Source organism: Streptomyces sp. NPDC050856 (assembly GCF_040653855.1).
Classification (GTDB): domain Bacteria; phylum Actinomycetota; class Actinomycetes; order Streptomycetales; family Streptomycetaceae; genus Streptomyces.
The window spans coordinates 1-48,015 of the sequence record NZ_JBFAGV010000041.1 but is presented as its reverse complement, the minus strand read 5'-3'; the positions used below and the strand labels follow the sequence as shown (position 1 = coordinate 48,015).

The 48,015-nt window shown below is 73.9% G+C and carries 41 protein-coding genes, 1 pseudogene and 1 riboswitch; of the genes and pseudogenes, 14 read left to right on the top strand and 28 right to left on the bottom strand.

Annotated elements, in window-relative coordinates:
* Nucleotides 1-109 precede the first annotated feature (109 nt).
* From AB0H53_RS26770 to AB0H53_RS26755, 4 genes are all read right to left on the bottom strand, one after another.
* Nucleotides 110-1,282, bottom strand: a complete 1,173-nt coding sequence (locus AB0H53_RS26770) for an acyl-CoA dehydrogenase family protein (RefSeq protein ID WP_362118453.1) — start codon at nt 1,280-1,282, stop codon at nt 110-112.
* Between the two features lie 283 nt (nt 1,283-1,565).
* A complete protein-coding gene (locus tag AB0H53_RS26765; RefSeq protein WP_362118450.1) occupies nt 1,566-2,204 on the bottom strand; it encodes a TetR/AcrR family transcriptional regulator in 639 nt (212 codons plus the stop codon).
* 115 nt (nt 2,205-2,319) lie between these two features.
* Nucleotides 2,320-2,466, bottom strand: a complete 147-nt coding sequence (locus AB0H53_RS26760; RefSeq protein ID WP_362118447.1) for an SCO1431 family membrane protein — start codon at nt 2,464-2,466, stop codon at nt 2,320-2,322.
* Nucleotides 2,467-2,570: 104 nt separating this feature from the next.
* Nucleotides 2,571-3,977: a peptidase C39 family protein gene (locus AB0H53_RS26755; protein WP_362118445.1), complete on the bottom strand. Its 1,407-nt coding sequence runs from the start codon at nt 3,975-3,977 to the stop codon at nt 2,571-2,573.
* A 156-nt stretch (nt 3,978-4,133) separates the two neighbouring features.
* Here AB0H53_RS26755 and AB0H53_RS26750 point away from each other — a divergent pair, with 156 nt between their 5' ends.
* A complete protein-coding gene (locus tag AB0H53_RS26750; protein ID WP_362118442.1) occupies nt 4,134-4,790 on the top strand; it encodes a hypothetical protein in 657 nt (218 codons plus the stop codon).
* Between the two features lie 399 nt (nt 4,791-5,189).
* Nucleotides 5,190-7,130, top strand: a complete 1,941-nt coding sequence (locus AB0H53_RS26745; RefSeq protein WP_362118439.1) for an AAA family ATPase — start codon at nt 5,190-5,192, stop codon at nt 7,128-7,130.
* Between the two features lie 236 nt (nt 7,131-7,366).
* On the opposite strand, the pseudogene AB0H53_RS26740 reads toward AB0H53_RS26745, so the two are convergent.
* The 10 genes and pseudogenes from AB0H53_RS26740 to ribD all read right to left on the bottom strand — a co-directional run.
* Nucleotides 7,367-8,395, bottom strand: a pseudogene (locus AB0H53_RS26740) (hemolysin family protein); the annotation flags it as partial.
* Entirely contained in the window at nt 8,392-9,741 is a 1,350-nt protein-coding gene (locus AB0H53_RS26735; protein ID WP_362118436.1) for a hemolysin family protein, read from the bottom strand. The gene AB0H53_RS26735 and the pseudogene AB0H53_RS26740, both read right to left, overlap by 4 nt.
* Nucleotides 9,742-9,971: 230 nt before the next feature.
* The gene (locus tag AB0H53_RS26730) at nt 9,972-10,424 is read right to left on the bottom strand and encodes a PH domain-containing protein (protein WP_362118433.1); all 453 of its coding nucleotides are present in this window, start codon (nt 10,422-10,424) and stop codon (nt 9,972-9,974) included.
* Nucleotides 10,425-10,459: 35 nt separating this feature from the next.
* Nucleotides 10,460-11,308, bottom strand: a complete 849-nt coding sequence (hisG, locus tag AB0H53_RS26725) for an ATP phosphoribosyltransferase (RefSeq protein ID WP_362118430.1) — start codon at nt 11,306-11,308, stop codon at nt 10,460-10,462.
* Between the two features lie 53 nt (nt 11,309-11,361).
* Nucleotides 11,362-11,634 (bottom strand): phosphoribosyl-ATP diphosphatase, encoded by a 273-nt coding sequence (locus tag AB0H53_RS26720; protein WP_362118421.1) that lies wholly within the window; start codon nt 11,632-11,634, stop codon nt 11,362-11,364.
* Between the two features lie 35 nt (nt 11,635-11,669).
* Complete coding sequence (gene ribH / locus AB0H53_RS26715; protein WP_362118418.1) at nt 11,670-12,155, bottom strand: 6,7-dimethyl-8-ribityllumazine synthase; 486 nt, start codon at nt 12,153-12,155, stop codon at nt 11,670-11,672.
* Nucleotides 12,156-12,187: 32 nt separating this feature from the next.
* Nucleotides 12,188-13,489: a bifunctional 3,4-dihydroxy-2-butanone-4-phosphate synthase/GTP cyclohydrolase II gene (locus AB0H53_RS26710; protein WP_362118415.1), complete on the bottom strand. Its 1,302-nt coding sequence runs from the start codon at nt 13,487-13,489 to the stop codon at nt 12,188-12,190.
* Entirely contained in the window at nt 13,486-14,064 is a 579-nt protein-coding gene (locus AB0H53_RS26705) for a nicotinamide mononucleotide transporter family protein (RefSeq protein ID WP_362118459.1), read from the bottom strand. Before AB0H53_RS26705 ends, AB0H53_RS26710 begins: the two co-directional genes overlap by 4 nt.
* 56 nt (nt 14,065-14,120) lie before the next feature.
* Nucleotides 14,121-14,738 carry a riboflavin synthase gene (locus AB0H53_RS26700; RefSeq protein WP_362118412.1) on the bottom strand — a complete coding sequence of 206 codons (618 nt, stop codon included), beginning with the start codon at nt 14,736-14,738 and terminating at the stop codon, nt 14,121-14,123.
* On the bottom strand, nt 14,739-15,872 hold the full coding sequence (gene ribD, locus AB0H53_RS26695) for a bifunctional diaminohydroxyphosphoribosylaminopyrimidine deaminase/5-amino-6-(5-phosphoribosylamino)uracil reductase RibD (protein WP_362118409.1): 1,134 nt from the start codon (nt 15,870-15,872) through the stop codon (nt 14,739-14,741).
* Between the two features lie 152 nt (nt 15,873-16,024).
* Nucleotides 16,025-16,155, bottom strand: a riboswitch (FMN riboswitch).
* A gap of 267 nt (nt 16,156-16,422) precedes the next feature.
* Here ribD and AB0H53_RS26690 point away from each other — a divergent pair.
* Nucleotides 16,423-18,783, top strand: coding sequence for a chitinase C-terminal domain-containing protein (locus AB0H53_RS26690; protein WP_362118406.1), 2,361 nt, complete (start codon nt 16,423-16,425; stop codon nt 18,781-18,783).
* Nucleotides 18,784-19,158: 375 nt separating this feature from the next.
* A complete protein-coding gene (locus AB0H53_RS26685) occupies nt 19,159-19,896 on the top strand; it encodes an NAD(P)H-binding protein (RefSeq protein WP_362118403.1) in 738 nt (245 codons plus the stop codon).
* Nucleotides 19,897-19,940: 44 nt separating this feature from the next.
* Here the strand turns inward: AB0H53_RS26685 and AB0H53_RS26680 are convergent, their stop codons facing one another.
* Nucleotides 19,941-21,269 carry an ROK family transcriptional regulator gene (locus tag AB0H53_RS26680; RefSeq protein WP_362118401.1) on the bottom strand — a complete coding sequence of 443 codons (1,329 nt, stop codon included), beginning with the start codon at nt 21,267-21,269 and terminating at the stop codon, nt 19,941-19,943.
* 109 nt (nt 21,270-21,378) lie between these two features.
* Between AB0H53_RS26680 and AB0H53_RS26675 the strand changes: the two genes are divergently transcribed.
* The 3 genes from AB0H53_RS26675 to AB0H53_RS26665 all read left to right on the top strand — a co-directional run bounded on the left by AB0H53_RS26675 (nt 21,379) and on the right by AB0H53_RS26665 (nt 25,047).
* Nucleotides 21,379-22,581 (top strand): MFS transporter, encoded by a 1,203-nt coding sequence (locus tag AB0H53_RS26675; RefSeq protein ID WP_362118398.1) that lies wholly within the window; start codon nt 21,379-21,381, stop codon nt 22,579-22,581.
* A 172-nt stretch (nt 22,582-22,753) separates the two neighbouring features.
* Nucleotides 22,754-24,154 (top strand): solute carrier family 23 protein, encoded by a 1,401-nt coding sequence (locus AB0H53_RS26670; RefSeq protein WP_362118395.1) that lies wholly within the window; start codon nt 22,754-22,756, stop codon nt 24,152-24,154.
* Between the two features lie 167 nt (nt 24,155-24,321).
* Nucleotides 24,322-25,047 carry a DUF5995 family protein gene (locus AB0H53_RS26665; RefSeq protein WP_362118392.1) on the top strand — a complete coding sequence of 242 codons (726 nt, stop codon included), beginning with the start codon at nt 24,322-24,324 and terminating at the stop codon, nt 25,045-25,047.
* Between the two features lie 142 nt (nt 25,048-25,189).
* On the opposite strand, the gene AB0H53_RS26660 is transcribed toward AB0H53_RS26665, so the two are convergent.
* From AB0H53_RS26660 to AB0H53_RS26635, 6 genes are all read right to left on the bottom strand, one after another.
* Complete coding sequence (locus tag AB0H53_RS26660) at nt 25,190-26,881, bottom strand: NAD(P)/FAD-dependent oxidoreductase (RefSeq protein WP_362118389.1); 1,692 nt, start codon at nt 26,879-26,881, stop codon at nt 25,190-25,192.
* Nucleotides 26,882-26,922: 41 nt separating this feature from the next.
* Entirely contained in the window at nt 26,923-27,717 is a 795-nt protein-coding gene (locus tag AB0H53_RS26655) for a carbon-nitrogen hydrolase family protein (protein ID WP_362118386.1), read from the bottom strand.
* Nucleotides 27,718-28,016: 299 nt separating this feature from the next.
* Nucleotides 28,017-28,919 (bottom strand): SDR family oxidoreductase, encoded by a 903-nt coding sequence (locus AB0H53_RS26650; protein WP_362118383.1) that lies wholly within the window; start codon nt 28,917-28,919, stop codon nt 28,017-28,019.
* 81 nt (nt 28,920-29,000) lie between these two features.
* Entirely contained in the window at nt 29,001-29,402 is a 402-nt protein-coding gene (locus AB0H53_RS26645; RefSeq protein WP_362118380.1) for a DUF393 domain-containing protein, read from the bottom strand.
* Nucleotides 29,403-29,464: 62 nt separating this feature from the next.
* Nucleotides 29,465-29,920, bottom strand: coding sequence for an Lrp/AsnC family transcriptional regulator (locus tag AB0H53_RS26640; protein WP_362118377.1), 456 nt, complete (start codon nt 29,918-29,920; stop codon nt 29,465-29,467).
* A 10-nt stretch (nt 29,921-29,930) separates the two neighbouring features.
* Nucleotides 29,931-31,394 carry an amino acid permease gene (locus tag AB0H53_RS26635; protein WP_362118374.1) on the bottom strand — a complete coding sequence of 488 codons (1,464 nt, stop codon included), beginning with the start codon at nt 31,392-31,394 and terminating at the stop codon, nt 29,931-29,933.
* A 374-nt stretch (nt 31,395-31,768) separates the two neighbouring features.
* Here AB0H53_RS26635 and AB0H53_RS26630 point away from each other — a divergent pair, with 374 nt between their 5' ends.
* From AB0H53_RS26630 to AB0H53_RS26605, 6 genes are all read left to right on the top strand, one after another.
* Nucleotides 31,769-32,905: a GDSL-type esterase/lipase family protein gene (locus tag AB0H53_RS26630; RefSeq protein ID WP_362118371.1), complete on the top strand. Its 1,137-nt coding sequence runs from the start codon at nt 31,769-31,771 to the stop codon at nt 32,903-32,905.
* A gap of 187 nt (nt 32,906-33,092) precedes the next feature.
* Entirely contained in the window at nt 33,093-33,983 is an 891-nt protein-coding gene (locus AB0H53_RS26625) for an STAS domain-containing protein (protein ID WP_362118368.1), read from the top strand.
* Nucleotides 33,980-34,390, top strand: coding sequence for an STAS domain-containing protein (locus AB0H53_RS26620; protein ID WP_362118365.1), 411 nt, complete (start codon nt 33,980-33,982; stop codon nt 34,388-34,390). Before AB0H53_RS26625 ends, AB0H53_RS26620 begins: the two co-directional genes overlap by 4 nt.
* On the top strand, nt 34,374-34,883 hold the full coding sequence (locus AB0H53_RS26615) for an ATP-binding protein (protein ID WP_362118362.1): 510 nt from the start codon (nt 34,374-34,376) through the stop codon (nt 34,881-34,883). Before AB0H53_RS26620 ends, AB0H53_RS26615 begins: the two co-directional genes overlap by 17 nt.
* The gene (locus tag AB0H53_RS26610) at nt 34,883-35,890 is read left to right on the top strand and encodes an ATP-binding protein (RefSeq protein WP_362118359.1); all 1,008 of its coding nucleotides are present in this window, start codon (nt 34,883-34,885) and stop codon (nt 35,888-35,890) included. Before AB0H53_RS26615 ends, AB0H53_RS26610 begins: the two co-directional genes overlap by 1 nt.
* An 8-nt stretch (nt 35,891-35,898) precedes the next feature.
* A complete protein-coding gene (locus AB0H53_RS26605) occupies nt 35,899-37,146 on the top strand; it encodes a PP2C family protein-serine/threonine phosphatase (RefSeq protein WP_362118456.1) in 1,248 nt (415 codons plus the stop codon).
* Nucleotides 37,147-37,202: 56 nt separating this feature from the next.
* Here AB0H53_RS26605 and AB0H53_RS26600 read toward each other — a convergent pair whose 3' ends face one another.
* The 6 genes from AB0H53_RS26600 to fmt form a co-directional block, all read right to left on the bottom strand.
* Nucleotides 37,203-38,072, bottom strand: a complete 870-nt coding sequence (locus AB0H53_RS26600; protein ID WP_362118356.1) for an RNA polymerase sigma factor SigF — start codon at nt 38,070-38,072, stop codon at nt 37,203-37,205.
* Between the two features lie 163 nt (nt 38,073-38,235).
* Nucleotides 38,236-39,678 carry a GuaB1 family IMP dehydrogenase-related protein gene (locus AB0H53_RS26595; RefSeq protein ID WP_362118353.1) on the bottom strand — a complete coding sequence of 481 codons (1,443 nt, stop codon included), beginning with the start codon at nt 39,676-39,678 and terminating at the stop codon, nt 38,236-38,238.
* 163 nt (nt 39,679-39,841) lie between these two features.
* On the bottom strand, nt 39,842-40,900 hold the full coding sequence (locus AB0H53_RS26590) for a sugar-binding domain-containing protein (RefSeq protein ID WP_362118350.1): 1,059 nt from the start codon (nt 40,898-40,900) through the stop codon (nt 39,842-39,844).
* 74 nt (nt 40,901-40,974) lie between these two features.
* Nucleotides 40,975-41,658, bottom strand: a complete 684-nt coding sequence (gene rpe, locus AB0H53_RS26585) for a ribulose-phosphate 3-epimerase (RefSeq protein ID WP_362118347.1) — start codon at nt 41,656-41,658, stop codon at nt 40,975-40,977.
* Between the two features lie 186 nt (nt 41,659-41,844).
* Nucleotides 41,845-43,266, bottom strand: a complete 1,422-nt coding sequence (locus AB0H53_RS26580) for a transcription antitermination factor NusB (RefSeq protein WP_362118344.1) — start codon at nt 43,264-43,266, stop codon at nt 41,845-41,847.
* Between the two features lie 504 nt (nt 43,267-43,770).
* A complete protein-coding gene (fmt, locus tag AB0H53_RS26575; protein WP_362118340.1) occupies nt 43,771-44,718 on the bottom strand; it encodes a methionyl-tRNA formyltransferase in 948 nt (315 codons plus the stop codon).
* 227 nt (nt 44,719-44,945) lie between these two features.
* Here fmt and AB0H53_RS26570 point away from each other — a divergent pair, with 227 nt between their 5' ends.
* Entirely contained in the window at nt 44,946-45,506 is a 561-nt protein-coding gene (locus AB0H53_RS26570) for a hypothetical protein (RefSeq protein WP_362118337.1), read from the top strand.
* Between the two features lie 158 nt (nt 45,507-45,664).
* On the opposite strand, the gene AB0H53_RS26565 is transcribed toward AB0H53_RS26570, so the two are convergent.
* Entirely contained in the window at nt 45,665-47,809 is a 2,145-nt protein-coding gene (locus tag AB0H53_RS26565; RefSeq protein WP_362118334.1) for a primosomal protein N', read from the bottom strand.
* Between the last annotated feature and the right edge of the window lie 206 nt (nt 47,810-48,015).

The following is a 48,015-nucleotide window of genomic DNA, read 5'->3' as shown; positions in this document are numbered from 1 at the left end:
CAGCCCGCGACCCGGCGCCGGCCGGCCCCGGTCCGGCGGCGCCCGCCCGGGCGGGCGCCCGGGCTCCACCGCCCGCCCCGGCCGGGGCGGGCGGTCCCGCGAACGGGGGTCAGCGGGATTCGGGGCCCACCACCCGGCGGGCGATGACCATCCGCTGGATCTGGTTGGTGCCCTCCACGATCTGCAGCACCTTGGCCTCGCGCATGTAGCGCTCGACGGGGAAGTCGGCGGTGTAGCCGTACCCGCCGAGCACCTGGACCGCGTCGGTGGTCACCTTCATCGCGGCGTCCGTGCAGAACAGCTTGGCCATCGCCGCCTCCTGCGAGAACGGCCTGCCGGCGTCCCGCAGCCGCGCCGCGGCGAGGTAGAGCGCGCGGCCCGCCGCGATCTGGGTGGCCATGTCGGCGAGCATGAACCGCAGCCCCTGGAAGTCGGCGACCGGGCGGCCGAACTGCTGCCGTGAGGTGGCGTAGGCGACGGCCTCGTCCAGCGCCGCCTGGGCGACGCCGACGGCGCACGCCGCGATGCCCAGCCGGCCGGAGTCCAGCGCGGACAGCGCGATGGTGAAGCCCTGGCCCTCCTCCCCGACACGGCGGGCGTCGGGCACCCGTACGCCGTCGAAGTGGAGCTGGGCGGTGGGCGAGCCCTTCATGCCCATCTTCTTCTCGGGCGCGGCGGCGGACAGGCCCTCGGCGTCTCCGGGGACGAGGAAGGCGGTGATGCCGCGCGGCCCCTCCACGCCCGTGCGGGCCAGCACGGTGTAGAAGTCGGCGACGCCGCCATGGGTGATCCACGCCTTGGTGCCGGTGATGACCCAGTCGTCCCCGTCCCGGACCGCCTTGGTGCGCAGCGAGGCGGCGTCCGAGCCGGAGGAGGGCTCCGACAGGCAGTAGGCGCCCAGGAGCCCGCCCGCGAGCATGGCGGGCAGGTGCTCGGCCCGCTGCTCCTTGCTGCCGTAGCCGGCCAGGGCGTGGCAGGACAGGGAGTGGACGCTGACGCCGAGGCCGACGGTGAGGCGGGCGGCGGCGAGCTCTTCGAGGACCTGGAGGTAGACCTCGTACGGCTGGTCCCCGCCGCCGAAGGCGGAGTCGTACGGCAGGCCGAGCAGGCCGGAATCGGACAGGAGGGTGAAGATCTCGCGCGGGAACCGGCCGGCGTCCTCCTCCTCGGCCGCCCGGGGAGCGATCTCCCGCTGGACGATCTCACGCACCAGGGCGATCAGATCCCTGGCTTCCTCGGTGGGCAACTGACGTTCCACCGGCTGCGGGGCGCGGTCGGGCATGGCGACGCTCTCCTCCCTGTCGGGCGCTGCGGCGGCGCGCGCGAAGGGTTGGGCGGCGCCGCCGGGTCTCACTGCCTGGCCGATGCTGCCTTCCCGGATCGCGGGTGGGTGTACCCCCGCCGTCGAGACGGCGGAGGAGGCTGACCAGCGGCTGTGGCGGGTTGAGTATGCCCGATCGGCGGCCTCCCGTCACCGGGTGGAACAGATCATTCCGGTATTGCCCGCGCCGGGGAAGCGCCGGTCGGCCCGGGCGGCCGTGCCCGGCCGGGCCGCCGCCGGGTGTTCAGGGGCCGGACGGCGCCGGGGTGGCGGGGGCCGGGCACTGGGGGACGAGGTCCCCGACGGCGGTCAGCGTGCCGCGCAGCATCCGCACCAGCAGGTCGCAGACGGTCTCGCGGGGCAGCTCCTCCTGCCGGCCGAGCCAGTCGAGCGTGATGTGCTCCACGCCGCTCAGCCAGCCCAGCAGCGCCAGCCGGGCCAGCGGCGGGACGGCGACCTGGCCGTAGGCGCCCTCGGCGATGGTGGTGATCAGTTCCTCGCGCACCGCGGCCCTGATCTCCTGGACCTGGGTGTCGAAGCCGACGCCACCGGTGACGACGGTCCGGTACGCCGCCTGGTGGGCCCGGGCGTAGCGCAGGTAGCCGTCGACGGTGCGCCGGGCCCGTTCGTGGGCCGGCAGGTCCGTGTCGGCCGCCGCCCGTGCCACCAGGCCGGCGACGGAGTCCTCCACGATGGCCAGGTAGTAGCCGCGCTTGCTGGTGAAGTAGTAGTAGATCAGCCCTTTGGCCACCCCGGCGTGCGCGGCGATGTCGTCCATCGAGAGCGCGTCGTAGGAGGTGTCGGCGAACAACTTCCGGCCGATGGCGATGAGTTCGGCGCGCCGCTCCCGCGAGCGCCGGGTCGCGCCGCGCTGTTGGCTCATGACCACGTCCGGGCCCAGCCTCCCTGCGCCATGGAATTCCCCGCAGTATGGCAGAGCCCGGGGCGGGGGCGAGCGGGTGGGCGGGCCGGGTTCCCCGGCCCGCCGGGGGGTGGACTCAGAACAGGCCGAGGCGGGTGACGAGCATGGCGAACACCACGACGAGCACCCAGCCCAGGATGTGCTCCAGCAGCTGGGGGCCGTCGTCCTTGGGGCCTCCGGTACGGGCACGGGCGGGAGCGGCGGTGGCGAATGTCGCGGTCATGGCTTCTCGCTGGTGTGGGTGGCGTAGGGGGACGTCACCACCATGCCAGCGCGGGCGGCCCGCGGGAGGGAGACGTTCGTCACTGTCGCGCGGGCCGCGGGGGCTCAGCGGACGCCCACGGCCTCCAGCGCCCGGAGTTGTGCGGTCGTGGGGTGGGCCGGCCAGTACAGGTAGCAGACGCCCCCTGTGCCGGACGCCACTTTCCCGGCGGCGTCGTACCGCTTGGTGCGCAGCCAGATGTTCTCCCACTCGCGCCGCCGGTACACCCGGCGCACGGCCTCGTTGCTCGGCGACGCCGGATCGTTGGCGATCACGTCGCCGTCGGCGGTGAAGCCGATCACCGTCATCAGGTGCCCGGCCGTGCCGTAGCCCGCGCCCGTCAGCTCCTCCGACCGGAAGGACTGGGAGGTGATCGCCGGGATCCCGGCCCGGACCAGCGTCTCCAGCTCCGTCAGCGAGCGCAGCCGGGTGACCACGGCGCTCATGTCGTCGTAGGTGGCGGCGTAGGCGGCGTTGAAGGGCCAGTTCCCGCAGCCGTCGTACTCGTGGTCGAAGGTGAAGCGGGCGGCGTGGCAGACCTGCGGATCGGCGTAGGCGGGGTTCACCCATGCCAGGTCCTCGGCGGTGGGCCGGCGGCCCCAGTACTCGACGACCATCTGCGACGACGTGGGGCTGCACCACGCCTCGCCGCCGTTGTCGTACTCCGGGTACTGGCCGATGTGGGTGTTCTGCGAGTAGCGCGGCACCACCAGTTCCCGGGCGGGGCCGGGCGCGGAGGCCGGGACGGTGAAGCGGTCCGGGATGTCCGAGGCCATGGCGCCGGCCCGCCACACCGTCGGGCTCAGCCGGCTGCCCGGCTGACGGTGGAGGGTCAGGCGCAGCCGGTAGGAGGCCAGCCGCCGGCCGCCGGCCGGGTCGTCGACGGCGAGGGTGTCGGTCCGGACGGAGCTGTGGCCGTCGCCCTGGCCGTCGACCGAGGCGCGCCGGATGTCCCCGTCACCCGCCGCCCAGCGGCCCATCACGTACCAGGGGGTGTCGGTGCCGTCGGCGTAGCGAGCGCCCAGTTCGACGGTGATCCAGGTGCCGGGCGGGGTGTCGGCGTTCCAGGAGGCGATGATCTCGGTGGCCGGGGCGGTGGGGGTGTGGCGGGGCGAGGTCCAGGTCGCGTACTCCCAGGGAGCCGTGGAGCCGCTGTGCGGGTCGGTGTGGTCGGCACGCCCGGCCGGGGTGTCGAGCACCAGCCCGGGCCGGTCGCCGGCGAGGGCCCCGGTGCCGGTGTGGGTACCGGAGCGCCAGTCGGTGTACGAGGTCCAGAAGTGGTTGTCGACCACGCCGGGCGCGGCTTCGGGCGCGGACCCGGCCTCGCCCCGCGCGCCGGGACCGGCCTCCGCGGGGCCGGCGGTGGCTGCCAGGGCCGGCGGGGCCGGCGGGGCCGCGGCGGTTCCGGCGACGGCGAGCGCGGCCGCCAGCACGGCCCGGCGGGGAGTGGCGGACGGTGTGGAACTGGACATGACGGTGACCCCCAACGGGCGGAATCGGCGAACGGGGCGACGGGCGCGCGGCAGGTGCGCCCACTATCGCGGCTCGGCGGGGGGCTCGGCCAGTGTCACGGCGCGCGTCGCGCCGGCGAATATTGGTCTCCACCTGTGGCTTTGTAGGGTGGCGGCATGGGCTTCCCCGACCAGCACGGCCAGCAGGGCCGCCCCGAGCGCTCCGCCCGCCCCGTCGACCTCGGCCGGCTGGCCGGCCGGCTGCGGGCGCTGGCGCCGTCCTGCGGTCCGGTGCGGCTGGTCGCGGTCGACGGCCACGCCGGGTCGGGCAAGTCCACCTTCGCGGGGCGGCTGGCCGCCGCGCTCGGCGGCGCGCCCGTGCTGCGCCTGGACGACATCGCCACCCACGACGAGCTCTTCGCGTGGACGGACCGGCTCCGGGCCCAGGTGCTGGAACCGTTCAGCCACGGCCGGGAGGGGCGCGTTCACCCGTACGACTGGAATCTGCGCCGGTTCGGCCCGCCCGTGCCGCTGCCCGCCGCCCCGGTCGTCCTCGTCGAGGGGGTGGGCGCCGGACGGCGTGCCCTGCGACCGCACCTGGCCCGGTTGCTGTGGATGGAGCGCGGGGCCGAGGAGTCCTGGCGGCGGGGCCGTGACCGGGACGGACCGGCGCTGGCCGCGTTCTGGGACGGCTGGACGGTGGCGGAGACCCGCCATTTCGCGGCGGACCCCTCCCGGCCCTTCGCCGATGCCCTGGTGCGGGAGTGTCCTGTGGGGTACGAGTGGCTCCCGGGGCCCTGTGCCGCCTCCGGACACCCATCGATCCATCACTGACGGTGACCGGTTGTCGCCACCGTACTGAGCAGTCGGAAATCCGCCGCTGAGACTGTCTCAACTTCGCTTGACCGAGGGGCCGGACAGGTCCTACGTTCTCAATGTGCGGCTTTTCGGAGCTGCCACGGACACGAAGCCCCCGGTTGTTCCCCCGTGATCGGGGGCTTCGTTCTGTCCTCACGGCCCCTCCGGGGCCCTCCCAGTGCCGTTCGAGCAGTCGAAAGCTCACCCTGGGTCACCATCGTGTGAACGCCCGCGCGCTCTTAATCACCCACCCTCTGTACAGGTACGATGCCTCTCGGTGCGGTCAAATCCCGTCCGCCGGAGGGCGATTGGCGACGCTTCCGACGGGCGACCGCCCGGCGGACAGGTACGGGGACACGGTTTGTGGGGGACCCGATGGATTTCGGCACGCAGGGCACGATCGCCCCGGCCGACCTCGCCTGGCTGCGTGGTGTGGACGCCTACACCATGGGTGCCTACCCGCAGGCGGAGGAGGAGTTCCGTACGGCGGTGCGGATCGACCCCGCGATGGCGGACGCCTGGCTCGGGCTGCACGCCCTGCGGGTCGACACGACCACCGCCCTGCTGCGGATGTACCGCAACCGGAACCGGTTCGGTGAGCAGCGCGCCCGCCACCGCCGCACGCTGAATTCCTGGTACTGGCTCGGCTGGTGGGTCCAGCCGGTCCTGGAGAGCCCGCGCGACCTGCTGCTGGCGCACGCCTCGCACTGGCTGGACGGGCGGCACGTACCGGAGCTGGACCGGGCGCTGGCGGGCCTGCCTCCGGTCGACACCGACCCCCAGGTGCGGTTCCTGCACGCCTGCCGCGCGTATCTGGTCAAGGACTGGGAGCGGCTGGTGCGGCACACCGATCCCCTGGTCGACGATCCGCTGCTCGGCATCGAGGCGGCCCTGTTCGGCGGCATGGCGCGGGTCCGGCTGGAGATGTACGGCCAGGCCGAGCCGCTGCTGTCGGCCGCGCTGATGCGCTGCCGCAGCGAGCAGCCGCAGCGCAAGGAGCTGCGCTACTGGCTGGCGCGGGCCCGGGAGGGCACCGGCCGCAGCGCCGCCGCGCTCCCCCTGTACCGGGCGGTGCACCGGATCGACCCGGCGTTCATGGACACCGCCGCCCGCCTCGCGGCGATCTCCGAGTACGACGGGTTCGACGGGTACGACGCGTTCGACGGCACCGAGGGGGCGGCGGACCTGGCGGCGATGTCGCTGGCGGGCCTCGGCCAGGACGCCCTGGACGCGCTCGACGCCCGCGACACCGCCGAGGCGTCCGACGGCCCGGACGCCTCGCCGCCGCCCGGCGAGGGGGTGCGGCTGGGCGGCGACCCGCAACCGCAGCCGTCCGCGGCCGCGCCGCCGGGCGGCTTACGACGGCGGGCTGCGGGCGGCGGCCCGGCGGCCCCGCCCTTCCCGGCCGGCCCCACCGACCCGGAGCTGCTGGCCGACGCGCTGGCCGAGCTGGAGCGCATGGTGGGCCTGGAACCGGTGAAGCGGCAGGTCAAGGCGTTGTCGGCGCAACTCGAGATGGCCCGGCTGCGGGCCGCGCGGGGGCTGCCGGTACAACCGCCGAAACGTCACTTTGTCTTCTCCGGTCCCTCCGGCACCGGCAAGACGACGGTCGCCCGGATCCTGGGCCGGGTCTGCTACGCCCTGGGCCTCCTCGGCGGCGACCACCTCGTGGAGGCGCAGCGCTCGGACCTGGTGGGCGAGTTCCTTGGCCAGACCGCGGTGAAGGCCAATGAGCTCATCGACTCGGCCCTGGGCGGGGTGCTCTTCGTCGACGAGGCCTACGCGCTGTCCAACACGGGTTACAGCAAGGGCGACGCGTACGGCGACGAGGCCCTGCAGGTGCTGCTCAAGCGCGCCGAGGACAACCGGGACAGCCTGGTGGTGATCCTGGCGGGCTATCCCGAGGGCATGGACCGGCTGCTGGCCGCCAACCCCGGTCTGTCGTCCCGCTTCACCACACGGGTGGACTTCCCCTCGTACCGGCCCCGGGAGCTGACCGCGATCGGCGAGGTGCTGGCCGCGGCGGACGGCGACAGGTGGGACGAGGAGGCGCTGGACGAACTGCGCTCCATCAGCGCCCATGTGGTGGAGCAGGGCTGGATCGACGAGCTGGGCAACGGCCGGTTCCTGCGCACGCTGTACGAGAAGTCGTGCGCCTACCGGGACCTCCGGCTGTCCGGCTACGCGGGGACGCCCACCCGCGACGACCTGGCCACGTTGCGCCTGGCCGACCTGATGCAGGCCTACGGGGAGGTACTGTCGGGCCGCGGTCCGGTGGACCGCGGCCCCCAGCAGCCGCCGGCGCCGGGTTACTGACCCGCCAGCACTCCCCCGGCCGGGGCCTCCGCGGCGGCCCGGCCGGCGGGGGCCTGCCCGGCGGGGGCCTGCCGCGTCCCGGCGGACCGCGCGGCGGGCGACTGCCGGGCGGAGGCCCTCGCGGCGGCGGGCTCCACGGCGCCGGCGGGCGGCTCGGTGGCGAGGGCCCCGGCGGCCGGCGTCCGCACGGGTTCCGGGGGCGCCCCGGCGGCCGGCGGCGCGGGGGGCGCGGCCGGGCGGTGCGCCGGATCCCGTACCTCGCCGACCAGCGTCTCCAGCACGTCCTCCAGAGCGACCAGGCCGAGCACCCGGCCCGACGCGTCCGCGACCTGGGCCAGGTGGGTGGCCGCGCGGCGCATCACGGTGAGCGCGTCGTCGAGCGGCAGCTCGGCCCGCAACGTCGCCATGGGCCGCCAGACGTGCTGGGGCACGGCCCGGTCCGTCTCCTCCAGGTCCAGTACGTCCTTGACATGGACGAATCCCATGAACGACCCGAACGGGCCGCCACCTTCGGGGCGGACCGGGAAACGCGAGTACCCGGTGCGCACCGTCAGCTCCTCCACCTGGGCCGGGGTGGCGGACGGGGTGACCGTCACCAGCGCCGTACGCGGGATGAGGACGTCGGTGACCGGGCGGCTGCCCAGCTCCAGCGCGTCCTCCAGCCGCTCCTGCTCGGCCGGGTCCAGCAGCCCGGCCTGGCCGGAGTCCTCCACCAGCCGGCCGAGCTGGGCGCGGGTGAAGACGGCCTCGACCTCGTCCTTGGGCTCGACCCGGAACGCCTTCAGCACCAGCCGGGAGCAGGCCCCCAGCGCCGCGGTCACCGGGCGGCACAGCCGGGCGAAGCCGACCAGGCCCGGGCTCAGCCACAGCGCCGTCCGCTCGGGCGCCGCCATGGCCAGGTTCTTCGGGACCATCTCGCCGATGACCAGGTGGAGCGTGACGACCACGGCCAGCGCGATCACATACCCCAGCGGGTGGATGAGGCCCCCGGGCAGGCGCACCGCGTGGAAGACCGGTTCCAGCAGGTGCGCCACGGTCGGTTCGGCGACCGCGCCCAGGGTCAGGGAGCAGACGGTGATGCCGAACTGGGCGGCGGCCATCATCCGCGGCAGGTTCTCCAGCCCGTACAGGACCTGACGGGCCCGGGCGGAGCCGAGCGGTTCGATCTGGCTGCGGCGCACCGAGACCAGGGCGAACTCGGCGCCCACGAAGAAGCCGTTCGCCAGCACCAGCAGGGCCGCGAAGAGCAGTTGGAGCACGCTCACCGGCCGGCCTCCGCCAGTGCGGCGGGCTGCGGCGCGCCGGCGGTGCGGACCAGCCGGACGCGCTCGGCGCGGTAGCGCTCCACCCGGCGCACCGTCAGGCGCCAGCCGGGCAGTTCGGCGCGGTCGCCGGGGGCCGGGATGCGGCCGAGCAGGCCGGCGACCAGACCGGCCACCGTCTCGTACGGCCCGTCGGGGACCTCAAGGCCTATCCTCCGCAGGGCGTCCACGCGGCAGCTGCCGTCCGCCTCCCAGGCGGGGTGGCCGTCCTCGGCGGCGACGGCGGCCGGTTCCGGCCGGTCCCCGCCGTCGGTGTCGTGCTCGTCGCGTACCTCGCCGACGAGCTCCTCGACGATGTCCTCCAGGGTGACCACCCCGGCCGTACCGCCGTACTCGTCCACCACCACCGCGATCGGCTGCTCGCTGCGCAGCCGCTCCAGCAGCGTCTGCGCCGGGAGCGTCTCGGGCACCAGCAGCGGCGGCACCGCGATCCCGGCCACCGGGGTGCGCAGCCGCTCCGGGCCGGGCACCGCGAGCGCGTCCTTGAGGTGAACCATCCCGACGACCTCGTCGATACGGTCGCGGTAGACCGGGAACCGCGAGAGCCCGGTGGCGCGGGTGAGGTTGACGACGTCCGCCGCCGTCGCGTCGGAGCGCAGGGCGCTGACCTTCACCCGGGGGGTCATCACGTGCTGCGCGGTCAGCCCACCGAGCGAGAGGGTACGGACGAAGAGGTCGGCGGTGTCCTGTTCCAGGGCGCCGGCGCGCGCCGAGTGGCGGGCCAGCGAGACCAGTTCGCCCGGGGTGCGGGCGGAGGCCAGTTCGTCGGCGGGCTCCACGCCCAGCAGCCGCACCAGCCGGTTGGCGAGGGCGTTGAGCAGCGCGATCACCGGCCGGAAGACGGACGAGAACACATGCTGCGGGCCGGCCACGAACCGCGCGACCTCCAGCGGCCGGGACACCGCCCAGTTCTTGGGGACCAGTTCACCGATCACCATCTGGACGGCGGAGGCGGCCAGCATGCCGGTCACCACCGCGACCCCGGGGACCGCCCCCGCCGGCAGCCCGGTCGCGGTCAGCGGGCCGTCCAGCAGCCGCGCCAGCGCGGGCTGGGCCAGCATGCCCACGACGAGGGAGGTGAGGGTGATGCCGAGCTGGGTGCCGGAGAGCTGGAAGGACAGCTCCCGCAGCGACGCGACGACGGTACGGGCCCGCCGGTCGCCCTCGGCCGCGGCGCGTTCGGCGTCCGCCCGCTCCACGGTGACCAGGCCGAATTCGGCGGCCACGAAGAAGCCGTTGGCGAGGATCAGGAGGAATGCCGCGAGAAGCAGCAGGAGGGGGATGGTCATGCCGCCGCCTCGCGGAGGGGGGCGGCGCAGGTACTACCGGACGATCCGTCCATTGCTGGAGGGAGTCACTCCTCGGGTCGAAGGTGCCCCGCCGGCGCAAGGTGCCGCCGTGTGCGCGAGGCGGTGACGCGCTCGGCGTCACCGCACACAAGAGTAATCACGCGAGGCCCGGGTGGGGCACCGGGAGGACCCCCGTACGGGTCACCGTGCGGGCCGGTGAGGGGCTGCCCTCAGGCCGTCTCGGTGCCCGTTCCCCGGGTCTCGGCCAGCGCGCGCAGGGCGCGGGCGTCACGGACGGCCCGCTCCTTGCCGATGCCCGGCTGGATGCCGAGGGCGGGCAGGCTGGTGCCGTCGCTGAGGTCGAGGAACACCCAGGGGTCCCCGGGGCGCAGGTTGACCCGCAGGATCTCCGCCCACGCCAGCCGGCGGGTGCGGGTGAGGTTGACGACGGTGACGCCGTCGTCGTCGGCGACGACCTTGGGGCGGCTCAGCAGCGCCAGGACGCCGAAGAAGAGCGCCGCGACGAAGATGAAGCTCGCCCGCTCCCCCGGGCCGAGGTTCTCCAGCATGAGCGCGACCGCCGTGATCACGGCGAACATCACCGCGCCCACGCTCAGCAGGACCACCCGGGTGCGGGTGGGCCGGAAGGTGGCCGGGAGGGCGGGGCGGGGCGTGTCCGACATGGTCGTGTGACTGTCCTTGGGGGGCGGCCGGTCCGTCAGAGGCGGCAGGCGTGGATTTCCGTCGTCAGGATGGCGCGGGCGCCGAGCTCGTACAGGTCGTCCATGATCCGCTGTGCCTCCCGGGCGGGGACCATGGCGCGGACGGCCACCCAGCCCTCGTGGTGCAGCGGGGAGACGGTCGGCGACTCCAGGCCCGGGGTGAGGGCGACGGCCTGCTCCAGGTGCTCCACCCGGCAGTCGTAGTCCATCATCACGTACGACCGGGCGACCAGCACGCCCTGCAGGCGGCGCAGGAACTGCTGGACCTTCGGCTCGTCCACCGGGGAGCCGGTGCGGCGGATGACGACGGCCTCGGACTTGAGGATCGGCTCACCGATGACCTCCAGGCCGGCGTTGCGCAGGCTGGTGCCGGTCTCCACGACGTCGGCGATGACCTGGGCGACGCCCAGCTCGATGGCGGTCTCGACCGCGCCGTCGAGGTGGACGACGGAGGCGTCGATCCCCTGGTCGGCGAGGTGCTTGGCCACGATGCCCTCGTAGGAGGTGGCGATGGTCATGCCGCCGAAGTCGGCGGGGCCGGTGGCGGTGCCGGGCTTGGTGGCGTACCGGAAGGTGGAGCGGGCGAAGCCGAGCTGGAGGATCTCCTCGGCGTTGGCGCCGGAGTCCAACAGCAGGTCGCGGCCGGTGATGCCGATGTCGAGCTTGCCGGAGCTGACGTAGATGGCGATGTCGCGGGGACGGAGGTAGAAGAACTCGACCTCGTTCTCCGGGTCGACCAGCACCAGCTCCTTGGACTCCTTGCGCTGCTGGTAGCCGGCCTCATGCAGCATCGCCGACGCAGGCCCGGACAGTGAACCCTTGTTGGGGACGGCGATGCGCAGCATGGGGCTGAGTTCCTTTGCTCGGGAGTTTCGTGCTGGGGCGGGGCGGGAGCGGCTCAGAGGTGGGCGTAGACGTCGTCGAGGGAGATCCCGCGGGCGACCATCATCACCTGGACGTGGTACAGGAGCTGCGAGATCTCCTCGGCGGCGGCTTCCCTGCCCTCGTACTCGGCGGCCATCCAGACCTCGGCGGCCTCCTCGACGACCTTCTTGCCGATGGCATGGACGCCCTTGTCCACCAGCTCGGCGGTGCGGGAGGTGGCGGGGTCGCCGGTCTTGGCCTTGAGCTCCAGCTCGGCGAAGAGCTCTTCGAAGGTTTTGTTCGCCATGATGGTCCTAAGGGTAAGGGGTGCGGGCCACCCACTCAGCGCCAGGGTTCGCTGACCGTACGCAGTGTGGTGGCGGTGGCGACGGCGGCCGTGACCGCCTCGTGCCCCTTGTCCTCGGCGGAGCCGTCCAGCCCGGCCCGGTCCAGTGCCTGCTCCTCGGTGTCGCAGGTCAGCACGCCGAAGCCGACCGGGACGCCGGTGTCGACGGAGACCTGCACCAGGCCCTGGGTCACGCCCTGGCACACGTACTCGAAGTGGGGGGTGCCGCCCCGGATCACGACGCCGAGGGCGACGATCGCGTCGTAGCCGCGGCCGGCGAGGACCTTGGCGACGACGGGGAGCTCGAAGCTGCCCGGGACCCGCAGGAGGGTCGGTTCGTCGATGCCGAGCTCGTGCAGGGCGCGCAGGGCGCCGTCGACCAGTCCGTCCATGATCTTCTCGTGCCACTGCGCCGCGATCACGGCGACCCGGAGGTCGCCGCAGTTCTTCACGCTCAGTTCGGGTGCGCCCTTGCCGCTCACGTACGTGTCTCCTCGCTGGTCTGTCGCTGGACTTACTGGTTTCCGCAGGCGGACGCGCCGGAGGCGGCGTCGAGCCAGGGCAGGTCGTGTCCCATCCGGTCCCGCTTGGTGCGCAGGTACCGCAGGTTGTGCTCACCGGCCTGGACGGGCATGGGCTCACGGCTGAGCACCGTGAGTCCGTGCCGGACCAGGGCGGTGATCTTCTCGGGGTTGTTGGTCATCAGCCGCAGGCTGCGTACGCCGAGGTCGGCGAGCATCTGCGCGCCCGCGGCGTAGTCCCGGGCGTCGGCGGGCAGGCCGAGCTCCAGGTTGGCGTCGAGGGTGTCGTGGCCGAGCTCCTGGAGTTCGTAGGCGCGCAGCTTGGACAGCAGCCCGATGCCGCGCCCCTCGTGGCCGCGCAGGTAGACGACCACACCGCGGCCGGCCCGGGTGACGCGCTCCATGGACGTGCGCAGCTGGGGGCCGCAGTCGCAGCGCAGGGAGTGGAAGATGTCGCCGGTCAGGCACTCGGAGTGGACGCGCACCAGGACGTCCTCGCCGTCGGCGATGTCGCCGTGGACCAGGGCGACGTGCTCGACGCCGTCGACGGTGGAGCGGTAGCCGTAGGCGGTGAACTCGCCGTGCGCGGTCGGCAGCCGGACCTCGGCCTCGCGCCGCACGGTGGGTTCGGAGCCGCGGCGGTAGGCGATCAGGTCCTCGATCGAGATGATCGTCAGGCCGTGCTTGCGGGCGAACGGCACCAGCTCGGGCAGCCGCAGCATCACTCCGTCCTCGCCGGCGATCTCCACGATCGCGCCCGCCGGGCGCAGGCCGGCGAGGCGGGCCAGGTCGACGGCGGCCTCGGTGTGGCCGTCGCGGACGAGGACGCCGCCGGGCTGGGCGCGCAGCGGGAAGACGTGGCCGGGGCGGACGAAGTCGGAGGGTTCGGCGGTGCCGGTGGCCAGGAGCTGGAGGGTGGTGGCCCGGTCGGCGGCGGAGATGCCGGTGGTGACGCCGTGCCGCGGTCCCGCGTCGACGGAGATGGTGAAGGCCGTCTTCATGGACTCGGTGTTGTCGCCGACCATCTGCGGCAGCCGCAGGCGGTCCAGCTCGTCGCCCTCCATCGGGGCGCAGATCAGCCCGCGGCACTCGCTCATCATGAAGGCGACGATCTCGGGCGTGGCCATCTCGGCGGCGACGACGAGGTCGCCCTCGTTCTCACGGTCCTCGTCGTCCACGACCACCACGGGCCGGCCGGCGGCGATGTCGCGGACGGCCTGCTCGACCGGGTCGAGGGCGAGGTCCCTGGTGTCCCAGACGCGGGGTGCGGTGGCGGGCGACGGGGGGACGCTCATGCCGGTGCTCCTTCCAGAGCGGGAGTGCGCGTCCGGAGCCACCAGTCGCGCATGCCCCAGACGACGAGGGCGAAGTAGATCACGTACACCAGGCCGGAGAAGGCCAGGCCGCTGTGGAAGGCGAGGGGGACGCCGACCAGGTCGACCAGGAGCCAGGCGAACCAGAACTCGACCAGGCCGCGGGCCTGGGCGACCATCGCGACGAGGGTGCCGACGAAGATGTAGGCGTCGGCCCACGGGCTCCAGGACAGTGACGGGTAGAGGGTGAACAGGCCGCCGACCGCCAGGGTGCCGAGGACGGCTCCGGCCAGCAGCGCTCCGCGTTCCTTCCAGGTGGCGAACCGGACGGCGATCGAGCCGTCCTGGGCCTGGCGGCGGCCCCGCGACGACCACTGGTGCCAGCCCCAGGCGGCGACGGCGATGACCAGGAGCTGCTTGCCGACGCCACCGCTGAGCTGGGCGGAGGCATAGGCGGCGATCAGGATGAGGCCGGAGAGGAGCTGGGCGGGCCAGGTGAGGATGGAGCGCCGCCAGCCGAGGGCCAGGGCGATCAGGCCGACCGTGTTGCCGATCATGTCGGACCACAGGATGTGCTGGCCGAGGACGGTGAACGCCTCGGAGTTGAGCCAGCTCACTGGACGTTCTCCTTGGCGTTCGGGGCCTGGGCGCCGAGCAGCCGCTCGACGTACTTGGCGATGACGTCCACTTCGAGGTTGACCGGGTCGCCGGGCTGCTTGACGCCGAGCGTGGTGAGCGCGAGCGTGGTGGGGATCAGGCTGATGGTGAAGTGGTCGGGGGCCGCGTCGACCACGGTGAGGCTGACGCCGTCGACCGTGATGGAGCCCTTCTCCACGACGTACCGCGACAGCTCCGGCGGCAGGGAGACGGTGACCATCTCCCAGTTCTCCGAGGGTTCCCGGGCGACGACGGTGCCGGTGCCGTCGACGTGTCCCTGGACGATGTGCCCGCCGAGCCGGCCGCCGACGGCCATCGGCCGTTCCAGGTTGACGCGTGAGCCGGGCCGCAGCGCGCCGAGGCTGGAGCGCTTGAGCGTCTCGGCCATCACGTCGGCGGTGAACTCGCCGTCGGCGGTGTCGACCACGGTCAGGCACACACCGTTGACGGCGATGGAGTCGCCGTGCTTGGCGCCGTCGGTGACGAGGGGGCCGCGCAGGCGGAAGCGGGAGGCGTCGCCGAGTTCCTCGACGGCGGTGACCTCACCCAGTTCTTCGACGATTCCGGTGAACACTCAGTGCTCCTTCGAGACGGCGGGGGCGGTGGCGGCGGGTACGGGGGGTGCCGCGGTGGCGGCCGGCGGCCTGGGGGTGGCGGTGACGCGCAGGTCGGGGCCGATGCGGACGCACTCGTCGATCTCCAGTCGCAACGCCTCGGTGAGGGTGGCGATCCCGGCGCCGGTGAGGGCGGCGGGACCCTCGCCGAGGAGGGCCGGGGCGAGGTAGCCGACGACCTTGTCGACGGCTCCGGCGGCGACGAAGGACCCGGCGAGGGTCGGGCCGCCCTCCAGGAGCACGGAGCGGACGCCGCGCCGGTGCAGTGCGGCCAGCAGCGCCGGTACCGACAGGCCCCGGCCGTCCCGGGGGATCCGTACGACGCCGGGCAGGCCGGTCGTGGCGTCCTCGGCGACGGCGATCAGGGTCGGCGCGGCGTCGTCCAGGACCCGGGCGCCGGGCCTGACGGCGGTGCCCTCGGTGTCGACGACGACCCGCAGCGGCTGGACGGCGCCCTCGACGCCGCGCACGGCGAGGTGGGGGTCGTCCGCACGGGCGGTGCCGGCGCCGACGACGACCGCGTCGGCCCGGGCGCGCAGCCGGTGGACGTCGGCGCGCGACTCGGCGGAGGTGATCCAGCGGCTGGTGCCGTCCTGGGCGGCGATCCGGCCGTCGAGGGTGGCGGCGTACTTCCACAGGACGTAGGGGCGGCCCAGGCGCACGGAGGTGAGCCAGGCCGCGTTGCCGGCCTCGGCCTCGCCGGCGAGGAGGCCCTGCTCCACCCGGACGCCGGCCGCGCGCAGGGTGTCGGCCCCTCCGGCGGCCTGCCGGTCGGGGTCGGCGACCGCGTAGACGACGCGGGCGACACCGGCTTCGATCAGGGCCTGCGCGCAAGGGCCGGTGCGGCCGGTGTGGTTGCAGGGTTCGAGGGTGACGTACGCGGTGCCGCCACGGGCGAGTACACCGGCCTGGCGCAGGGCGTTCACCTCGGCGTGCGGGCCGCCGGCGCGCTCGTGGTGGCCGGCGCCGACCTCGTGGCCGGAGGCGTCCAGGACGACGCACCCGACGACCGGGTTGGGGCTGGTGGAGCCGAGTCCGCGGGCGGCGAGCGCGATGGCTCGGCGCATGGCGTTCGCGTCGGCCGCTGTGGCCACCGGGTCCTCCTGCCTCTTCGGGCGCGGACTCCGGGGCCTGTCGATGACGACAGGGAGCGGAACGACTTCGCACGGGAAATGCCTGCGCCGAGGACACCGCTCGTCGTGAACGACGAGCGGTCAACGGCCGGCACCCCCCTGGGGGTCGCCCGCCGCGCACTGCCTCCCATCCGGACTTTCACCGTCGGTCCAGGAATTTCACCTGGTCAACCGGCCACTGGATGCGGCCGGGTCGCGGACTGTAACCGCCGGTTCGGAATTGCACCGACCCCGGAGTGCGCTGCTGCTGATACAGGGCCAGTGTGCCATGCCCGGCCGGCGGCCATATGGGTGATCGCTGTGTACTGGCTCACAGGGGCCCGCGGACGGCGAGGTTGGTACGGACCTATTGACGCTCTGGTCTAGTCCTTTTAATCTCGGCGTCACCTCCTAGGAGTCGGCCCGGCCGGTGTGCGCACACCAGGGCCCAACACGAGCCATCCCCATCCCTGTTGCCCCGCTCCGCCGCTCGCCTGTTGTGCCCCACCCCCACCGCCGGAGGAATCGAACCGTGCTGTCCCCCACCACCCGCGCGAGAGCCACCCTGCTCGCGTCCGGCGCCGCCGTCGCCGGACTGCTGCTCGGCTCGCTCTCCGGCGGAGTCTCCTACGCCGCCGACCCCGAGTCCTGCCGTCCCGACGGCCTCCACCGCACGCCCGGCGTCGCCGTCCCGTACTGCTCGGTGTACGACGCCGACGGCCGCGAGAAGATGGGCGCCGACCACCAGCGCCGCGTCATCGGCTACTTCACCGGCTGGCGCACCGGCAAGGACGGCACTCCCGCCTACCTCGCCTCCGACATCCCGTGGGACAAGGTCACCCACATCAACTACGCCTTCGCGCACGTCGACGCGGCCAACAGGCTCTCGGTCGGCGCGGACGGCGAGAAGAACGCCGCCACGGGTATGACCTGGCCGGGTGTCGCGGGCGCCGAGATGGACCCCTCGTACGCGTACAAGGGGCACTTCAACCTGCTGAACAAATTCAAGAAGCGGCACCCGGACGTCAAGACACTCATCTCGGTCGGCGGCTGGGCCGAGACCGGTGGGTACTTCGACGACAGCGGCAAGCGCGTGAACTCCGGCGGCTTCTACTCGATGGCCACCAACGCCGACGGCTCGGTCAACCAGGCGGGGATCGACACCTTCGCCGACTCCGCGGTCACCTTCGTCAAGAAGTACGGGTTCAACGGCGTCGACATCGACTACGAGTACCCGACCTCGATGAAGGACGCGGGCAACCCGCTCGACTACTCGATCTCCAACGCCCGCCGGGCCGGGCTCGTCAAGGGCTACGCGGCCCTGATGAAGACACTGCGCGAGAAGCTGGACCGGGCGGGCGCGGCCGACGGCAGGCACTACCTGCTGACCGTCGCGGCCCCCTCCTCCGGCTATCTGCTGCGCGGCATGGAGACCTTCCAGGTCCAGCGGTACCTGGACTACGTCAACATCATGTCCTACGACCTGCACGGCGCCTGGAACGAGTACGTCGGTCCGAACGCCTCGCTCTTCGACGACGGCAAGGACGCCGAACTGGCGGCGGCCAACGTCTACGGCAGCCAGCAGTACGGCGGCATCGGCTACCTGAACACCGACTGGGCCTACCACTACTTCCGCGGCTCCATGCCGGCCGGCCGCATCAACATCGGCCTGCCCTACTACACCCGCGGGTTCAAGAACGTGCAGGGCGGCACGGACGGCCTGTGGGGCAAGGCACCCGCGGCCACCTGCCCGGCCGGCTCCGGCCTGACCAAGTGCGGTGACGGCGCCGTCGGCATCGACAACCTGTGGCACGACAAGGACGACAACGGCAAGGAGTCGCCGGCCGGCTCCAACCCGATGTGGCACGCCAAGAACCTGGAGAAGGGCGTCGCCGGCGACTACCTCACGAAGTACGGCTTCGCCGCCGGCACCAAGCCGACCGGCACCTACGCCCGCAAGTACGACTCGACACTGGTCGCGCCCTGGCTGTGGAACGCCGAGAAGAAGGTCTTCCTGTCGACGGAGGACGAGCAGTCGGTGGCCCGCAAGGCGGACTACGTGGTCGACAAGGGCATCGGCGGCACCATGGTGTGGGAGCTGGCGGGTGACTACGGCTTCGACGCGGCCAAGGGCCAGTACGGTCCCGGCTCCACACTGACCTCGCTGATGTACGACAAGTTCAAGGCGGCCGCGCCGTACGGGGCCAGGGTCTCGAACAAGGCGCTGCCCACCAGGGCCGTGAACATCGGGGTCGAGTTCGGCGAGTTCAAGCTCGGTGACTCCAACTACCCGATCACCCCCAAGGTGAAGATCACCAACAACACGAGGACCACGCTGCCGGGCGGTACGGAGTTCCAGTTCGACTACTCCACGGCCGCCCCGGGGAACGCCTCCGACCAGTCCGGCTTCGGCACCAAGGTGATCAGCAGCGACCACACCGGCGGCAACGTCGGCGGCCTCAAGGGTGACTTCCACCGCGTCTCGCTGAAGCTGCCGGCCTGGCAGACACTGGCGCCGGGCGCGTCGGTGGACCTCTCCTTCAACTACTACCTGCCGGTGTCGACCCCGTGGAACTGGACCGTGAACATCGGCGGCACCACGTACGCGCTCGCCGGCGACCTGGCACGGGGAACGACCGTGGTGGAGCCGGGAACGGGCACCGGCCCGTCGCCCGACCCGACCGGCCCGACACCCACCCCCACCCCGACGCCGACCCCGACCCCCACCCCGGGTGCCTGCACCGCGCCCGCGTGGAACGGGACGGCGGAGTACGGCGGCGGGAGCACGGTGTCCCACGCGTCCCGTACCTGGAAGGCGAAGTGGTGGACCAAGGGCGAGGAGCCCGGCACCACCGGCGACTGGGGAGTCTGGCAGGACCTCGGCGCCTGCTGACCCGGTAGGGGACCCCTGGGGCCCGGCGGCGGATGAACGGCCCTTGCCGCCGCCGGGCCCCTTCGCGCTGTGCCACGCCGTGGGCGTGACCGGCGCGTCTGCCCATGAGTGCGAGTCCTTCGCGGCGGGCACCGGCCTCGGCGTCGCCGAGGCCGGCGGCGAGCCCGCGCTGCTCGCCCGGCAGGACGGCCCTCTGGTCGCCGTCGCCTCGTTCGCCGGTCCGGGACGGGGCACTCGCCCGGGTGTGGGCCGTGGCCAACCCGGGGAAGCTCGCCTTCGCGGCGCGCCAGCTGTCACATTCCCGGTAGCTCGCCGGTTCCTCTCCGACGACGGACGTCCCGGCGGGGGACGCCCGATCGGTGGAAGGAGCCGAGGATGAGCACGATCCTGGTGACCGGCGGTACCGGCACGCTCGGCAGGCACGTCACCGAACTGCTGCGGGCGGACGGGCACGAGGTGCGGGTGCTGAGCCGGCGCTCCCGGCCGTACGCCGTCGACCTCGTCGAAGGGACCGGACTGGGCGCGGCGCTGGCGGGCGTGGACACCGTGGTGCACTGCGCGTCCGCACCGCGCGGCGACGACCGGGCGGCGCGCAACCTGGTCGAGCAGGCCCGCCGGGCCGGGGTCGGTCACCTGGTCTACATCTCGATCGTGGGCGTGGACCGGGTGCCGCTGGGCTACTACCGGACGAAGCTGGCGGTGGAGCGGCTGATCGAGGAGTCGGGGCTCGGCTGGACGGTGCTGCGGGCCACCCAGTTCCACGAGCTGGTCCTGGCGGTCCTGCGGAGGTCTGCCCGGCTGCCCGTCGTCCTGGTCCCGGCGGTGTGCGACCAGCCGGTCGAGGTACGGGAGGTGGCCGCGCGCCTCGCCGAACTGGCCGCGGGCCCACCGGCCGGGCGGGTGGCGGACCTGGGCGGCCCTCGGGTGCGGACGTTCCAGGAGCTCGCCCGCGCGTATCTGCGGGCGACCGGCAAACGGCGCCCGGTGGTGGGCGTCCCGCTGTTCGGGTCCGTGTACCGGGCGCTGCGGGCGGGCGGCCACCTGACCCCGCGGCACGCCGACGGCAGGGGCACGTTCGAGGACTTCCTGAGCGAACGGTTCGGCGCCGACTGAGGCAGGCGCCCGGGAAGGGCTGGGCCCGGGAGCGGGGCGGGGCCTCAGGGGGCCGGCGCGAACAGGTCGTCCTGGGCCGCGTCCCGGGCGGTCAGCAGCGCGCCGCGCAGGACCGCCCCGCCGCCCAGCTCGCTCGCCCGTACCTCGGTGCGCAGGGGCGAGAGGGCGGCCAGCCTGGGCTCGACGCGGGCCGCCAGCTCCGGCCCGCCGGCGTGGCCCAGCTCGCCGCCGAGTACCAGCCGGCCGGGGTCGAGCACGGCGCTCACGGCGGCCGCGCCCAGGGCGATACGGTCGGCGAGCGCGTCCAGGAAGGCGTCCGCGCCGGTCGCGAGCGCGATCCGGGTGGCGACCGCGCCGGCCGGCTCCCGGCCCCCGTCGGGGACCTCGACGCCGTGCTTCGCCGCCAGTGCGCGGATCGCGACCGACCCGGCCAGCGCGTGGAAGCCGCCTCCGCAGTCCGTCGCCGATGGCAGACCACCCGTACCGGGGACGGGCAGGAAGCCGATCTCGCCCGCGCCCCCGGACGCGCCCCGCCGCAGCCGGCCGTCCAGGACGACGGCCGCCCCGACGCCGTGCCCGAGCCACAGCAGGACGAAGTCGTCATGGCCGCGGGCGGCTCCGACGCGCTGCTCGGCCACGGCCGCCAGGTTGGTCTCGTTCTCGACCAGGACGGTGGCGGGCAGGCGTTCCTGGAGGGCGGTGACCAGCCGGCGGTGCCAGGCGGGCAGCCCGGCGGAGTCGCGCAGTTCCCCGGTGGCGGGGTCGATGAGGCCGGGCGCCCCGATGCCGACCGTGTGCAGCCGTCCGGCACCCGCCCGCCGCACGGTCCGCTCCAGCAGCGCGACGGCCCGTTCCACGGCGGAGCCGGTGGTGTGGTCCCGGTGGCGTCCGGCGCCACCGGACATGGTCCCCCGCCACATGGTGTCGGCGCCGGTCGTGCTGCCCGGACCCGTGTGGCGCCCGCCCGTGGGACCGTCGTCCATGTGCCGGCCGTCCATGGAGCCGTCCGCCATGTGCCGGTCGTCCATGGTGTCCGTGCCCATGGGCAGTGACGCCTCGGCCAGCGTGCTGCCCAGCAGGTCCGTGACGACGACCGAGACGCTCCGCAGGCGTACGTCGAGCGCGGCCAGGTGCGCGCGGTCGGCGACGATTCCGTACAGCCGCGCGTTGGGGCCCCGGCGTTCCGCTCCGGCCTCGCCGACGACATGGATCAGCCCCGAGCCCTGGAGCCGTTCGACGAGGTCGGCGACGGTGGGCCGGGAGAGCCCGGTCAGGGTCTTCAGCTGACCTGCCGTCAACGGCCCGCGCTCCTGGAGGAGTCGTAGGGCGAGCCGGTCGTTGATGGCCCGTGCGGTGCTGGGCGATGCGGGCATGCCGGGATCCTCTCAGACCTCAACCGGGGCTCGGAACGCACAGCTTACTATCAGGCAGGCTTCCTGATAGTTTTCTGCACCATCGAAGGGCCGATGGGGAGGAGACCCTGTGGCGGGCGAAGTGTCGTTCGGCGAGCAGCGGCTGAAGCGGGCGCGGCTCGCCGTGGCCGCGGTGTTCTGTGTGCACGGCGCGGTGACGGGAAGTTTCGCCACCCGTGTGCCGTGGATCCAGGACCACGCCGGGGTCAGTCCGGGCCAGCTCGGTCTGGCCCTCGCCTTTCCGGCCCTCGGGGCCTCGGTGGCGATGCCGCTGGCCGGGGCGGTCAGCCACCGCTTCGGCGCCCGCGCCGCACTGCGCGGACTGCTGGCGCTGTGGACGCTCTCCCTGGTCCTGCCCTCCCTCGCGCCCAATGTCCACGGCCTGTGCGGCGCCCTGTTCGTCTACGGCGCCACCGCCGGCATGTCGGACGTGGCGATGAACGCGCTGGGGGTCGAGGTCGAGAACCGGCTCGGCAAGTCGATCATGTCCGGCCTGCACGGGATGTGGAGCGCGGGCGCCCTCATCGGCTCCGCGTCGGGCACGCTCGCCGCGCACCTGGGCGCGGACGCCCGGCTGCATCACCTGATCGCGGCGGCGGCCCTGACGGCCCTGGGGGCGCTGGCCTGCCAGGGCGTCCTGGACCTGCGCAGCGCGCCCGACTCGGACCCGCCGCCGCGGTTCGCGCTGCCGCCCCGCTCGGCCCTGGTGATCGGCGCCATCGGGTTCTGCGCGGTGTTCGCGGAGGGCGCCAGCCTGGACTGGTCGGCCGTCTACCTGGCGGACCGGCTCGGTTCGTCGGCGGGTGTCGCCGCCGCCTCCACGACCGCGTTCACGCTGACCATGGCGGTGGCGCGGCTGGCGGGCGATCGGGTGGTCGACCGGTTCGGCGCCGTGCGGACGGTACGGACGGGTGGGGTGACGGCGACGGCGGGCGGCGTCCTGGTGGTACTCGCACCGCACCCGGCTCTCGCCATGGCCGGGTTCGCCCTGCTGGGCCTGGGCGTCGCGGTCGTGGTCCCGCTGGCCTTCGCCGCGGCCGGGCGCAGCGGCCCGAACCCGAGCCAGGCGATCGCGGGGGTCGCGACCATCACGTACACCTCCGGTCTGATCGCCCCGTCCGCGATCGGCGGGCTGGCCGATGTGACGTCGCTGACGGTGTCGTTCGGCTTGGTGACGGTGCTCTGCACCGGTCTGGTGGTGGGCGCGGGAGTGCTGCGGCCGGGTGCCCGCACCGGTGCGAAGGAGGATGTGGCCGGGCCACACGGCCGATGAGCCGCGCGGCCGGTCACCACCGGCCCGCGCCGCCGGTCGCCACCGGCCGGGCGACGGCCGGCCGACGGCGACCGTGGCCGGAAAGTGACCGCACAAAAGTCGCATTAACATTGCGCTGGCCTTGTGCGGCCGTGACACGGCCACTGGAACCGGAGAACTGGAGCGACCCCCCATGAACCTCGGCGTGCGCTGGACCCTGCACGGCGACGGGCGGACACCCGCTCCCGGTGCCGTCGTCCGACCCGACGAGCGGCTGTCCTGGCCCCGTACGGCCGGCCTGGGCGCACAGCACGTGGTGGCCATGTTCGGCGCGTCCTTCGTGGCGCCGGTCCTGATGGGGCTGGACCCGAACCTGGCGATCATGATGTCCGGTGTGGCGACGGTGATCTTCCTGCTCGCCACCAAGGGCAAGGTCCCCAGTTACCTCGGGTGTTCGCTGTCGTTCGTGGGCGTGGCCGCCGCCATCCGGGCCACCGGGGGCAGCAGCGCCACGGTGACGGGCGCGGTCCTGGTGGTCGGCGTCGCGCTGTTCCTCGCGGGGCTGGCCGTACAGCGCTTCGGGGCCAGGATCATCCACGCGGCGATGCCGCCGATCGTGACCGGCGCGGTGGTGATGCTCATCGGGTTCAACCTCGCGCCGGTGACCGCGTCGACGTACTGGCCGCAGGACCAGTGGACGGCGCTGCTGGTGATGCTGTTCACCGGACTGGCCGTGGTGTGCCTGCGCGGTTTCTGGTCCCGGATCGCCATCTTCCTCGGGCTGGTCTTCGGGTACGTCCTGTCCTGGGTGCTCGACCTGGTCTTCGGCCGGATCCACTCCCCCCTCGGCGGTGCCGACGCGGTCGACCACTGGCGGCTGGACCTCTCCGGAGTGGGCAGGGCCGACTGGATCGGCCTGCCGTCCCTGCACGCCCCGAGCTTCGAGTGGTCGGCGATCCTGGTCGCGCTCCCGGTCGTCATCGCGCTGATCGCCGAGAACGCCGGGCACGTCAAGGCGGTCGGCGAGATGACCGGCGACTCGCTGGACGACAAGCTGGGCACCGCCATCGCCGCGGACGGCGCCGCTTCGGTGCTGTCCACCGCGGTGGGCGGCCCGCCGAACACCACGTACTCCGAGAACATCGGCGTCATGGCCGCGACCCGGGTCTACTCCACAGCCGCCTACTGGGCCGCCGCCGGCTTCGCCCTGTTGTTCGGCCTGTGCCCCAAGTTCGGCGCGGTGGTGGCGGCCATCCCCGGTGGTGTCCTCGGCGGCATCACCGTCATCCTCTACGGGATGATCGGCCTGCTGGGCGCGCAGATCTGGATCAACGCCAAGGTCGACCTGCGCAATCCGCTGAACCTGGTCCCCGCCGCCGCGGGCATCATCATCGGTGTCGGCGGCGTCACCCTGAAGATCACCGACACCTTCGAGCTGGGCGGCATCGCGCTCGGCACCATCGTCGTCATCACCGGCTACCACGTCCTGCGCGCCTTCGCCCCGGCCCACCTCAAGGAGCAGGAGCCCCTGCTGGACGCGGGCACCTCGGCGTACGACACCGACGGGAGCGACGACCCGGCCGCCAGGCCCTAGCCGGTCCCCCGGGTGCCGGGCCGCCGCGGCCCGGCGCCGCCCCTCCCGTCCCGGACTCGTCCCGTCCCGGACTCGTCCCGTCCCCACCCGGACCGCTCGTTCCCCCGTTCCGGGGAAGCCCGGCGCGATGACACCGCCGTGGGTTCCGCTGCTGGGACGCTGCCCCCATGGCGCAGCAGAGCGAACGGTTCACGGACCCGGCGGTCCCGGTCGGCCCGGCCGGGCCGGTGGTGGCACGGATGCGCGCGCTCGGTTCACTGTGCCCGCCCGGGGACGGGGTCGCCGTCTTCAACCGGATCTACCTGACGGTCACCGAGGAGATCGGCCGGCGCGCCGCCGGCCGGTTCGTGGACCGGCCGGCGGCGGCCGTACTGGGCGTCCGCTCCGCGGAGCGGTACCTGGCGGCGGTGGACGGGCTCGCCGCCGGCGCGCGGCCGCCGGCCTGCTGGCGGCCGCTGTTCGAGTACCGGCGCCATCCGGGTGTGCGGCCGGCGCAGTTCGCGCTGGCCGGTGTCAACGCCCATGTCGGGCACGACCTGGCCCTGGCGGTGGTGGACGCGTGCCGGGCCCTCGGCTGCGCACCCGCCGATCTGGAGGAGGACTTCGAGCGGGTGGGGGACGTCCTGGAGCTGCTCGAGGAACGGATCCGCGAAGAGCTGATGCCGGGCCCGGACCTGCTGGAGATCGCGGACCCGCTGACGCATCTGCTGGGCTGCTGGAGCCTGGAGCGGGCCCGGGACGGGGCCTGGCTGGCGGCCCGTTCGCTGTGGCGGCTGGGGCGGCTGCCGGGCCGGGAGCCGGCCGAGGAGTTCACCGAGCGCCTCGACCGCTCCGTTGGCCTGGTGGGACGGATGCTGCTGACCCCCCTGGCCGGGCGTCCGGCACCGGCGTGAGCCGAGAGGGCCGCGCGGGCGCCGGAGGGGCACAGCGCGGAGGCGCATGAACGCGGGTGCCCCCGGACGTGGTCCGGGGGCACCCCGCGCGCGATCGTCCGCCGGCACGCGCCTGAGCGCCGCGGCGGGGGGCGGTTGCCGCTCAGTCCTCCGGGAGCTCCACCGGGGCGATCTCGTCGTAGACGTCTCCGGGCCCGGGGTTGCTCGCGTCGGTCCCGCCGCCGAAGTGGTGCATGACGCCCCACACCGCGTTCAGCGCGGTCTGCACGGCTCCCTCGGCCCAGCCGGCCGTCCAGGAGATGTCGTCGCCCGCGAGGAAGATGCCGCGCTTGTCCTCGGGGAGGCGGTCCTGCATGAAGTGGGTGAACAGCCGCCGCTGGTAGCGGTAGTGGCCGGGCAGGTTGGCCTTGAACGCGCCCATGAAGTAGGGCTCGTTCTCCCAGGAGACGGTCACCGGGTTGCCGATGATGTGCTTCCTGATGTCGACCTTCGGGTAGATCTCGCCGAGCGACTTGAGCATGACCTCCATGCGCTCCTGCGCGGACAGCGGCAGCCACTTCAGGCTGTCGTCGCACCAGGTGTAGGACAGGCAGATCACCGCCGGCTTGTCCGGGCCGTCGTCCAGCAGGTACGTGCCGCGGGTCATCCGGTCGGTGAGCGTCATCGACATGACGTCCCGGCCGGTCTCCTCGTCCTTGTCCAGCCAGAACGGGCGGTCGACCGGCACGAAGAGCTTGGACGACTCCATGTAGTGGGTGCGCTCCATCGCCGTCCAGTGGTCGATGGGGAACAGCGAGTCGTCACAGGCGATCTTGGACAGCAGCATCCAGGACTGGGCGGTGAAGATCGCCGCCTGGTAGGTGCGGATGTCCCCGGAGGCGTCGGTGACGGTGATCCGGTTGCCCGCGGTGCGGTGCAGCCGGGTCACGGCGGGCTTCGGCTCGCCCTCGTGCAGCGACTTCAGCGACGTGCCCAGCGGCCAGTGGACGATCTTCTGCGGTTCGCGCTCCCAGAGGCGCAGCGGAAGCTGCTGGGAGCCGCCCACGATGCCGCGGTGGTGGTCGTCGGCCTCGGTGTAGACGACGCGGAGGATCTCCAGGATGGAGTTGGGGAAGTCGGTGTCCCAGCCGCCGGTGCCGAAGCCGACCTGGCCGAAGATCTCCCGGTGCCGGAAGGACTTGAACGCCTCCGACTCGCACAGGAAGCCGTAGAAGGTCTGGTTGTCGAGCTTCTCGACCAGCTTGGCCCAGATCTCGCGGATGCGCGGCACGTCGCGCTCGCGCATGGCGCGGTTCATGTCGGTGAAGTCCGCGCCCTCCTCCAGGCAGTCGTTCCACGCCTTCGCCACGTCCCGGTAGACCTGCGGCAGGTCGTCGATGGTGCGCGCGTAGTGGGACTCGCCCTTGAGGTCGACGACGGTCGACGGGGTGGACTCGGCCAGCGGGTTGGGGAACGGCCGGGTCTCCAGGTCCACCAGGTCGATGTAGTGCTGGAGCGCGGTGGAGGAGGGCGGGAAGCGCATCGCGCCCATCTCGGCGGTCAGCGACGGGTCGCAGCCCTCGAAACCGACGGTGCGCAGCCGGCCACCGATCTGGTCGGCCTCGTAGACGACGGGCTTGAGGCCCATCTTCATCAGCTCGTAGGCCGCGACGATGCCGGACAGTCCACCGCCGATGACGGCGACCTCGGTGCCGTGCTCGGTCGCCGGAACCTGGCCGAGGCCCGCCGGGTGGGCCAGGTAGTCGTCATAGGCGTACGGGAAGTCCGGACCGAACATGGTGATCGGCGGCTGCGCGTCGGTGTGCTGGACGGCGGTGGGCACCGTGGACGTCATGGGGTACGGACTCCTTGCGGGGAAAGCAGGTGGGGGAGGTCTCAGACGAGGGAGGTGTACAGACCGGGGCGGCGGTCGCGCAGGTAGGGGTTGTTCTCGCGCGAGGCGGCCAGGAAGTCCGGGTCGGCGTCGCCGACGACCAGTTCCTCGCCGCGGCCGGCGCGGGCGCGGGCGGTGCCGTCGGGGCCGGCCAGGGTGGACAGGCCGACGAACTCGAACTCGCCCTCGGGACCGGTCCGGTTGACGTACGCGATGTACATCTGGTTCTCGAAGGCGCGCACCGGGACGACCGAGTCGGCGACGAACTGGAAGGGGTGCATCTGCGCGGTGGGCACCAGCAGCAGGTCCGTGCCGGCCAGGGCGTGCGAGCGGACGTTCTCCGGGAACTCCACGTCGTAGCAGATCATCAGACCCAGCCGCAGACCGTCGAGCTCGGCCTGGACGACCGCCTGCTCGCCGGGGGTGAACCACTCCTGCTCGAAGCAGCCGAAGAGGTGGGTCTTGCGGTAGTTCGCCAGCCGGGTCCCGTCCGGGCCGATGAGCTGCACGGCGTTGTACACGTGCTCGCCGTCGCGCTCGGGGTAGGCGTAGACGACGGCCAGGCCGTGGCGTACGGCGATGTCGGCGACCGTCCGTGCGGAGGGGCCGTCGGCGGGCTCGGCCAGCTCCGGGATGTCCTCGCCGATGGCGTACCCGGTCAGGAACATCTCGGAGGTGACCAGCAGGCCGGCGCCGGTGGCCGCGGCGCGGGCGGCGGCCTCGTCGAGGATCTTGAGGTTGGCGGCGACGTCACCGGGCTGTCCGGAGCTCTGGAGCAGGGCGGTGCGCAGCGGCATCGGCAGACCTCTGTCAGGTGCGTAAGGGCAGGTGGCTCGGGCGCGGCCGTCGAAGGGGACGGGGACGCCGAAGGAGACGTTCAAAACGGTACGGTCCGGTGTCGTTCCCGGACAAGGCGTGAGCGTTGCGGACCGACCGTCGAACCGTTGCGCGAAGGGGGCCTTCCGCGGTGATTCATTGCGCGGCCCCCCGCTCCCGCTCCGACGCGGGCCTCTCACCGCCCCCGGGGTGCGCCACCGGGCGGGTCGGGGCGGCGGCGGGGCCCGGTGGCGGCGCGTCCCGGTGGTGACCGGGGCCGTCAGCCGCGCGGGCGGCGAGCCGGCGCCGGCCGGGGGCCCCGGGCGGCGGACCGGGCCGGGTCCGCGTCCCGTGACGGCGGGGCCTCCCCGTCGCCGTCACGCGGTGCGATACGGAAGTCGAAGGCGGCGGTCCCCGGGTCCAGCGCGGTCACTCCCCCGTCGACGGTGAGCACCGCGCCGTTGACGAAGGAGGCGGCGGGTGAGAGCAGCCAGGCCACGGCCTCGGCGACCTCCTCCGGTTCGCCGGGGCGCCGGGCCGGGAGGAGCCGGGTGGCCTCCTCGTACGCCGCCTCGGCGCCGCCCTCCCCCAGCCCGGCCTCCTCGGCGAACCGCGCCATCCGCCGGTCGGCCATCTCGGTGCGCACCCAGCTCGGGCACACGGTGTTGGCGCGCAGGCCCCGCGGCCCGTAGTCGACGGCGAGGGAGCGGCAGAGCTGGAGGAGCGCCGCCTTGGAGGTCGCGTACGCGGCGTTCGCCACGCCGTTGCGCAGGGCGGCGACCGAGGCGACCGCGACGACGGAGCCGCGGGTGGCCAGCAGGTGCGGCAGCGCGGCGCGCAGCAGCAGGAAGGGGCCGGTGAGGTTGGTCCGCAACACCGTCTCCCAGTCCTCCACGGAGACGTCGCCCACCGCGCCACCGCGTCCCACGCCCGCGTTGAGGACGAGTCCGTCCAGGCGGCCGTACGCGGCCACGGCGGTGTCCACCAGAGCGCCGACGGCGTCGGGGTCGGTGGTGTCGGAGGGGCAGGCCAGGGCTCCGGTCTCGGCGGCGACCCGGTGCAGCGGTTCGGGCCGGCGGCCGGAGATCACGACCCGGTGTCCGGCCCGGCGCAGCAGTCTCGCCGTGGCGGCGCCGATCCCGGTGCCGCCGCCGGTCACGAGGAAGGCTCGCTCGTCCGTCATGGTGTCCGGCCTCCGCGGTGGGTCGCCTGTGGTCGGATGATCATAGGTCGGCCCGGGACGCCGGGGACAGGGCGCGGGCCGTCACGGTGCCGTGCGCGTGTCGCGGTCACGGGCCGGGAGGGCGCAGAGGGCGGTGCCGCCGGGCAGGCGCCGGCGGTTGTCCGCCACGATCCGGTACACGCCCCGGGCCACCCAGCCGACCGGAGGCGTGCGCAGCAGGAGCCCGAGCCACCGCCAGCGCCGGCGCCCGCTCATCAGCAGCTCGGCCACGGCACGGGCGCCGCCGTGGACGGGGCCGCCGGCCCGGCCGATCCACAGGACCTCGCGGTCGGCGCGCTCCTCGGTGACCCCGAGGGCGGCGAGGTCGGCGGACTGCCAGGGGACGATCTCGGCCCGCGGCCGGACGGCCCGCCGGGCGAGCCCGACCGCCGTGCCGCAGAACCCGCAGTCGCCGTCGAACAGCAGAACCGGCTGTGCCGTCATCACGACCCGCTTCCCGGGTGAGGCGTGTTGCGCACCCTCATCGACGGTACTCCGGACACCGCCTAGGCGGGCGAGCCCGAGGAGAAGCGGCGCAGCAGCGGGGAGAGCACCAGGACGGACCTGGTGCGCTCGACGAACGGCTCGCCGGCGATCCGTTCCAGTACGCGCTCGAAGTGGCGCATGTCGGCGGCGAAGACCTGGACGATCGCGTCCGCGTCACCGGTGACGGTGGACGCGGACGCGATCTCGGGGTAGCGCTCCAGGCCGCGGTGGATGGCCTCGGGGGAGGTGTTGCGACGACAGTAGATCTCGATGAAACCCTCGGTCTCCCAGCCGAGGGCCGCCGGGTCCACCCGGACGGTGAAGCCGGTGATGGCCCCTTCGGCCCGCAGCCGGTCCACCCGCCGCTTGACGGCGGGGGCGGACAGTCCTACGAGGGAACCGATGTCCGCGTAGGACCGGCGGGCGTCCTCCGCGAGCGCGTGCACGATGCGTTCGTCGAGATCATTCAGTCGCACTACGGGTGGGTCACTTCTCTGCGGTGGCCAATCGGGAGCGGCGCATGCCGTAGAGGAAGTAGAACACGAGACCCACGGCCATCCAGACACCGAAGACGGCCCAGGTGAAGGCGCCGAGGCTGAACATGTTGTAGACGCAGAAGACGAAGCCCAGCAGCGGGAACAGCCAGCCGAGCGGCACCTTGAAAGTGCGCGGCATGTCCGGGCGCGTCCGGCGCAGTACCACCACCGCGATGTTGACCAGGCCGAAGGCGAAGAGCGTACCGATGCTGGTGGCGTCGACCAGCTCGCTCAGCGGTACGGCGGCGGCGAGCACGCCGCAGAACAGCGAGACGATGATCGTGTTGACGCGGGGCGCGCCGCTCTTCTGGTGGATCCTGCCGAAGACCTTGGGCACCAGGCCGTCGCGGGACATGGCGAACAGGACGCGCGTCTGGCCGTAGAGCACGGTGAGCACGACGCTGGCGATGGAGATGACCGCGCCGGCGGCCAGCAGGGTGCCCCAGAAGGTCTGGCCGCTGACATCGTTCATGATCGCGGCGAGCGGGGCCGAGGAGCCCTCGAACTGCTTCCAGTCCCAGGCGCCGACGGCGACGGCGGCGACCAGGACGTAGAGCGCGGTGACGATGATCAGCGAGAGCATGATGGCGCGGGGCAGGTCGCGCTGCGGGTTCTTGGCCTCCTCACCGGCGGTGGAGGCGGCGTCGAAGCCGATGTACGAGAAGAACAGGCTGGCTCCGGCCGCGCTGACACCCGCCATGCCGAGCGGCATGAAGTCGGCGTAGTTGCCGGACTTGAAGCCCATGAAGCCGACGGCGCAGAAGAGGATCAGCGCGGCGACCTTGACCACGACCATGATCGTGTTGGCGCGGGCGGACTCCCGGGCGCCACCGAGCAGGAAGACCATCGCGAGCAGCACGACGAGCAGGGCGGGCAGGTTGAACACGCCGCCCTCGCCCGGGGCCGAGGAGAGCACCGCCGGGATGGTGACCCCGATCGTGCCGTCGAGCAGCTCGTTGACGTACTCGCCCCAGCCGACGGCCACGGCGGCGACCGACACGCCGTACTCCAGGACCAGGCACCAGCCGCAGATCCAGGCGACGAGTTCGCCCATCGTTGCGTACGCGTACGAATAGGAGGAACCGGCGACCGGGATGGTGCCGGCCAGCTCCGCGTACGAGAGGGCGGAGAAGAGAGCGGTGAGACCGGCGAGGACGAACGCGACGGTGACCGCGGGGCCGGCCTTGGGCACGGCGTCGCCGAGGACGACGAAGATGCCGGTTCCGAGGGTGGCGCCAATGCTGATCATGGTCAGCTGCCACATGGAGAGCGAGCGGCGAAGGGTGCCGCCTTCGCCCTGCCCACCCTCTGCGACCAGCACATCCACCGGCTTGCGGCGGGTGAGAGCGGAGAGCCCGGTCGCCTTGGGCGCCGGTGGCTCGGTGGCGGGCGGGGCTGCGCCTTGGTCCAGCACTGCGGGGGCTCCTTCATCGCTGCGGGTCGGACGACGGGGACCTGCGGCGGTTCGCGGGCACGGGGAAGAAGCCCACGGGGGAAGGGGAACCGCCGAGCAGGCGGTTGCCGCCACTCCTGGTACGGGCCCTGAGCCTACGAGCAGACCATCGCACTTGTAATGCATTGTTGTTGCGCATCAGCGAATGATCATTGCGCACTTGGGGCACAGACGGGGAAACATTGCGCCCTGCCGCACGAATCGACACATCGGGGTTCCTGTGCCACCATGCCCGGCCCCGTCCGTGTCCCCGCTCCACCGCTCGCCGACCCCTGCGCCGCCCGCTTCCCCCGGCGGGCGGCGGCCCGAAGACCGAACGAACGGAGGACCCCTGTATGAGCTGGCTGGCCCCTGAGCCGTTCCTGCGCGGTACGGCATGGCTGGACGAGGGCCGCGCGGTGCGCGCCGACCCGGCCGACCTGGCCCGCCTGCCGTGGGACCTCGCGCAGCGGGCCGCGCTGCCCATCGGTGTCCGGCTGGAGTTCTCGGTCGCCCCCGGCACCCGCGCCGTGCAGATCCGCTACCGGGCGGCGGTGCCGGGCGGGGCCGATCCGCTGCGCGAGATCGCGCACTGCTTCGCGCTGTGGCAGGGCGACCGGTGTGTGCGCGAGGTGTTCACCGAACCGTCCGAGGAGGCCACCGTCACCGTGGCGCTGCCGCCCGGCACCGGACCGTTCACCATCCACCCTCCGGAGAGCCAGGGCCCGGTCGTCCTCGGGCTGCGTGCCGTCGGCGGGACCCTGTGCCCCGCTCCCCCGCGCCCCCGCTGGCTGGTGCACGGCGATTCCATCACCGAGGGGTGGTGGTCCACCCGGCCCGCGCACGCCTGGCCGGCCGCCGCCGGCCGCGCGCTGGCGCTGGACCCGGTCAACCTGGGGTACGCGGGCGCCGGCCGGGGCGAGGCGGCGACCGCCCAGCAACTGGCCGGCCTGCCGGCCGAGCTGATCACCCTGGCCTTCGGCACCAACTGCTGGGCCGGTGTGCCGTACTCCGCGCCCCAGCTGTACGAGACGACGCGGGCCTTCATCGCACTCGTCCGCGCGGGTCACCCGGCCACCCCGCTGCTGCTGGTCTCCCCGGTGCTGCGCCCCGAGGCCGAGTCGGCGGCGAACGCCCTGGGCGCCACGCTCGCGCAGTTGCGGACCGCCATGGAGGAGGCCGTGCGGGATCTGGTCGCGGCGGGCGACGACCGGCTGGCGCTGCTGCCCGGCCGGGACCTGCTCGGCCCGGAGCACCTGGCGGACGGACTGCACCCCAATGACTCCGGTCACGCACTGCTGGCCGGCGCGGTCGCGGAAGCGGTCCGCGCGGAGGGGTTCCACCACGTCGCCCGCGCCGCCCGCCCGGCCCGCCCCCCGGCTCCCCGCCCGGCCCCCGCCCCGGCCGGTGGGGCCGGGGCGCGCCCGGGGCCGCGGGGGTTTCGCCCGGAGGCGGCGCGGCCCCGGAGCCCGGCCGGGAATTCGCGGGAATGACCGCCCGAAGTGTGGGTAGGGGCGACTTCGGTCCATGACTCGTTCCCGGTTTTTTGCCGGGGCCGGTCCGGCCATTACGATCCAACGGCTGTTGAACACGAGAAGCAGGGCCGGGCGGTCTGGTCGCGACGTTTCCGGCGTCTCTTCGGACAACCGCCCGCCTCGCTTCCGAAGGCGAGAGGTGCGTGTGAACACCAGCGAATCGAGCGTGCGGGACCGGCTCTGCGAGGCTCTGCGGGAGCGCGAGGAGGAAATCGCCGACCGCTGGGTACGCCTTCAGCTGGAGCAGGCCGTGCTCAGCACCGACATGAGCGAGCACGAGGTCCGTGAAGAGGCCGACCTGCTCATCTCGGCGCTGGTCGCGGGCCTGGCCGGCGACGTACCGGTGGAGCGGCTGGTCGCCACCCGCAGCGACCTCCGGCAGGCCGTGATGGAGCTCTCGCTGCGGCGGGCCAGGGCGGGCGCCTCGCCGACCGCCACCTCGATGGCGGTCCTCTCCCTCAAGGAGGCGCTGCTGTCGGCCGTGCAGCACACCACCCGCGACTCGGCCGAGCTGTACTCCGCCGCGATCCTGATCAGCCGGCTGCTGGACGCCGCCGGGGTGCTCTCCTTCGAGACGTACGTGGAGGGCCGCGAGGAGATCATCAAGCGGCAGAGCCGCCAGCTCCTCGAAGTGTCCACGCCCGTGGTGCGGCTGTGGCGCCACGTCCTGGCCGTCCCGCTGATCGGCACGCTGGACACCGCCCGTACCCAGGTGGTCATGGAGAGCCTGCTCCAGGCCATCCAGGACAACGAGGCGCAGGTGGCCATCATCGACATCACCGGCGTCCCGGCGGTGGACACGGCGGTCGCCCAGCACCTGATGCACACCGTCAACGCGGTGCGGCTGATGGGTGCCGACTGCGTCATCAGCGGCATCCGGCCCCCGATCGCGCAGACCATCGCGCAACTGGGCATCGACCTGTCCAACATCCTGACGCGCGCCACACTGGCGGACGCGCTGGCGGCGGCCATCCAGCTCACCGACCAGCCCGCCGCCGGACCCGGCACCGGCTCCGCCCGGCCGGTGACCGCGTGAGCGCCCCTCGCGCCACCGGCGTCCCGATTCTCCGGCTCGGCGACGTGCTGGTCACCGGGCTGCTCAACGAGCTCGACGACCAGTCGGCGCTCGCCTTCACCGACGAACTCACCGAGCGCATCGTCGGCGACGGCGCCCGGGGGGTCCTGATCGACATCTCCCGGCTGGAGGTCATCGACTCGTTCGTGGCCCGCACGCTGATGGAGCTGACCACGATGGCACGGCTGCTGGGCGCCCGGGTCATCGTGGCCGGGATGCGGCCCGCGGTCGCGATCACCCTGGTGGAGCTGGGCCTCCAGCTGACCGGCGTGGAGACGGCCCTCAACGCGGAGCAGGGCCTCACCGCGCTGGGCTGGCACCGCATGCCCCAGCCACCCCGGGAGGGCCGCCTTGACGCTGTACGGTGAATGGCTGGCGGCCGGCCCCGACGTGGTCGCGCCGCGCGCCCCGGACGGCACGGGGGGCGAGGCCGCGGAGCCGGACGGGCGGCCGGACGGGGCACGCCCGGCGCGCTACACCGTCGCCTCCGAGGAGGACCTGCTGACGGTGCGGCACGCGGTGCGCGCCGCGACGATCGAGGCGGGCTTCGGGCTCGTCGACCAGACCCGTATCGTCACCGCCGCCAGTGAGCTGGCCCGCAACGCCTATGTGCACGGGGGCGGCGGCACCCTGGAGATCCAGCTCCTCAGCCAGCCGGGCCGCCGCGGGCTGCGCCTGACCGTGCGGGACGACGGCCCGGGCATCCCGGACGTGGAGGCCGCGCTCGCCGACGGCTTCACCACCGGCGGCGGCCTGGGGCACGGGCTGGGCGGCGCGCGCCGGCTGATGCACGAGTTCCAGGTGCGCAGCGTTCCGGGACGGGGGACCACCGTGGTCGTGACCCGCTGGAACGAGCGCTGATGACGGTCACCGCGCACATCCGGGTCGACCACTACAGCGCCGTCCAGCTCGCGGCCTCCGCCGCCCGCCGGACGGCGGAGGCCCAGGGGCTCTCCGGGGCGCTGCCGGACCGGGCCGCCGTGCTCGCCAGCGAGCTGGCCAGCAATGTGGCCAAGCACGCCCAGTCCGGCTCGGTGTACATCCAGCCGCTGCCGCTGCGGGCCGGCGTGGAGGTGCTGGCGGTGGACCGGGGGCCGGGTATGGCGGACCCCGAGCGGTGCCTGGCCGACGGGTACAGCACCAGCAGCTCCCTGGGGTCCGGCCTGGGGGCGGTGCGGAGGATCTCGGACGAGTTCACCCTGCGGACGAGGCCGGGCACGGGCACGCTGGTCTGCGCCCGGCTGGGCGAGCCGGTGGGCCGGCCGGGGACCGCCCCCGAGGTGCCGGCCGTCGGGGCGCTGCGGGTGCCCGCCGACGGCGAGCGCGCCTGCGGGGACTCCTGGGGCGTGGCCACCGCCGACGGCCGGCGCACCGCCCTGGTCGTCGACGGCCTGGGCCACGGGGAGCCCGCCGCGGAGGCCGCCGAGCTGGCCGTCCGGGTCTTCCACCGGGACCCGGCGCTGCCGCTGCCGGGCCTGCTCCAGGCGATGCACCGGGCGCTGCGCCGCACCCGGGGCGCGGCCGTCGCCCTGGTCCGGCTGGCGCCCGACGTGGCGGAGCTGTGCTCGGTGGGCAACATCCGGGCCCAGGTGCTCAGCCACCACGGCGTGCGGGAGCGGTTCGGCGGCCAGCCGGGTGTGGTCGGCTGGAACATGCCCGAGCCGCGGGTGCGGCGGCTCACCGCCGGACCGGCCAGTACCGTCGTCCTGCACACCGACGGCGTCGACGACCGCTGGATGCGCGACCCGTCGCCCTTCCTCCTGGGACTGCCCGCTCCCCTGCTCGCGGGGGCGCTCGTCCACGAACACCGGCGCGGCCGGGACGACGCGACCGTACTCGCCGTCGGCCCGGCACGGAGAGGCGCGTGAGTACGGTCATGAACCCGCAGACCACCACCCACCATTCGCTGGCGGGCCTGCGCACCACCCTGCGCCGTCTGGCCCACCGCGCCGGTCTGCCCGTCGAGCTGCGCTACCGGCTGGCGCTGTCGGCGGTGCAGGTGGCCGCCCGTGAGCTCGACGCCGGGCGGCCGGTGATCCTGGAGGCCGTACCCCAGGAGCCGGCCGGGGGCGAGCCGCGGCTGACCGTACGGCTGCGGCTGCCGTACGCGCGGCGCCGGCCGTCGCTGGACGGCCTGCCGCTGCCGGCGGAGCCCATGCCGGGCGCCGCCGCCGTGTGGCGGGTGCCCGCGCCGGCGCTGCCCGCCCAGCCGGCCAGGAAGGAGCCGCCGGGCCTGGTCGAGCTGCTGGAGGAGGAGCTGGGTGAGGCGGTGCGCCGGATGGACGCGCTCGCCGAGGACCACCGGCGGCTCAAGCACGAGCTGGCCGAGACCAACAGCGGGGTGCTGGCGCTCTACGTCCAGCTCGAGGAGCGCGACGAGCAACTGCGCCAGGCACACGGCCGGATACTGCGCCAGCTGGAGGACGCGCTGCGCCCGCCACCGGTACGGGTGCCGGGCCTGGAGATGGCGGTGCACTACGAGCCGGCGGAGAAGCACGCCCCGACCGGCGGTGACCTGTACGACTGGTTCCTGCTGCCGGACGGCACGGTGCACATCACGGTGGTGGACGCGCTGGGCCACGGCCTGACCAGTACGCGCAGCGCGCTCAACGTGACCCACGCGGTACGCACACTGGCGCTGGAGGGCCACCCGCTGCAGTCGATCGTGGCCCGTACCGACGAGGTCCTGGCGACCTTCGACCACGAGCTGATGGCCACCGTCCAGCTGGCCCGTCTGGACCCGTCGAACGGTGACCTGGTGCTGGCCAACGGCAGTCACCCGCCGGCCCTGCTGGTGCGCGAGGACGGCACGACCCGGCTGCTGGAGGTGCGCGGGCGCGGCATCGGCTTCCCGCTGCCGGGCAGCGAGCGGCTGCTTCGGGACCGACTGGAGCCGGGAGACCTGCTGGTGCTCTACACCGACGGGCTCACCGAGAGCCGGCGCGACCCGCGCGAGGGCGAGCAGCGGCTGGCGAGCGCGGCGCGGCGCCACCGCCACCGGCCGATAGAGCAGATCCCGGGCGCCATCGCCGAGGACATGCACACCGTGATCCTCCATCCCGACGACACGGTGGCGCTCACGGTCCGCCGGGTGGAGGCCCCGCCCGCCGCCTCCGGGGACTGACCGGCCGGCCGTGGTCGCCCGCGGCGGGAGCGCGCGGCCCGGGCATCGGGGGCCCCTCACTCGGCGGCGAGCAGCCCTTCCCGCAGCCGTGCGGTGATCCGCGACAGCAGCCGGGAGACGTGCATCTGGGACACGCCCAGCTCGGCCCCGATCCGGGCCTGCGTCATCTCCTCGACGTACCGCATGCGCAGGATCTCCCGGTCCCGCTCGTCGAACTCCTCGATCAGCGGCTTCAGCGCCTGGACGTTCTCCACCAGTTCCATGTCGCGGTCCGACTCGCCCAGCCGGTCGCCGAGGGTCTCGGAGGAGTCGCCGCCACCGTCGTCGAGCGGCAGGTCCAGGGAGCCGGCCGAGTAGCCGTTGGCGGCCACCAGTCCCTCCACCACCTCGTCCTCCGTCAGCCCGAGGTGGTCGGCCAGCTCGGCGGCGGTCGGCGAGCGGTCCAGCCGCTGGAAGAGTTCGTCGTTCGCCCGGGCCAGGTCGATACGGAGTTCCTGAAGCCGCCGCGGCACGTGCACCGACCAGCTGGTGTCCCGGAAGAACCGCTTGATCTCACCGATCACGCAGGGCATCGCGAAGGTCGCGAACTCGACCTCCCGGGTCAGCTCGAACCGGTCGATGGCCTTGATCAGTCCGATGGTGCCGACCTGGACGATGTCCTCCATCTGGTCGGAGCGGTTGCGGAAGCGCGTGGCCGCGTACTTGACCAGGGAGAGGTTGAGCTCGATGAGGGTGTTGCGTACGTACTGGTACTCCGCGGTCCCCTCCTCCAGGGCCGCCAGCCGCTCGAAGAACCGCTTGGAGAGTTCCTTGGCGTCCCTCGGAGCCACCGCGGCCGGGTTCCTGAGCACCGGCAGTTCCTCGGCGGCCACCCCCACCCGGGAAACCGTCTGCGGTGCGGGACCGGTCGTGACCGTGGCCGTCATGGACACTTGCCCTCCCTGGTTCTCATCCGTGCGCGGGCACTGGCGCGCCTACCCCGGTTCGCCCGGGTCACGCCCGCCCATCGCGGACGGCCGGTGAAACGCGCCGGGAGCCGCACCCCGCGCGGGACGGGAGGCGGCTCCTGGAGCGTGTGGTGAGGGCGGGTCAGTTCCAGCTGGCGTGCAGCGGCTTGCCCTCGGCGTAACCGGCGGCGCTCTGGATGCCCACGATCGCCTTGTCGGCGAACTCCTCCAGCGAGGCGGCACCGGCGTAGGTGCAGGACGAGCGGACACCCGCGATGATCGAGTCGATCAGGTCCTCGACACCCGGGCGGGCCGGGTCGAGGAACATCCGGGAGGTGGAGATGCCCTCCTCGAACAGCGCCTTGCGGGCCCGGTCGTAGGCGGACTCCTCGCTCGTGCGGTTGCGGACGGCGCGCGCGGAGGCCATGCCGAAGGACTCCTTGTACAGGCGGCCGTCGGCGGACTGCTGGAGGTCGCCCGGGGACTCGTACGTACCGGCGAACCAGGAGCCGATCATGACGTTGGACGCGCCGGCGGCCAGCGCCATGGCGACATCGCGCGGGTGACGGACGCCGCCGTCGGCCCAGACGTGCTTGCCGTACTTCTTGGCCTCGGCGGCGCACTCCAGGACGGCGGAGAACTGCGGGCGGCCCACACCGGTCATCATGCGGGTGGTGCACATGGCGCCGGGGCCCACACCGACCTTGATGATGTCCGCGCCGGCCTCGACCAGGTCGCGTACGCCCTCGGCGGCGACGATGTTGCCCGCGACGATCGGTACGTGCGGGTCGAGGCCGCGGACGGCCCTGATCGCGGCGATCATCGATTCCTGGTGGCCGTGGGCGGTGTCCACGACGAGCGTGTCCACACCCGCGTCCAGCAGCTGCTTGGCCTTGCCGGCGACGTCGCCGTTGATGCCGACGGCGGCGGCGATGCGCAGCCGGCCCCGGTCGTCCACGGCCGGTGTGTAGAGCGTCGCGCGCAGCGCGCCCTTGCGGGTGAGGATGCCGGCGAGGCGGCCGTCCTTGTCGATGGCCGGGGCGTACCGGCGGTTGTGGTGGTCGAGCGTGTTGAACGCCTCGCGCGGGTCGATCTCCGCGTCGAGCAGCAGCAGGTCCCTGGACATGACCTCGGACAGCTGGGTGAAGCGGTCGACGCCGGTCAGGTCCGTGTCGGTGACGACGCCGACCGGCTTCCGGTCCGCGTCGACCACGACGCCCGCGTTGTGCGCGCGCTTGGGCAGCAGGTGCAGGGCGTCGGCGACGGTCTGCGTGGGGTCGAGCACGATGGGGGTGTCGAGCACGTGGTGGCGGCTCTTGACCCAGGAGATGACGTCGGTGACGACCTCGATGGGGATGTCCTGCGGAATGACGACGAGGCCGCCGCGGCGGGCCACGGTCTCCGCCATCCGGCGGCCGGCGATCGCCGTCATGTTGGCGACGACCAGCGGGACGGTGGTCCCCGAGCCGTCGGGGGAGCTGAGGTCGACGCCCAGGCGGGAGCCCACGGCCGAGCGGCTAGGCACCATGAACACATCGTCGTACGTGAGGTCGTACGGCGGCTTCAGGTCATTGAGGAAACGCACGTGCTGAACATCCCAGTCGTTCGGAGTTGGCCCCCGGGCATTTCAGCCGGGGGGAAAACGCACGTACTTCAGTCTCCCATGACGGCACCGGTGCCCGCCCCGGGCGAAAGCTCCAGGCCACACGGGGTGGCCTGGTGCGATGCTCCAACCGGGGCGCGGCCGGCTACGGACGGGCCAGGTCGTCGGGGTCGACCCGGTCCAGCGCCGGGCGCGGTCCGGGAGCCGACTCGGTCAGCAGGTAGTCAGCGGCCGAGGTGTCGGTGACCAGGCTGGTGACCAGACCGGATCTCAGGACGGCTCCGATGGCGGCGGCCTTGCGCTGGCCGCCCGCGATGGCCACGACCTCCGGGATGCGGCGCAGCCGGTCGGCCTCGACGGTGATGCACCGCTCCCCCAGGTCGCGCCCGACCCGGCGGCCGGCCGCGTCGAAGAGGTGGGCCGACATCTCGGCGGCGACACCGAGCGACGCGTAGTGGGCGCGCTCCTCGTCGCTGAGCATGTCGTGGACGGTGGAGATGCCCGGCTCCCACGAGCCGATGGAGACCGCGGCGACGGTGACCTTGTCGAAGTAGTCGAAGGCGCGGGCGATCCCGGTCTGGTTGCGCAGCGCGGCGGCGGTGGCCGGGTCGGGCAGCAGCATCGGCGCGTAGATGGGGTGCGCCTCGCCGCCGGAGACCTGGGCGGCGCGGCGCACCGCCTCCACCGAGCCGCGTTCGGCGGTGCCGGCGTCGTAGACGCCGGTGAGCTGGACGACCGTGCAGGGCGGCAGCCGGTCCAGGGCGGCGGCCATGTGGATGGTCGACCGGCCCCAGGCGAGGCCCAGGACGTCGCCCTCGTTCACCAGCTCGCCGAGGAGGTCGGCCGCCACCTCGCCCAGGTTCTCCGGGTCGGGCGAGGAGTCCTCGCCCTCCGGCGGGGACTCCACGACGACCGCGTGGCGCAGGCCGTACCGGGCGCGCAGCGCGTCGGAGCGCTCCGCGTCCAGCTCGGCGGGCACGCGGATCTCGATCCGTACGAGGTCCCGCTCCAGGGCCGTCTCCAGGACCCGCGCGACCTTGAAGCGGCTGACGCCGAACTCCTCCGCGATCTGGATCTTGGACTTGCCCTCGAGGTAGAAGCGGCGGGCCATGGCCGCCGCCTGCACCAGCTCCGCGGGTCCCATCCGCAGGGCTGGCCGTCCCGCCGACATTGCAGACACCGCGTTCTCCTCACTGCTCTTCACACTTCGGACCGCCATCCTCGCAGATGCGGCGGACCGTGATCAGTCCTGTCGGGTGGCGTTCATCTGCTCGTGGCTCAGTGGCCGCACGCCCAGCCGGCGGCGGCGGTCGCCTCGTTCGCCTGGTTGCGCAGCATCCGCACCGCGGCGGCCGGGTCGTCCGTGCCGTAGACCGCCGACCCGGCGACGAACACATCGGCGCCCGCCTCGGCGCACTGCTCGATGGTGGCCGCCGATACGCCGCCGTCCACCTGGAGCCACAGCTCCAGGCCGTGCTTGCCGATCAGCTCCCGGGTGCGGCGGATCTTGGGCAGCGTGATGTCCAGGAACGCCTGGCCGCCGAAGCCCGGCTCGACGGTCATGATCAGCAGCATGTCGAGCTCGGGGAGCAGGTCCTCGTACGGCTCGACGGGCGTGGCCGGCTTCAGGGCCATGGCGGCGCGGGCGCCCTTGGCGCGGATCTCCCGGGCCAGCCGCACCGGGGCGGCGGCGGCCTCGACGTGGAAGGTGACCGAGCCGGCCCCGGCCTCCACGTACTGCGGAGCCCAGCGGTCGGGGTCCTCGATCATCAGGTGGCAGTCCAGCGGGGTGTCCGTCGCCCGGCTGAGCGCTTCCACGACGGGGACGCCCAGGGTGAGGTTGGGCACGAAGTGGTTGTCCATCACATCGACGTGGAGCCAGTCGGCGCCTTCGACGGCCCTGGCCTCGTCGGCGAGCCGGGCGAAGTCTGCGGACAGGATGCTGGGGTTGATCTGGGCCATGTGCCAAGCCTGCCATGTCCCATGGGGTTTCTTTGACCGGATGGCCCGGCGGGCACCGCCGGACCGGCACCCCGTCCGGTACGGACCGGGGCACTCGCCGCAGTCCGGGCATTCGCGGTGGCCCTCGGCCCGTCCCCCGGCCGCCCCGCCCGGGCCGCCGCCCGGCCGGGCGGGCGGCGGCCCGGGTCAGGCCGTGCGCCGCAGCAGGGCCAGGTACATCGCGTCCGTGCCGTGCAGGTGCGGCCACAGCTGGACGTCGGGGCCGTCGCCGAGCGCGGGAACGCCGGGCATCAGGGGCCGGGCGTCCAGGAGTTCCGCGCCGCCCGTCGCCTTGAGCACGTCGTCCACGACCACCCGGGTCTCCGCCAGGTGCGGCGAGCAGGTGGCGTAGCCCACCACGCCGCCCACCCGTACCGCGCTCAGCGCCTCGGTCAGCAGGGCGCGTTGCAGCGGGGCGAAGCCCTTGAGGTCCTCCGGACGGCGGCGCCAGCGGGCCTCCGGGCGGCGGCGCAGCGCGCCCAGGCCGGTGCACGGCACGTCCACCAGGACGCGGTCGAAGGCACCGGGGCGCCACGGCGGGCGGGTGCCGTCGGCGGCGATGACCTGGTACGGGCCGGGGTTGCCGGTCAGCGCCCGGTCCACCAGGCGGGCCCGGTGCGGCTGCTTCTCGGAGGCGAGCAGGGCGGCGCCCCGCCCGGCCGCCAGCGCGCCCAGCAGGGCCGCCTTGCCACCGGGGCCGGCGCAGCCGTCGAGCCACCGCTGGTCGGGGCCGTCGAGCGGGGCGTTGGCGAGTGCGATCGCGACGAGCTGGCTGCCCTCGTCCTGGACGCCGGCCCGGCCGTCGCGCACGGCCTCCAGGGCACCCGGCTCGCCGCCCTCGCTCAGCCGTACCGCGTACGGCGACCAGCGTCCCGGCAGCCCGGCCTCCTCGCCGACCGCGTCCAGCAGCTCGTCCGTCGTGGACCGGCCCGGGCGGGCGACCAGTGTCACCTCGGGCCGCTCGTTGTCGGCCTCCAGCAGGTCCTCGATGCCGGCCCGGCCACCGCCCAGCGCGTCCCACAGCGCCGAGACGACCCATCGCGGGTGCGAATGCATCACGGCCAGATGGTCCTCGGGGTCGTCCTCGTAGGGCGGGGCGACCTGCTCCAGCCAGCCGTCCAGGTCGTGCTGCGCGATCTTGCGCAGCACGGCGTTGACGAACTTGGCCCGCCCGTCGCCGAGCACCACCCGCGCCAGCTCCACACTCGCGGACACCGCGGCGTGCGAGGGGATGCGGGTCCCCAGGAGCTGGTGGGCGCCGAGCGCGAGCACGTCCAGGACCGGCGGGTCGACCTCGCGCAGCGGCCGGTCGATGCAGGCGGAGATGATCGCGTCGTACGTCCCCTGGCGGCGCAGCGTCCCGTACACCAGCTCGGTGGCGAGCGCCGCGTCCCGGGCGTCGAAGCCGTCCCGCTCGCGGGCCTTCCTCAGCAGCGGCGGCAGGACCAGGTTGGCGTAGGCGTCACGCTCGTCGACGGCCCGCAGCGCGTCGAAGGCCAGGATACGGACCGGATCCTTCTTGGGGCGGCGGTACGGCTTGGGGGGACGGCGACGGGACTGCTCGCTCACAAGGTGCTCCGCGTTTTCGTAAGGGCCGAACCCCTCCAGCGTAATCCCTGCCGAAGGCCGGCCGCCGCCCGGCCGGGCTCCCGTCACCTGCCCAGCCGCGCCGTGGTGTCCGCGCCGTCGAGCGGCTCCCCGATGATGTCCGCGTGCCCGGCGTGCCCGGTGTGCCGCGCGGTCTCCGGGCACACAGGTGCGGCGGGATCCGGCGTCCGGAGCGGTGGTGCCCGGCGCCGGGCTCCCAGGGCGCCTCGGGCAGCGGCACCCTCCCGCCCGGCGGCGAGCCCGGAGCCGCGTCCCGCCTGCCGTCCGCTGCGGCGCCGCTGCCGCTGCCGCTGCCGCTGGTCAGGATCTCCGGCCACCCGCGCTCCTCCCGGTGACGTGGTGGAGGATGCCGCCGGGTGTGAGCTCGCTGACGGTGGGGGGGGAAGGCGCGCGGCGCCGCCACCAGCTCTTCGCCCATCCGAGGCCACGGGCCAAACCCGGGCGCGGTACAGGACGGTTTCCGTCCTAGATCGCCGGGTCCGTACCGCCGACCCGCTCCCCCACGGCGATGCGCACCCCGCGCGCCCAGTCCGCGCCGCGCATCGGCTTCTTGCCCTGCGGCTGCACCCAGAGGAGCTCGACGGCGTGCGAGCCGGTCCCCACGTACACGTTGTTCTTGCCGGCCGACAGCTCGCCGGGGGCCAGGCCGGTGTGCTCGGGCACGAGCGCCACCTGGACCAGCTTCAGGCGCTCCCCCCGGAAGACGGTCCAGGCACCCGGCGCGGGCGTGCAGCCGCGCACCACCCGGTCCACGCGCAGCGCCGGCGCCGCCCAGTCCACGTGCGCGTCCTCGACCGTGATCTTCGGCGCCAGGGTGATGCCGTCGGCCGGCTGCGGCACGGGCTCCAGGGTGCCGTCCTCGATGCCGTCCATGGTCGCGGCGAGCAGCCCCGCACCGGCGAAGGCGAGCCTGGTGAGCAGGTCGCCGCTGGTGTCGGTGGGCCGCACCTCCTCGGTGATCACGCCGTAGACGGGCCCGGAGTCCAGCCCCTCCTCGATACGGAAGGTCGACGCCCCGGTCACCGCGTCACCGGCCATGACCGCGTGCTGCACGGGAGCGGCGCCGCGCCAGGCGGGCAGCAGCGAGAAGTGCAGGTTGACCCAGCCGTGCGCGGGCACGTCGAGCGCGACCCTGGGCAGCAGCGCTCCGTAGGCGACGACCGGACAGCAGTCGGGTGCGATCTCGCGCAGCCGGGCCAGGAAGTCCTCGTCCCGGGGCCTGGCCGGCTTCAGCACCTCGATACCGGCCTCCTCGGCCCGCTGGGCGACCGGGCTGGCGACCAGCCTGCGGCCCCGTCCGGCGGGCGCGTCGGGCCGGGTCACCACAGCGGCCACCTCGTGCCGGTCGGAGGCGATCAGGGCGTCCAGAGCGGGTACGGCGACCTCGGGGGTGCCTGCGAACACGAGCTTCATCGGTGGCTGACTGCCTGTCTGTTCCGGGGCGGTGGGCGGGCGGCGCACCAGTCTAGGCGGCCGGGCGGCAGGGGGCGTACGTCACTGCGCGCGCCCCGCGGGCGTTCGGATACGCCGTTCCAGCGTGACCCCGACCGCCGGTGGCGCGTTGGTCAAGTGAGATTGACCGAAACGGGCCGCCCCGGTGCGGCCCACCCCTTTTCCACGCCGGTTCGAGAGGCTTGTCAATGGCCGACCACGCAACCCACGACGCCCAAGCCCGGGCAAGTCTGCACCTGCTGGTGCGGGACATCGAGCGGGTCCGCCGGCAGGTGGACGCACTGCGCACCCTCACCGCCCAGCTCGGCAATGTGTACCGCCCGCGGCGGTCCGGCCCGTCCACGGGCTTCGTCGTCTACGGCCGGGCCCCGGCCCCCACCGTCCGGCTCGCCCAGGAGCTGCGGGACAGCGTCGAGACGCTGGTGACCGCCGCGGTGGAGTTCGACCGCTCGCTGGGCTTCTCGTGGGACGCGGTGGGCTCGGCGCTAGGGGTGACCAAGCAGGCGGTCCACCGCCGGTACGGTACGCGGAAGGCGACGGCGCAGCAGGCGACCGGCCCGGACGCGGAGCGCGCGACGGAGCCCGGCACGACCCGCACGCTGCCGGGCCTTCCGGGCGTCCCCGGGGGCCCGCCGGTGCCCGCCGTCCCGGCCGCCCGGTCGATGCCGCCGCAGCCGACGGCGGGCTCCCAGTCGCTGCGCGAGGAGGCCCGACCGGGCGCCGCCTTCCCCGCCCCCCGCAACGGCTGAGCCGCCCATCGGCACGGCCGTCCCGCGCATCCGGCCGCGGCGGGGCGGCCGGCCCGGTACGGGCGCGCGTGCGCCCGGCCGGGACGCGGTGCCGTGCCCCCGCTCGGGCCGTCACCCGTCGCTCGCCCGCGCCCCGGCGGGCCTCCCGCCGACCGGGGTCAGCCGATGTCCGGCGGGTCCACCCGGATGCGGACCGGGGCGTCGCCGCCACGGGCCAGCCGGGCGGCCTGGGTCGCCTTGAGGGCGGCCGCGAGGGCCGCGCCGCTGCCGGGCGGTACCCGCAGCAGGGCCCGCTCCCAGACCTCGCCCGGCGGCGCGTCACCCGGACGGCGGGGTGCCCCCGGCGGCGGGGGCGGCAGCGGTACCGGGCCCAGCACCTCGGCGTCGCCCGGCAGGTCCGCCGCCGCGAGGAACGCGGCCACCGCCTCGGCGCGTCCGGTCACGGACGCCATCCGGGACACCGGGGGGAAGCCCAGCTCCGCCCGCTCGGCCAGCTCCCGCTGGGCGTGCCCGACCGGGTCCCACCGCACCAGCGCCTGGACCGGCCGGAGGGTCGGTTCGGCCACCACGACGACGGTGCCGCCCTCGCCCTGTCCGCGCACCAGCGAGGCCGCGTCGATCCAGCGGCGCAGCGCGTCCTCACCGGCCCGCAGGTCCGGCCGGCCCAGCATGGCCCAGCCGTCCAGCAGCAGCGCCGCCGCGTACCCGCCCTCGGCGACCGGCTCGGCGCCCGGAGTGCTGACCACCAGCGCGGGCCTGCCCGGCACGGTGTCCAGCACGTGGTCCCGCCCCGACGTCCGCACCGGTACCGCGGGGAACGCCCGGCCCAGCTCCTCCGCCGTGCGCCGCGCGCCCACGACCTGGGCCCGCAACCGGGTGCCCCCGCACTCGGCGCAGTGCCAGTCGGGCGCGCCCCGGCCGCACCAGCCGCACCTGAGTCCACGCTGTTCGGGCGCCTCCAGCGGCCCGGCACAGTGCCGGCACCTGGCGGGCGCACGGCACCGTTCGCAGGCCAGCCGGGGGACGTACCCCCGGCGCGGCACCTGCACCAGCACCGGCCCGGTCCTGAGTCCTTCGCGCACCGCCTGCCAGGCCAGTGAGGGCAGCCGGGCGGCGCGGGCCGCCTCGTCACGCGCCAGGTCCGTGTCGCCCACGGTGCGGACCAGCGGGGCGGTCGTCCGGACCAGCTCGCGGGGCGCCACCAGCGGCCGCGCCCAGCCGGTGCCGACGAGCTGGGCGGCCTCGACCGTGCAGCTCGTACCGCCCAGCAGGAAGGCGCACTTGTCGAGCGCGGCGCGCAGCAGCAGCACCTCGCGGGCGTGCGGCAGCGGCGCGTGCGGCTCGCTGTGGCTGGAGTCGCCGTCGTCCCAGATGGCGACGAGCCCGAGGTCCCGTACCGGGGCGAACATCGCGGCCCGGGTGCCCACGACGGCCCGCACGGCGCCCCGCCGGACGGCGAGCCACTGCGCGTACCGCTTCTCCGGGCCGGCCTCGGCGGTGAGCACCGCGTGCCGGCCCTGTCCCAGGACGCCGGTCAGCGCCGCGTCCACCCGGGCGGCGGCGCGCCCGTCGGGCACCACGACCAGGGCCCCGCGCCCCGACGCCAGGGTCGCGGCGACGGCCCGGGCCAGCTCATCGGCCCAGTGCGGGCCGGGAAGCGCGTTCCACACGGCACGGGGCGCACCGCCCCGGGCGAGCGCCTCGACGAAGGCGGCGCCCTGTCCGTAGCGCGCCCAGGTGCCCGCATCGGGTGCCGGGGGCGGGGGCAGCGGCTCGGGTGACGGTCTGCCCTCGGCACGGGCGTTGCGCGGCGGGACCGCGAGCTGGAGGACATCGGCGAGGCTGCCCGCGTACCGGTCGGCCACCGCCCGTGCGAGCCCGAGGAGCTCGGGGCTCAGCACCGGTTCGGGCGACACCACTCCGGCGAGCGCGGCGAGCGGGCCCGCGTAGTCGGACTCCGCCCGGCGCTCGATCAGGAAGCCGTCGATGAGCCGGCCGCCCTCCCGCCGCCCGCCGCGCACCTGGTGCGACCCGGCACCGAACCGCACCCGCACCCGCACCCCGGGCCGGGCGACGGTGTCGAGCTCCTCGGGCACGGCGTAGTCGAAGAACTGGTCGAGGTGGAGCACGCCCTTGTTCACCACCACCCGCGCGACCGGGAGCTTTGGGGCCAGCGCGGCCCCTCGCCAGGTGCGCGGCTTGGCCCGGGGCACCTTCGCCGTGCGGACGGTCTCCCGGATGAGCGCGAGCTGCTCGGGCTGTTCGTCCGGCCGCCCCCGCTGCTTCCCGTTCTCGCTGCTCACAGCCACCTTCCTACCAGACCGCACGGACAGCGCGGCTGCCGCGGAAAACGCCGAAGTCCGGCACCCGCCGAGGGGTGCCGGACTTCGGGGAAGCGTGCCTACAGCCCCGCCGCCTTGCGGAGGGCGTCGACGCGGTCGGTGCGTTCCCAGGTGAAGTCGGGCAGTTCGCGGCCGAAGTGGCCGTAGGCGGCGGTCTGCGCGTAGAT

Excerpts from the sequence above, each read along its gene's own strand:
- AB0H53_RS26730 (WP_362118433.1), bottom strand. The coding sequence starts at position 10,424 with ATGTCGGACACGCCCCGCCCCGCCCTCCCGGCCACCTTCCGGCCCACC.
- AB0H53_RS26650 (WP_362118383.1), bottom strand. The coding sequence starts at position 28,919 with ATGACGGACGAGCGAGCCTTCCTCGTGACCGGCGGCGGCACCGGGATC.
- AB0H53_RS26570 (WP_362118337.1), top strand. The coding sequence starts at position 44,946 with ATGGCCGACCACGCAACCCACGACGCCCAAGCCCGGGCAAGTCTGCAC.
- AB0H53_RS26755 (WP_362118445.1), bottom strand. The coding sequence starts at position 3,977 with ATGTCCAGTTCCACACCGTCCGCCACTCCCCGCCGGGCCGTGCTGGCG.
- AB0H53_RS26710 (WP_362118415.1), bottom strand. The coding sequence starts at position 13,489 with ATGAGCGTCCCCCCGTCGCCCGCCACCGCACCCCGCGTCTGGGACACC.
- AB0H53_RS26660 (WP_362118389.1), bottom strand. The coding sequence starts at position 26,881 with ATGACGTCCACGGTGCCCACCGCCGTCCAGCACACCGACGCGCAGCCG.
- AB0H53_RS26760 (WP_362118447.1), bottom strand. The coding sequence starts at position 2,466 with ATGACCGCGACATTCGCCACCGCCGCTCCCGCCCGTGCCCGTACCGGA.
- AB0H53_RS26605 (WP_362118456.1), top strand. The coding sequence starts at position 35,899 with ATGAACCCGCAGACCACCACCCACCATTCGCTGGCGGGCCTGCGCACC.
- AB0H53_RS26680 (WP_362118401.1), bottom strand. The coding sequence starts at position 21,269 with ATGCCCGCATCGCCCAGCACCGCACGGGCCATCAACGACCGGCTCGCC.
- AB0H53_RS26610 (WP_362118359.1), top strand. The coding sequence starts at position 34,883 with ATGACGGTCACCGCGCACATCCGGGTCGACCACTACAGCGCCGTCCAG.
- AB0H53_RS26765 (WP_362118450.1), bottom strand. The coding sequence starts at position 2,204 with ATGAGCCAACAGCGCGGCGCGACCCGGCGCTCGCGGGAGCGGCGCGCC.
- AB0H53_RS26770 (WP_362118453.1), bottom strand. The coding sequence starts at position 1,282 with ATGCCCGACCGCGCCCCGCAGCCGGTGGAACGTCAGTTGCCCACCGAG.
- AB0H53_RS26665 (WP_362118392.1), top strand. The coding sequence starts at position 24,322 with ATGGCGCAGCAGAGCGAACGGTTCACGGACCCGGCGGTCCCGGTCGGC.
- AB0H53_RS26645 (WP_362118380.1), bottom strand. The coding sequence starts at position 29,402 with ATGACGGCACAGCCGGTTCTGCTGTTCGACGGCGACTGCGGGTTCTGC.
- AB0H53_RS26745 (WP_362118439.1), top strand. The coding sequence starts at position 5,190 with ATGGATTTCGGCACGCAGGGCACGATCGCCCCGGCCGACCTCGCCTGG.
- rpe (WP_362118347.1), bottom strand. The coding sequence starts at position 41,658 with ATGGCCCAGATCAACCCCAGCATCCTGTCCGCAGACTTCGCCCGGCTC.
- hisG (WP_362118430.1), bottom strand. The coding sequence starts at position 11,308 with ATGCTGCGCATCGCCGTCCCCAACAAGGGTTCACTGTCCGGGCCTGCG.
- AB0H53_RS26630 (WP_362118371.1), top strand. The coding sequence starts at position 31,769 with ATGAGCTGGCTGGCCCCTGAGCCGTTCCTGCGCGGTACGGCATGGCTG.
- AB0H53_RS26720 (WP_362118421.1), bottom strand. The coding sequence starts at position 11,634 with ATGGCGAACAAAACCTTCGAAGAGCTCTTCGCCGAGCTGGAGCTCAAG.
- AB0H53_RS26600 (WP_362118356.1), bottom strand. The coding sequence starts at position 38,072 with ATGACGGCCACGGTCACGACCGGTCCCGCACCGCAGACGGTTTCCCGG.
- AB0H53_RS26705 (WP_362118459.1), bottom strand. The coding sequence starts at position 14,064 with ATGATCGGCAACACGGTCGGCCTGATCGCCCTGGCCCTCGGCTGGCGG.
- AB0H53_RS26670 (WP_362118395.1), top strand. The coding sequence starts at position 22,754 with ATGAACCTCGGCGTGCGCTGGACCCTGCACGGCGACGGGCGGACACCC.
- AB0H53_RS26750 (WP_362118442.1), top strand. The coding sequence starts at position 4,134 with ATGGGCTTCCCCGACCAGCACGGCCAGCAGGGCCGCCCCGAGCGCTCC.
- AB0H53_RS26735 (WP_362118436.1), bottom strand. The coding sequence starts at position 9,741 with ATGACCATCCCCCTCCTGCTGCTTCTCGCGGCATTCCTCCTGATCCTC.
- fmt (WP_362118340.1), bottom strand. The coding sequence starts at position 44,718 with ATGAAGCTCGTGTTCGCAGGCACCCCCGAGGTCGCCGTACCCGCTCTG.
- AB0H53_RS26685 (WP_362118403.1), top strand. The coding sequence starts at position 19,159 with ATGAGCACGATCCTGGTGACCGGCGGTACCGGCACGCTCGGCAGGCAC.
- AB0H53_RS26655 (WP_362118386.1), bottom strand. The coding sequence starts at position 27,717 with ATGCCGCTGCGCACCGCCCTGCTCCAGAGCTCCGGACAGCCCGGTGAC.